Origin of the sequence: Novosphingobium terrae (assembly GCF_017163935.1) — a bacterium.
Taxonomy (GTDB): Bacteria; Pseudomonadota; Alphaproteobacteria; order Sphingomonadales; family Sphingomonadaceae; genus Novosphingobium; species Novosphingobium terrae.
On record NZ_JABVZR010000001.1, the window covers coordinates 1128167 to 1183776 of the forward strand.

Genomic DNA, 55610 nt, shown 5'->3' on the forward strand with positions numbered 1-55610 from the left:
TCGAAGGGATCATGGCTGTCGCAGCAGAACCGCGCCGGCACACAAGTCCTAAAGTGCGAACAGGGCCACGCGATGCGGCGTTGCGGCGGGCTCGCAGTTGCTATGATCATCTTGCCGGTGAGGTTGCTGTCGCCATTGCCGACCGGATGGGCGAGCTCGGCTATATCCAGCATGTTGACCAAGGCACCCATCTGACGGAGGAAGGGGGCGCCTTTCTGAGGTCGCTGGGAGTCGATGTTGAACAGGCGCGAGCGCGGGTTCATCGACGGCGACCTTTATGCCGTCTGTGCCTCGATTGGAGCGAACGACGCCCGCACCTTGCTGGAACCACCGGCGCCGCTCTGCTGACGGCCTTTGTGGAGCAAGGGTGGATGCGACCGACTGATGGTTCCAGGGCGCTCACGATCAGCCGTTTGGGGTTTCGCGCGCTCCAGCTTCATTTTGGCATCGAGTAGGGGGGGGGGCGCTCTTTTCCCTTGTGGAGCTTATCCAGATCCTATCTGGCAGCCTATGCATCCCGAGCTGTGGGCCTCATGCCCCCGTCCTGATGGCGAAAGATCGGGGTATTTTTCAAAGCGAGAGTTTTTCTGTTTTCCATCAAACCGATTCGAAGCGCCAGAGGCGTTCGCCTGTCGCCATAGTGAGCAGACAGAGCTTTTGCTCGTCGCTCAGTGTGTGCGGCTTATCTTTTGGTGTTTGGCCCATTGCCAAGGCCGAAAGCACCATGCTGGGCACCGTCCTGCTGGTATGATTTCGCATACCAACAAAGATACCCGCGCGAGGGGTGATACAACCCGACCCACCCGGGCCGAAATTGCCTTCGGAGCGTTTTCAATTTCAGGATATTTTTGAATGTCCCCGGACCTTCTTGAAGGTCTTTGGGGAAGCGGCGATGGTGCCTGGGGACGGAATCGAACCGCCGACACCGTGATTTTCAGTCACGTGCTCTACCAACTGAGCTACCCAGGCATCGCCTTGATGCTGTCCGATTTGTTACCGTTCAGCGTCTGGTGGAGGCGCCTATGGCCAAGGACTCTTGCCTTGGCAAGCAGGAAAATCACTCTGTGGAAAAATCGTTGGGGCGGCTGGACGAAAGTCCGTCCGATTCTTCGTCGATCACGGGGCCGGGCAGGGCATAGCCTTCCTCCAGCCATTGCATGAGATCGCGGTCGCGGCAGCGCGCCGAACAGAAGGGTGTGTGGTCGGCACTGCGGGGCTTGCCGCAGATGGGGCATTTGCGATTGAGGGTCATAAGGTGGGTCCTAAAGAGGGATGGCCTGAGCGAAGCCGCCTTCCAGCGCCACTATGGTGTTTCCAGGGCCGGGCGTTTCGGCCCAGCGGATCACGCGCCCGCTGCGCTTTGCCAATTCGGCCTCCCATGCGGGGAGAATCGCATTGCGCACGGCTGGAGCGCAGGTCAGCAGCAGGGCGCCGGGCTCTTCCACCCTTTCAGCGCGGCGCAGCAGCAGGCGTGCGGCAGCCTCGACGCGATGGTGGGCCAGCCTCGCCAGCAGGGAGGGGCGCTCCATCCGCGCCACGATCTGCACAAAGCCGAAGCCGTTCATCGCGGTGCGCTCATGGTTGTAACGATCCAGCGCGCTTTCCAGAGCGGTATCCACCGCCTGCCGGTCCGCCTTGGCAGACAGCGTGGGGAAATCCACGCCGATTGACCCGGCCAGATCCAGCCAGCCGATGGCTTGCGCTACGGGCTCCACAGCGGCCAGTGCCAGATCGCGCGGAGAGAGAGGCCCGTCGATGTCGATCAGCGTCATGGCGGGCGTGGGAGAGACGATCAGCGCGCCTCCGGAAAATTGTACCTCGCCCGACCATGCGGCCTCCCACACCTCGTCCCAATCGCCAGAAGGCAGGTGGCGGGTGATGCGTGGCGTATAACCTTCCGCACGCAGGCTTTCGGCAAGGCTGGGGGCGGGGCGGGACTCGCCGCTGGTGGGCTTGGCCTTGGCCTGTTTGAAGCGCCCCTTCTCGGCCAGAGCGGCACGGGTGACGATCAGGCGGATATTCGCGCCCTCGCTGGCGTCACGCGGCAGGGAATCGACCAGCGCTTCCTCGCCGCTGGCAAAGCGGGCGATGCCGCGCCGCGTTCCGGCAAGGCGGGTGGTCAGGCGCGCCTCCTCGATCTGCCCGGCGGCCAGCATGCCCGGCCAGTCCAGCCTTGCGGCCACCACCTGACCATCCCGGTAACCGAGGGCGCGATCCTCGCCGATGCCCTGCTCGACCAGCCATTCCATGGAAAATCAGCCCAGCGGATAGCCGGCCCAGCGCAGCAGCGCGCGGGTTTCATACAGTGGCAGGCCGATCACGCCCGAATGGCTGCCGGACAGCGCGCGGATCAGCGCCTCGGCCAGCCCCTGAATGGCATAGCCACCAGCCTTGCCCAGACCTTCGCCGCTGGCGACATAGGCCTCGATCTCGGCCTCGCTCAGATTCTTGAAGGTGACGATGGTTTCGGACAGGCGTGACTTTTCACGTCCTTCCGCATCCACCACGGCCACCGAGGCAAACACGCGATGCCGCCGCCCGGCCAGCTTGCCCAGCATGGCGCGCACGTCCTCGTCGGTCTCGGCCTTGTCGAGGATGCGGCGGCCAAGGGCCACCGTCGTATCGCCCGCGATCACGATCTCGCCGGTTTCGGCTTTCACCGCGCGCGCCTTTTCCTGCGCCATGCGCAAGGCATAGGCGCGGGGCACTTCACCCTTGCGCGGATTTTCATCGATATCGGGGCTGGCGATGCGGGTGGGCGCGACATTCAGCCGCGCCAGCAATTCCCGCCGCCGGGGCGAAGAGGAGGCCAGAACCAGCAGCGGCCGGGTCGTTTCCGACCCGTCAGCCTCCATCAGCGCGGAAACGGCGATGCTCAATAGCCGCCGGGGCCGCCGCGGCCAGGCATGAAGCGGTAGGTGATGCGACCCTTGGTGAGGTCATAGGGCGTCAGTTCGACCAGCACCTCATCGCCCACCAGCACGCGGATGCGGTTCTTGCGCATCTTGCCGGCGGTGTGGCCGAGGATTTCGTGATCGTTCTCCAGACGCACGCGGAACATCGCGTTGGGGAGAAGCTCGACCACCTGGCCGCGCATTTCGAGGAGTTCTTCTTTTGCCATCCGGTTTTTCGGTTTCCAAAGACGAGGGCCCAAAAGGCGGGCCGGGAAAGTCAGACGCCGCTTCAACGCCTGTTTGGGCGCGCACATAGCGGCAGATGTGCCAAAAGGGAAGCCTTGGCGTTTGCCTGAACATTCGGCGAGGCCGGTGCTGCTCTAAAAACACCTGAAACATCGCAAACCGGATCAAAAACTGTTGCGAATTGGTCGCAACTGTATCCGGGGGGCGACAAATTAATACCCGCATCCGCTTGCGTCATGCACAGGTCACAGGCATCCGCTGATCATCGCTTTTCCCTGACCTTGCCGGATATATTGTGTCTGGCCTGCGGAGTTTCAAGACCTTGTCGAGGCTGTCTTCTTCATCGATGGTGGCGCTTTGCGCTCTCCTCCCTGTTCTGATGGCGGCCCCTGCTCAGGCGCAGACCACTGACACCACCCCCGTGACCAAATCGGGCGGGCTGACCGACGATGCCACCAATGATCCGGTGCCCACCGGTGTGGTCCATGCCAAGGACACCAAGGGCAAGGAAATCGTCGTCGTCGGCGAGAAGATCCCGGGTCAGGTGGAGGCTGCGCAGCCCCCGCTGGCGGTGATGGATGAGGAAGATATTGCCGCTTACGGCGTCAATTCGATCAGCGATCTGCTCGATGCCCTTGCGCCGGAAACCGGCACGGGGCGCGGGCGCGGCTCGACCGGGCCGGTCATTCTGGTCAATGGACAGCGCATCTCCTCCTTCCGCGAGATCCGCGACTATCCGCCCGAGGCGATCCGCCGCATCGAGATCCTGCCCGAGGAAGTGGCACTGCGCTTCGGCTATTCGCCTGACCAGCGCGTGGTCAATTTCATTCTGAAGGACCTGTTCAAGAGCAAGGTGCTGGATGGCACGTTCACCTCGCCCACGCGCGGCGGCACCTCCACCATCGCCGGGCAGGCCAATGCGCTCAACATCGATCACGGCAAGCGCTTCAACATCTCGGCCAAGGCGGATTACACCAGCCCGCTGACCGAAGCCGAGCGCGGCGTCACCCAGACGGCAGGCACCACGCCCACGGTCTCCACCGATCCGCAGCCGGGCAACTATCGCTCGCTGGTGGATTCGACCAAGGATTACACGCTCAACGCCACCTATACGATGCCGCTGTCCAAGAAGGTGATGTCGGGCACGCTGGCGATCAACGGCACGGCGGCCCGCACCGACACCACCGCGCTTTCGGGCCTGAACACGGTGACCCTGACCGGTCCGGACGGCAGCACGGCGGTGCGGACCTATCCCGGCGCGCTCCAGCAGTTCAGCCGCACCGACACCTTCAGCCTTGGCCTGACGCTGAACAAGCCGGTGGGCCTGTGGAACCTCTCGGCCACCTTCGACGGCAGCCATGCCGATGCCACCACCCGCAATGACAACCGCTATTCCACCACCAGCACGGCCTACACCGATATGCTGGCGCAGGCGGCGGCGGGCACGCTCTCGCTGACGGGCGCGCTGCCCTCGCTGCCCGATGCGGGGCAGAATGTCTCCAAGAGCATCACCAATTCCTTCACCAGCCTTGTGACTTTTGGCGGGCGGGTGATCCGCCTGCCGGGCGGGCATATGGCGCTGACCACCAAGGCGGGCTTCGCCTATACCGCGCTCGACAGCCACAGCACGCTGGGCACGGGCAACAATCTGAAGCGCGGCGATCTTTCGGCGGGCTTCAACCTTGCCATTCCCATCACCAGCCGCCGTGAGAATTTCGGTGCGGCGGTGGGCGATATCACGCTGAACGTCTCGGGCGGGCTCGACAATCTGTCGGACTTCGGGATCATCACCAACTGGACCGGCGGCGTCACCTGGGGCATCACCCCCAAGCTGAGCCTGCAGGCCAGCTATATTTTCAATCAGGAAGCGCCGAGCCTGGCCAATCTGGGCGGCGCCCAGACCATCAGCTACAATCAGACGATCTATGACTTCGTGAAGGGTGAATCCGTGCTGGCCACGGTGATCACCGGCGGCAACCGCAGTCTGGTGCGCGAAAGCCGCAATGACATCAAGCTGGGGATCAACTGGTCCTTGCCGGTGGTCAAGAACTCGAACCTGATCGTGGAATATTTCGACAATCGCTCGAAGAATGTCTCCTCCAGCTTCCCGGCGCTGACGGCGGCGGTGCTGAACGCCTATCCGGGCCGCGTCACGCGTGACCCGACCACGGGCGACATCACCCAGATCGACGAAACCCCGGTGACCATCGCCAGCCAGCATGAAAAGCGCCTGCGCTGGGGCTTCAACCTGTTCGGCAACATCGGCAAGCCGCTGCCTCCCGTGCGTCGCCGCTTCGGTATGGGCGGTCCCGGCGGCCCGGGTGGCCCGGGTGAGGGCGGTCCGCCCCCGGGCGAGGGTGGTCCGCCGCCGGGTGAAGGCGGCGGAAGTGGTCGCGGTGGCGGCGAAGGTGGCGGTTCGGGCGGTGGCTCCGGTGGTTCCGGTGGCGGCACGGGCGCATCGGGTGCCACTGCGGGTGGCGGTTCGGGCGCTGCGCTGAGCTCCGGCGGCGGTGGTGGCGGTGGCCGTTCAGGCGGCGGCGGTTTTGGTGGCGGCCCCGGTGGTGGTGGCCCCGGCGGGCCGGGCGGCGGCTTTGGCGGTCCGCCTCCGGGTGGCGGCGGTGGCCGCGACCGGGTGCGTTACCCCGGGCGCTGGAACATCTCGATCTATCACACGGTCAATTTCCTCGACCGGGTGCAACTGGTGCCGGGGGCTCAGGCGCTCGATCTGCTGGGGGGCGACACGATCAGCTCAGGCGGCGGCGTGGCGGTGCATTCGCTCGCGATGGATGCGGGTGGTTCCTACAAGGGCATGGGTGTGCGGTTGAGCGGCAGCTGGTCCTCCACCACCCATGTGAAGGGCAGCGGCGCGCCGGGTGCGACGGATCTGCGCTTCGGATCGGTGCTGACGCTCAATGCCCGCGTCTTCGTGGATCTGGGCCAGCAGGCCAGCCTTGTGAAGAAGTCTAACTTCTTCAAGAACGCCCGCGTGTCCTTGGGGGTCAACGATCTGCTCGACAATTACAGCAAGGTCACCAACAGCAATGGGGTGACGCCCACGGCTTATCAGTGGCCTTATATCTCGGCCAACCGGCGTACGGTCTCGCTGGAGCTGCGCAAGTTGTTCTGATTTTGATCTGTGGGGAGGGGCTTGGTGCCTCTCCCCATATGGCGTGCGATACCCTATCTGGGGCCGATGCCTTCCGACTCATCCGGTTCCGACATTCCAGCCAGCCCCAACCGCTTCAACGAGGATGCCGCCACGCGCCTGATCCGGGGCGGCAGCGAGCGACCCGATCTCGACATGGGCGTTGCCGCGATCCGCGAGGTGCTGGCCACCTTGCCCGCGCGCCCGGGCGTCTATCGCATGACCGATGTGCGCGGCGATGTGCTGTATGTCGGCAAGGCGCGGGCGCTGCGCAACCGCGTGGCGAACTACACGCAGGTCGACCGCCTGCCCTTGCGGCTGCAGCGCATGGTCTCGCAGTGCCGGGGCATGACCATCGTCACCACCAATTCGGAGGCCGAGGCGCTGCTGCTTGAAGCGCAGCTGATCAAGCGCTTCCGGCCGCCCTACAATGTGCTGCTGCGCGACGATAAGTCGTTTCCTTTCATTCTTTTGCGCACGGATCACGATTTTCCGCGCATCTCCAAGCATCGCGGCGCGCGCAAGGCGGTGGGCAATTACTACGGCCCCTTCGCCAGCGCCGGATCGGTGAACACCACGATCAACGCGCTGCAAAAGCTGTTCCTGCTGCGCAGCTGCACCGACAGTTTTATGAGCCGCCGCGACCGGCCCTGCCTGCTCTACCAGATCAAACGTTGCAGCGCGCCTTGCGTGGATCGCATCGACAAGGAAGGCTATGCCGATCTGGTGAGGCAGGCGCGCGATTTCCTCGGCGGCAAATCCAATGCGGTGCAGCGCGAGATCGAGGCCCAGATGGCGCAGGCCGCCGAAGATCTGGATTTCGAGCGCGCCGCCATGCTGCGTGACCGCCTGCGCGCCGCGACCTTCATTCAGGGCTCTCAGGCAATCCATGCCGAGGGCCTGCCCAACGCCGACATCTTCGCCATGGCGGTGAAGAATGGTCAGATCGCCATTCAGGCCTTCTTTATCCGCGGCGGCCAGAACTGGGGCCACCGCGCCTTCTTCCCCACCCACACCGAGGGGCTGGAAGAGGCCGAGGTGATGCAAAGCTTCCTCGCGCAATTCTATGAGGAGGTGCCGCCCCCGCGTGTCATCCTGATGGACCGCGAACTGCCCGAAGCCGACCTGTTGGCCGAAGCGCTGAAAGAGGCCGCCGGCGGCAAGGTGGAGATCGCCATGCCCCAGCGCGGCGACCGCAAGCGTCTGGTGGAGCAGGCCACCCGCAATGCCGTGGAAGCGCTCGACCGCCGCGCCGCCGAAACCGGCACCAAGGCGAAAATCTGGCGCGAGATGACAGAATTCCTCGATTTGCCGGAAATCCCCCAGCGCGTCGAAGTCTATGACAACAGCCATATTCAGGGCGCTCATGCCCTTGGCGCGATGATCGTCGCGGGGCCGGAAGGCTTCATCAAGGGCCAGTACCGCAAGTGGAACATCAAGCAGGCGGAAACCAACGACGACTTCGGCATGATGCGCGAGGTTCTCGCCCGCCGCTTCGGCCGCGTGATGGAGGAAGACCCCGAGCGCGACAAAGGCCTCTGGCCCGACCTGATCCTGATCGACGGTGGCAAGGGCCAGCTCAGCGCCGTGATGGAGGTGGTGAACGAACTCGGCATCGAGGATGTCGCGGTGATCGGTATCGCCAAGGGCCCCCACCACGGCCGCGACGGGCGCGAAGTCTTCCACTTCCCCGACGGGCGTGAGAAGATGCTGCCGGTCAACTCGCCCGTGCTGTTCCACCTGCAGCGCCTGCGCGACGAGGTTCACCGCTTCGTGATCGGCGCTCACCGCGATAAGCGTTCCCGCGCGATCACAGCGTCTCCGCTGGACGAGATCCCCGGCATCGGTCCTGCCCGCAAGCGCGCACTGCTGCTGCATTTCGGCACGGCGAGCCGGGTGCGGGCGGCGGCGCTGGACGATCTGATGCGGGCGCCGGGCGTGTCCGAAGCGGTGGCGCGGACGGTGTATGATTTTTACCATCCGGGGGGGTGACGAAGGGGATTAAAAGAGGAAATGCGAGGGCCATCGCCCTCGCGCTCCCGGGTGTTGTCAGCCTGGGCGCTACGGGTTCGGCCTTGAGCAAGGTCGCCGCGCCGCAGGCAGGCTTGTGAAGTCGAGAATTCGGGAAGATACTGGGGGTGGGCTTCTGTTCGCCTTTGCAGCCTCGCCAGAGGAGTATGGATATGCGCGCCGTTCGTTATTGGTCTGTATTGAGCGCTGTTTTGCCACCGGTACTCGGCGTTGTCCTGGGTGAGGCAAATGTTATCGGCCCTAATCCGCAGACCTTTTTTGGGCTTGGTGTGTTGGCGACGATTTCGGTCGGAGGGATCATCTACGGTGTATCGGAAGGCCTGCGCAGCCGCCGCAGTATGACGTCTTAACTGCCTGCGGCGCCTTGGGTGGCGCAGGTGGAGAGGTTGGACGCAACAATCGGGCGCCACCACCCTATCGCCGGAAGACGTTATGGGAGCGCGAGGGGGTAACCCCCTCGCATTTCCTTACTTCCATTCTTCCTGCCGCTCTCTTTTCACAATTTCTTTGAAAAGAGCCCGGCGCAACCCTCCACCGATCCCGATCGACACCCGTCCCACGGCACGGCGCTCCCGCCAGATATGGTCGATCATCGGGTGGTCGGCGGCGGCGCAACTGTCGCAGGCCTCAAGCGAGCTATCCTCCAGCAGCGCCAGGTTTTCCCGCTGCAACAAAACCCCCGGCGAAAACCGCGAAAGCCCCTCATCAAAGGCGGTCTTGTAGCTGAAGCCCATCGGCGGCGTCAGCAGATTGGCGAGCATGGCGATGGGCTGGCCATCCAGCGTCAGCGCCAGCCTTTCGAGGCATCCCGCCTGCGCCGCGCCGGACATGGCCTCACGGAAGAGGGTGGCGGTGTCAGGGCGGCAGGCCAGCGCCGAACCGGCCTTGCCCTTCCAGCCCGCGGCTTCCAGCGTCAGGAATTGTTCGATCCATGCGGGCAGATCGTTGGCGTCGCGCTGGCGCTCCACCGCCAAAACGCCGGTTTCGGAAAGGCGCGCATGCTGGCGGCGCAACTCCTTGCGCTTCTTGCCTGACATGGAGGCCTCCAGATAGGCCTCGGGCGAGAGGGGGGAGGCCAGCATCGCGCGCTCCTCGCGCCAGACCAGCCCATGAGGGCGGCTCGCCAGCACGCGACGCAGCGCATCGGCCAAAGCGCCGGTCAGCGGCAGGTCGCTCAGATGGAGGAACAGGCCCAGCCCGGCATGGCGATCGGCATGATCCAGCAGGGCGTGCCAGAAGGCCTCTTCCGCGCCACGGGCCACCAGGGGGGCGCCAAGGAAGCTGTTAGGGTGAGTCCAGCCCGCCAGATGAGGAATCGGGCGGCCATAATAGGATCGTGTTGCGGCCACCGGCAGCAGGCCGATCAGAGCGGCGCCGCGTTCAAGGCACCACAGGTCCACGCGCGGCGGCTGCAAGGCACGCAGCGAGGGCAACAGATACCAGCTTGCGAGGAAGGGGTTGGGCTCGCTGGCCTGCCGGGCCAGAGCATCCCAGCGGGTGATGGCCTCGGGCTGGTCCATCTCCCGCCAGTCCACGGCACGGATCGCGCCATCTTGCGCGTGGTCCGATATGAGGTGGGGCGGGGCAAGCACGAAAGACACTTCTCCATCGGCGCGACCTTTGCCGATGGAGAAGCTCTAGCAGGTGATCCGCGAAAGAATAACTAACGCGGACAGGGTGTTTTTCATCCTGCGGCGGCCTGCCCGGCCAATGCGGCCAGCAGCAGCAGGGCGACGATGTTGGTGATCTTGATCATGGGGTTCACGGCGGGCCCGGCGGTGTCCTTATAGGGATCGCCGACCGTGTCGCCGGTCACTGCGGCCTTGTGGGCTTCGGAGCCCTTGCCGCCGTGATGGCCGTCCTCGATGTATTTCTTGGCATTGTCCCAGGCGCCGCCGCCGCTGGTCATGGAGAGCGCCACGAAGAGCCCGCCCACGATCACGCCCAGCAGCAGCGCGCCCAGAGCGGCAAAGCCGTTCTGCCGCCCGGCCACCGCGCTGATCACGGCATAGACCACCACCGGCGCCAGCACCGGCAGCAGGGATGGCAGCACCATTTCCTTGATCGCGGCGCGCGTCACCAGATCGACGGTGCGGGCGTAATTGGGCCGCGACGTGCCCGCCATGATGCCCGGATCGCTGGCGAACTGGTTGCGTACATCCATCACCACATCGCCTGCCGCGCGACCCACCGCCGTCATGCCCATGGCGCCGAAGAGATAGGGCAGGAGGCCGCCCAAAAGCAGCCCGACGATGACGTAGGGGTTCTCCAGACTGAAATCGACATGCAGCCCGGGGAAGAACTCGCGCAGATCGGTGGTGTAGGCGGCGAACAGCACCAGCGCCGCCAGCCCTGCCGAGCCGATGGCATAGCCCTTGGTCACGGCCTTGGTGGTGTTGCCCACCGCGTCCAGAGCATCGGTCTTTTCGCGCACGCTGTCGTCCAGACCGGCCATTTCGGCGATACCACCGGCGTTGTCGGTGACGGGGCCGTAGGCGTCGAGCGCCACCACCATGCCCGCCAGCGCCAGCATCGATGTGGCGGCATAGGCAATGCCGATCAGCCCGGCGAGCTGATAGGCAAAGATGATCCCGGCCACGATGACCAGCGTGGGCAGGGCGGTCGCCTCAAGGCTGATCGCCAGACCCTGAATGACATTGGTGCCATGGCCCGTCTCCGAAGCCTTGGCGATGGAGCGCACCGGGCGATAGCCTGTGCCGGTGTAATATTCGGTGATCCAGATGATGAGGCCGGTGATCGCCAGACCCAGCAGGGCGCAATGGAACAGCGCCTGCCCGGTCAGCATGCCGGTGCCCAGCGGCGTGCTCATCTCGCCCGCGACATCGCCGATCACCGAGGCAATCGCCAGCCAGATCGCGGGGATGGAGAGCACGGCGGTGACGCCAAAGCCCTTGTACATCGCCCCCATGATGTTGCGCGATGATCCCAGCCGCACAAAATAGGTGCCGATGATCGAGGTGAGAATGCACACGCCGCCGATCAGCAGCGGCAAGCTCATCAGCGGCAGCAGCAAGGCAGGCTGGTTCTGGAAATGCAGCGCCGTCAGCACCATGGTCGCGCCCACGGTGACGACATAGGTCTCGAACAGGTCGGCGGCCATGCCTGCGCAGTCGCCCACATTGTCGCCCACATTGTCGGCGATGACGGCGGGGTTGCGCGGGTCGTCCTCGGGGATGCCCGCCTCGACCTTGCCGACCAGATCGGCGCCAACGTCAGCGGCCTTGGTGAAGATGCCGCCGCCGAGGCGCGCGAAGATGGACACCAAAGAAGCGCCCAAAGCCAAGGCCGTTAAAGCGGTGACCACCGTGCGGTCGCCCGGCGCGTGCCCGGCAGGCCCGGTGAGATACCAGAAGAAAATCGCAATCGCGAGCAAGGCCAGCCCCGCCACCAGCATGCCGGTGATGGCACCCGCGCGGAAGGCCAGCGTCAGCCCGCTTTGCAAGCCATGCTGGGCCGCCGCAGCCGTGCGCAGGTTGGAGCGCACCGACACATGCATGCCGATAAAGCCCGCCGCGCCAGACAATACCGCGCCCAGCACGAAGCCCGCGCCGGAAATCGGCCCCAGCGCCACGGTGACGATGATCGCCACAATCACGCCGACCACGGCGATGGTGGAATATTGCCGCTTGAGATAGGCCTGCGCGCCCTCCTGAATGGCGGCGGCGATGTCGCGCATTTTCTCGCTGCCGGTGGGCGCTGACAGGACCTGTCGCGCGGTGACAATGCCATATAAAATAGCCAGGGCCCCAAAGGCGATGGCGGTGGCGATCGGACTCATCAAGCCGCTCCCCTCTCTTCCATGGCGCAAAATTGCGCCTGCCCGCCCGGTTTGTGCCCTCTTTCTATCCTGTGGGGCGAAGACGGTGCAGTGCGATCATAATGGAGAGGGGCATTTGGGCAAGAAAACTTTGACCAATATGGAGAATTCCGGAGTAACGGGAGGCGGTGCTTTTGTTGCGATGCGGAAATAAAATCCTGATCGGTTCGACTTGTCTTTGCGATCAGTCTCTTGGTTTTGCGGCATCGCAACTTGAGCGGGGTGCGCCTAAGCTTCGTGCTGCCATCCCAGATGGTTGGCATCGACCAGAGGCTGTCCATCGAGGATCAGCGGGGCATCCTGCCATGCCTCGACCGTCCCGATATGATACGCGGCAACCGGCGGCACAGCCGATGGGGGCAGGGTAAAAAGCAATTGATAATCATCGCCCCAGCGCAGCGCTTCATTGCGGCGATGCTCGGGGGCCGCCAGCGGAACGGCAGCGCTGTCGATGGCCAGCGTCACGCCGCTGGCGGTGCCCATGCGATGCGCGTCGAGCAGCAGCCCATCGGACAGATCCATCATTGCGGTCACCAGCGGCGCCAGCGCTTGACCTTGTGCCAAAAGCGCATCCGGGCGGCGGTAGGGCAGGCTGAGGGCGGGATCGTGATCGCCGCTCTGCAGCGCTTCAAGCCCGATCATCGCCGCACCGACGGCTCCGGTGATCCACACGCCATCGCCCACCTGCGCCCCGGCGCGCGAGGGCACCGGGCGATACGTGGCGCGGCCGATCGCCGTCAGCCCCAGCGTGCGAGGGCCTTCCGCCGTGATCGTGTCGCCGCCCAGCAGGGGCACGTTGTAATGCCGAAGGGCTTCACCAAGCCCATCGAGGAAGCGCTCGTCATCGCGGCCCAGCGTGTAGCCGATCAGCACGCCCAGCGGCTCGGCGCCCTTGGCGGCCAGATCGGAGAGGTTCGTGGCCACCAGACGCCAGGCCACATCGGCCATGTCCTGGCTGGCGAGGTAATGCACGCCCTGCGCCAGCGAATCATGGGTGAGGATCAGCGTCTCGCTGCCCACCTCCAGCACCGCGCAATCGTCATTGAGCCCGCGCGCGGCAGGGTGACTGGCCAGATCCCGCAGGCGGGCGATGAAGGCTAACTCGCCCGCCATAAAGGGTGTCAGCGGACCGACTTGCCCACTGCGTCCAGCACGCCGTTCACGAATTTGGCGTCGCGCTCTTCGAAGAAGGCATGGGCGACATCGACATATTCGTTGATGACCGTGCCGATGGCGATGTCATCGCGCGCGATCAGCTCATAGACGCCCGCGCGCAGCAGCTGAAGCATGGTCTTGTCGAGGCGTTCCAGCTTCCAGCCCTCGGCCAGCTTGGCCGACAGCGCCGCGTCGATCTCGCCGATGCGCGCCACGGTGCCCTTGACCACATCGTCGAAATGGATGCGGTCGGCGTCGAGGAACTGCACGTCCTCAATCTCGGCACCCAGGCGATGGCGGTGGAATTCATCCAGCAGCGTGGCCATCGGCGTGGCCTCCATCTCATGCTGGTACAGCGCCTGAACGGCCGCCAGACGGGCGGCGGCGCGGGCGCGATTGCGGGGCGTTTGGTGTTCTCTGCTCATAATGTCCTCATTTCCCCAGCCGGATGGAGACCGAACGGCCATGGGCGGGCAGCCCCTCGGCGTCGGCCAGAGCCACGGCGGCGGGGCCAATCTGGTGCAGGGCCGCCTCATTGAGCTGGATAAAGCTGGTGCGCTTCATGAAATCCAGCACCGAGAGGCCCGAGGCGAAACGGGCGCGCCGCCCGGTGGGCAGCACATGGTTGGGGCCGGCGACATAATCGCCCACGGCCTCCGGCGTATGGCGGCCCAGGAAGACCGAACCGGCATGGCGGATCTGCGCGAACAGGGCCTGCGGATCGTCGGTGGCGATTTCCACATGCTCGGCGGCCAGAGCGTTGGCCAGAGCGGGGGCTTCGGCGATAAGGTCGCGCACGGTGATGATCAGGCCGTGGGTTTCCCAGCTTTCACGGGCAGCCTGTTCGGTAGCCAACAGCTTCAGCTCCGCTTCCACGGCCAGCGCCACGGCTTCGGCGAAATCCGCATCGTCGGTGATGAGGATCGACTGGGCGGCGGGATCATGCTCGGCCTGGCTGAGCAAATCGACGGCGATCCAGTGCGGATCGTTCTTGGCATCGGCGATCACAAGGATTTCCGAAGGCCCGGCGACCATATCGATGCCCACCACGCCATAAAGCTGGCGCTTGGCCTCGGCCACCCAGGCGTTGCCGGGGCCGGTGATGACATCGACCGGCTTGATGCGATCGGTGCCGTAGGCCAGCGCGGCAATCGCCTGAGCCCCGCCCACGCGCCAGATCTCATCGACGCCCGCGATATGCGCGGCGGCCATCACCAGCGGGTTGATCTCCCCGCCCGGCGTCGGCGTGGTGACGACAAGGCGCTCGACCCCCGCCACCTTGGCCGGAATGGCGTTCATCAGCAGCGAGGACGGATAGGCCGCGCGGCCACCCGGTACATAGAGCCCCGCCGCATCCACCGCGCGCCAGACAGCGCCAAGGCGAACGCCCTGCGCATCGGTGTAATCGCGGTTTTCGGGCAGCTGGGCGGCGTGATAGGCGCGGATACGTTCGGCGGCGGTGTCCAGAGCTTCGCGCAGCTCCGGGGCCAGCGCTTCGTAAGCGGCTTGGCAAGCCTGAGCATCGATGCGCCAGTCGGCTTCGGTCACCAGCGGGTGGCGGTCGAACTTGCCGGTGAGTTCGGCCAGCACTTCATCGCCACGCGCGCGCACATCGGCCAGAATCTGCGTGACCAGCGCGCTGACATCGCCATCGCTCTCACGTCGGTTGGCGACCTGCGCCGCAAAGACCTGCGCGAAATCCGCGTCGCCTGTGTCGAGCCGGATCATGCCGCCGCCTTCGCCGCCAGAGCGCGGAAACGGTCCACCAGCGCGCCCACGCGCGGATCGGTCTTCAGCGCCGCGCGGTTGACGATCAGCCGCGCCGAAATCTGCATGATCTGGCTGGTTTCCACCAGCCCATTGTCCTTCAGCGTCTTGCCCGTCGAGACCAGATCGACGATCCGGCTCGCCAGACCCAGACCGGGGGCCAGCTCCATCGCGCCGTTGAGCTTGACCACCTCGGCCTGAATGCCGAGGCGCTCAAAGTGCTGACGGGTCAGGTTGGGGTACTTGCTGGCGACGCGCAGATGGCTGGCGGTGGCGTCCGCCGCATTGCGCTCCACCGGCTCGGCCACGGACAAACGGCAGTGCCCGATGTCCAGATCGACGGGCGCGTAAAGGTCGGCATAGGCGAACTCATCCACCACATCGCTGCCCACGATCCCGGCCTGCGCAGCGCCATGGGCCACGAAGGTCGCCACGTCGAAGGCGCGCACGCGGATCAGGCGCATGTCGCTGTCTTCGCACGCAAACGACAGCGCGCGGCACTTGGGATTATGGAACTCTGCCTCGGGCACGACACCGGCGCGTGCCATCAGAGGCAGGGCCTCCTCCAGAATGCGGCCCTTGGGAATGGCGAAGGTGAGCGGTTTGGCGGATGTGGACATAGGCCGCGCCTTAAGCTGAGACCGGGAAAAGGGCAACTGCCCGCGATGCGATGATGGTGATCGGGTTTGGGGCAGGGGGTTTGAAGAAGGGAAAATGCGAGGGTGTTACACCCTCGCGCTCCCATGACGTCTTCCGACGAAGCGGCAGTGGTGCCGCATCGTGGTGCCGGATCTCTCCACCTGCGCCACCTATGGCGCCGCAGGCATGAATTTCCTGCCTGCGGCGCTGCAAACTGGGCGCAAGGCCGAACCCGAAGCGCAAGGTAGACAGTAAAGGGAGCGCGAGGGCGATGGCCCTCGCATTTATTCTTCCTTCAAAAACCCTTCCAGAACTTCATTCACCTTTTCTGCCGCGGCCCATGGCGAAAAATGCCCCACGCCCGGCAGGCGAGCGATCCTTAGATCGGGGCAAACCTCTTCCAGCCCGTCCAGACAGGCGGGCAGCAGATCGCGATCCTCCATGCCCCAGATCACCTGAACCGGCATCGGCAGAGCGGCAGGCAGGGGCGTGAGCGAAGGCGCATCCCCGGGCGGCACCACGATCGGGCTGGCGCGATACCAGTTGACCATGGCCCGTGCCGCTTCGCCATCCTGCCAGCGGGTGAGCAGGTGGGCGCGTTCCTCCGGCTCCATGGCGGCCAGAGCACCCTTGCCGAACAGGCGCAGCAGGGTGGGGGCTAGACCTCGGGCGGCCAGATCCTCGTCGATGGCGGGATCGCGCAGGGCGGTGATATAGGCGGAGGCCTCGCGCTGGGCCGCATCGGTGCAAAGCAGCTGCTGGAACAGGCTGGGATGCGGCGCATTGGCGATGGCCAGCCTGCTGACCCGGTCAGGCGCGATGTGGGCGACCAGCCATGCGACCATACCGCCCCAGTCGTGGCCGATCAGAGTGAAACGCTCGATACCAAGGGCATCGGCCAGCGCCAGCACATCTCCGGCCAGCTTTTCCGGGGCGTAATCCTCCACGCTGGCGGGTTTGGAGGAGGCGCCATAGCCGCGCTGATCCGGGGCGATGCAGCGATAATGGGTCGCGAAATGCGCGATCTGGTGCCGCCATGTCCGCCAGCTTTCGGGAAAGCCGTGGAGGAAGATCAGCGCGGGCGCATCCTGCAGCCCCGCCTCGCAGACATCCAGCGTGACGCCCGTGCGCAGCTTGATTGGCTTCGGATCGGGCAGGGCGATCATGCCGGGGCCAGCCCGACTTCGACCAAAAGGTCGGACAGCTCTTCGGGATAGATGACCTCGGGCCAGCCGGGGATTTCATCGGGCGTGAACCAGCGGTGTTCCAGCATCAGCGCCTGTTCGCTGGCGGTCAGGGCGTGGGGGCTGATCGCGGGATCGGAAACGCGCACGATGTAATAGCGCTCCTCGCCGGTGACCTCTTCGCCATCGAAGGTGACGAAATCGCAGCCGCCGCGTGCAACCTCCGGGCCGGGATCGGTGTCGATGCCGGTTTCCTCCAGCAATTCGCGGCGGGCGGCGGCGTCGAAGCTTTCGCCCTCATCGCATTCGCCGCCGGGCGTCGCCCACAGGGGAGGCCGATCCGAGGGTGTGAAGCGGAACAGCAGCACGCGGCCCGCGCCATCCACCAGCAGGATGCGCGCGGCGCGGCGAATGCGGCGCGGCATGAGCTTATTCGTCCGGAGCGGTGGCGCGGATCGCCAAGGCATGCACGCGCTGGCCGGGGATGTCGCCCAGCGCGCGGTTGACCATGCGCTGGCGCATCACGCGGTTCACACCGGTGAAGGATGCGCTCTCGATCTCGACGGTGAAATGCGATTCGCCCGTGCCGTCGTCACCCATATGGCCGGCGTGAGAGGCCGAATCATTGACCACCTCCAGCCGGGTCGGGGCGAAGGCGGCGGTCAGCAACTGGTGGATTTCTGCGGCGAGGGGGCCGGTGGGGGCGATGGATGGGGTCTGGGTCATGTTATGCTCCTTACACCCTTTTCATCCCGTTCGTCCTGCATCTATGGGGAGCTTGATGAAACATGACCGCTTCCATGGCCGGGTGAAGGGCAATGCTCGCCCCTGCGACTGGCCTGACTGCCCCAATGAGGGCGAATTCCGCGCGCCCGGCCTGCGCCCCTCGGGCTTTGACGGTCCGGGCGACTACCGCTGGTTCTGTCTGGACCATATCCGCGCCTTCAACGCGGGCTACGACTATTTCGAGGGCATGAGCGCCGAGGAAATCTGGCAGGCGCAATCCCCGATCCATGGCTGGGCCAGCGAGCAGCGCGCCTTCCGCCCCACCGCCGGGGTGGACGACGCCCCCCGCTGGGCCGATTACGCCGATCCGCTGGAGGCCATCGCGGCCCGTGCTCGGGGCTTTTCCAAGGCGCGCCATGCTCAGGCCAATCCGGCGCAGCGGGCCGATGGCCGCCCGGTCACGCCCGAGGAACGCCGCGCGCTGGAGCTGCTGGAACTGGGCATCGATGCCGACCGGCGGCAGTTGCGCTCTCGCTATTCCGATCTGGTCCACCGCTATCACCCGGATCGCAACGGTGGCGACCGCAGCCACGAAGCCAAGCTGCAGCAGGTGGTGGAGGCCTACCAACTGCTGCGCAAGGCGGCGGCTTTCAGCTAACGACGTCGGCGGCCTTCAGCTGGAAGCCTCGCACAGGGCCGCCAGTTGCTCGGCGCAGGCGGTCCAGCCCTGGACGAAGCCCATGTCCTGATGCTGGCGCATGGCCTCCTCGGTCCAGTGGCGGGCGCTGGCGGTGTAGCGGGTGCCGCTGCCCTCGGGCGCGATGGACCAGATGCCGATCATGAAGGGGCCGGTGGGCTCCAGATCGCCGGTGACGGCATCGGTGACGGCAAAGCGCTTGCCCTCTTCATAGGCGAGATAAATGCCGCGATGCTGCATCACCTCGCCGTCGGGGCCATGCATCACCATGTCGCAGACGCCGCCCGGGCGCCGGTCCTGAGCGGTGATGATGGCGCGCCATGGCTTGGGGCACCACCATTCCTCCTGCCGGTTGACCATCACATCCCACACCGTTTCGGGCGGCGCGGCGATCAGGCGGTTGATCGACAGTTCGTTCATTCAGGAGTCTCCACGCCGCGCGGCTTCGATGGCGGCAATATCGATTTTCACCATAGTCTGCATGGCCGCAAAAACGCGAGCCCGCACATCAGGATCGGGATCGGACATGCCTTCGCTAAGAGCCCGGGGGATCACCTGCCAGCGCAGGCCCCAACGGTCCTTGCACCATGAGCAGGCGATGCCTTCGCCGCCCTCGGCAATCAGCGCGTCCCAGTAGCGGTCTGTTTCTTCCTGCGTTTCGGTGGAAATCTGGAAGGAGAAAGCCTCGCTGTGCTGGGTCTGTCCGCCGCCGTTGAGGCCGGTGCAGCTCACGCCCATCAGCGTGAATTCCACCATCAGCACATCGCCTTTCTTGCCGCCCGGATAGTCGGCGGGCGAGCGATGCACGGCCTTCACGCTGCTGTCCGGAAACAGATCGGCGTAGAAGCGGGCTGCGGTCTCGGCGCCGCCCTTCCGGGCCGCGTCGAACCACAGGCAGGCGGTGATCTTGCTCATGCCATATCCTTTGGCATCAGATCATTGTCGATGGCCTTGGCGTCCTTGTAGGCGGGGCGCTCCATCAGCCGGGCGGCATAGGCGACAAAGCTGTCATGCCGGGGCAGGGTCTTGAAGCCCAACCCCCACAACACCTGACTGCCGACATAGACATCCGCCATGGTAAAGCGCGGCCCGCAGACGAAATCATGCGTGTCGAAATGGCCCGCCAGCGTCTCGACCATCAGATCGAAATTGCCGAAACCGCAGGAGCGGACCTGCTTCTCATTGGGCTCGAAACCGAAGGCGCGGGCGGTGATCGCCTGCTCCACCGGGCCGGCGGCGAAGAACAGCCAGCGGTAGTAATCGGCGCGCTCCTGCGCCGTGGGGGCCAGTCCGGCTTCGGGATGAGCCTCGGCCAGATAGGCGCAGATCGCGGCGCATTCGGTGATCACCGCATCGCCAGCGCCGTGATGGATCAGCGTGGGCAGCTTGCCCATGGGATTGGCGGCCAGAAAGGCCTCTGGCTTGGGCTCGCCATAGCCGACGATCACCTGATCATAGGTCGCGCCAGCCTCATGCAGCGCCCAGCGCGCGATCTGGCCGCGCGACATCGGGTTGGTGAAGAAAGTGTAATCGGCCATTTCTCAATCCTCCACGCCTCAAGCCTCCACCGGATCGGCACCGCCGACCAAAGCGAAAGGAGCGCCCTGCGGATCGATGCCCATCAGGATCCAGTCACCGCCCGGCACCTCCATCGGCCCATGCACCACCTGACCGCCATGCTCTTCAACAGCGGCCTTGGCGGCGGGAATGCTCACCACGCGGAAATAGTGATTCCAGTGCGGCGGGGGCGATTGCGGCGGGCTGGTCATGATCGCGCCCAGCGTCACCTCGCCCTTGCCGATAAACTGATAGGTGCCAAAACCGCCCATATCCATCGAGCCGGGCAGCGACCAGCCGAACAGCCCGGTGTAGAAACCCACGGCGCTCGCCTGATCGGAGGTATGCAGCTCATTCCAGCCGCAGCGCCCGACCTGCGTGGGCGAGAAAGCCGTGCTGGGCCCGTTGCCGGGCTGCGGCACCGGGGTCATGATGTAGAAGGGCGCGCCCCACGGGTCCATGACCATCGCCATGGTGCCCACATCCAGCGTGGTGGCGGGCATCAGCACGCGCCCGCCGCGCTTCTCGATCGCCTCCAGCGTGGCGGCGCAATCCTCGACGCTGACATAACCCAGCCACATCGAGCGCGCGCCCTGCGCCTTCATCTCGGCGGTGATGGTCAGCATGCCGCCCACCATCGGGCCATCCTGCGCGGTGATCATGGCATAGGCGGTGTCGGGCTCGCTCATCGGCATGGCGTCGAGCGTGATCGACCAGCCGACCACCGCTTCGTAGAACGCCTTGGCCGCATGGGGATCATCGGCCAGCAGTTCGTACCAGATCCAGTTGCCCTGAAGATCGCTGTGCAGATCGCTCATGATATGTCTCCCCCGAGTGCAGGCCTTATGATGAGTCGTAATAACGCCGATGGTGACAGTCTGGCGGCCAATGGCAACCATCATCACAACCACCGGCTTGGACCAAAGTTGCCCGAAACACGCTTCAAAGATGTTGCAGCCGCGAGGATCGGCGGTTAACCCGAAAACACGATGACGCAGATTCTGAACCTTCAGCCCGACAGTGCCTCCTCTACGGTCATGGCCGCCCCCGACAAAACCGTCGATGTGCGCGAGACCTTTGGCATCGATATCGACATGCAGGTGCCCGCCTTCTCGGTGGCGGACGAGCGCGTGCCGGACCGCGACGACAGCTATGTCTTCGATCCCGACACCACGCTGGCGATCCTTGCAGGCTTTGCCTTCAACCGCCGCGTGATGGTGCAGGGCTACCACGGCACCGGCAAGTCGAGCCATGTCGAGCAGGTGGCCGCGCGTTTGAACTGGCCGTGCATCCGTATCAATCTGGATGCTCACATCAGCCGTATCGATCTGATCGGCCGCGACGCCATCGTGCTGAAGGATGGCAAGCAGGTCACCGAATTCCGCGAAGGCCTGCTGCCCTGGGCGCTGCAGACGCCGACGGCTCTGGTGTTCGACGAATATGACGCTGGCCGCCCGGACGTGATGTTCGTGATCCAGCGCGTGCTGGAGACCGAGGGCAAGCTGACGCTTCTGGATCAGAACCGCGTTATCCGCCCCTCCAAGTGGTTCCGCCTGTTCGCCACGGCCAACACCGTGGGTCTGGGCGACACGAGCGGGCTCTATCACGGCACGCAGGCGATCAATCAGGGCCAGATGGACCGCTGGAACATCGTCGTCGGCCTGAACTATCTGCCCGCGCAGATCGAGAGCGAGATCGTCCTCAAAAAGGTCGATGGCGTGGCCGACAAGACCGTGGCCGATATGGTCAAGGTGGCCGAGTTGACCCGCCGTGGTTTCATCAATGGTGACATTTCCACCGTGATGAGCCCACGTACTGTGATCACGTGGGCGCAGAACACCGCGATCTTCAAGGATATCGGTTTCGCGTTCCGTCTCTCGTTCCTGAACAAGTGTGACGAGACCGAGCGGGTGCTGGTGGCCGAGTACTACCAGCGCGTGTTCGGCAAGGATCTGCCTGAGAGCGTGGTGGGTAAGGCTTAAGGGATTAAGGGAAGGTGCGAGGGTGTTACACCCTCGCGCTCCCGTTAATGTCTACGTTGCGCTTCGGGTTCGGCCTTGAGCTTAGTTTGCAGCGCCGCAGGCTTTAAATTCCCAGATCAGTGATAGGCGCCGGGGCTTTCTGCCTGCGGCGCCTTTCTGTTGCGCAGGTGGAGAGACTGGGCGCGAGGTTTCGGAGCCACTGCCGTATCGTCGGGAGACGTTCTGGGAGCGCGAGGGGGTAACCCCCTCGCTTTTATCCTTCTTCTTCCGGATAAAACGCCCGATCGAAATACAACCCGTCCGAAGGCGCATTCAGCCCCAGAGCCTTGCGATCGCGCGCCTCTAAAGCCTCGGCCATCTGCGAGACCTTCCAGCGCCCGAGCCCGACCAGCGACAGACAGCCCACCATCGAGCGCACCTGATGGTGCAGGTATGACCGGGCGGCGGTGTCGATGATCACCCAGTCTCCTTCGCGGCGGACATTCAGGCTATCCAGCGTTTTCAGCGGGCTCTGCGCTTGGCAATGCACCGAGCGGAAGGTGGTGAAATCATGCCTGCCGACCAGTGCTTGCGCGGCCTCGTGCATAGCCTGCGCATCCAGAGGCTTTTGCACCTGCCATGCCCGGTTGGCGTCGAGCGTGAGCGGCGCGCGGCGGTTGGCGATGCGGTAGATGTAGCTGCGGCCGATGCAGGAGAAGCGGGCGTGCCAGTCGTCGGGGACGATGCGGCAATCGAGGACCGCGATGGGATCGGGGCGCAGGTGGAAGTTGAGGGCCTCCATCAGGCGGAAGGGAGCGATGTCTTTCGCGATATCGGCGTGGGCGCGCATCTGGAGGGCGTGGACGCCTGCATCGGTGCGCCCAGCGGCGAAGAGGATCGCGGGTTCGCCAGTGACACGCTCGATGGCTTCTTCCACGGCCTGTTGCACAGAGGGGCCGTGGGCTTGCCGTTGCAGGCCCATGAAGGGGGTGCCGTCGAACTCCAGTGTGAAGGCGAAGCGGGTCATGAAAGCTGGGAGCCTGCGGGGAAGGGGCGCCCGCGCAGCAGGTCGGCGGTGGGCATGGCGGGTTTGCCGGCGCGCTGGATCAGCGTGGGGCGGATGGCGTTCTGGCCGCAGGCGATGGTGAGGGTGTCGTCCAGCGTGGTGCCGGGCAGGGCGCTGCCTTCGGTGACTTCGGCGGCCAGCACCTTGTAGCGCTCCCCCTCGGCCTCGAAGAAGGCGCCGGGGGCAGGGTTGAAGGCCAGAATCTGGCGCAGCACCTGATCGGCGGGGGCGGTGAAGTCCAGCTTGGCTTCGGCCTTTTCGATCTTGCGGGCGTAGGTGAGGCCTTCCTCGCTCTGCGTGACGGGCGGGAAGGCGGGCAGATCGGCCAGCACGCGCACGATCAGCTCCGCGCCCAGACCTGCCAGTTCGACAGTCAGCTCTCCTGCCGTTTTGCTAGCAACGCGCGCGCGCACGCTGGCGCGCACAGGCCCGGTGTCGAGGCCGGTTTCCATCTGCATGATATCCACGCCGGTCTGCTCGTCTCCGGCCAGAATGGCGCGCTGGATCGGCGCGGCCCCCCGCCAGCGTGGCAGGATCGAGCCATGCAGGTTGAGGCATCCATGCGTCGGAGCCTCTAATACGGCGCGGGGCAGCAGCAAACCATAGGCGGCCACCACTGCGACATCGGCGTTCAAGGCGGCAAAGGCGGCCTTCTCCTCTTCGCCCTTCAGCGACAAAGGATGGCGCACCTCGATACCCAATTCCTCGGCGCGCTTGTGTACCGGGCCGGGGGTCAGTTCCCGCCCACGCCGTCCACCCGGGCGCGGGGGCTGCGAATAGGCGGCGACCACCTCATGACCGGCATTGACCAGCGCCTGAAGGGCGGGAACGGCGAAATCGGGTGTCCCCATAAAGATGATGCGCATAGGTGGTCTCGGGCGTCTTTCGGTTTTGGTGCGGCTGCCCTATCTGGGGCGGCATGGCATCGCAAGAGATCGAGACATTGGCCGGCGCGCTTTCCCGCCTGCCCGGACTGGGCCCACGCAGTGCGCGGCGGGCCGTGCTGTGGCTGATCAAGCGGCGGGAAACGGCTTTGCCAGCCTTGATCGATGCTCTGGACGCCTTGAGCCAGCGGCTGACCGAATGCGAGATCTGCGGCAATGTCGATACGGCCAGCCCCTGCGCGATCTGCGCCGATCCACGCCGCGACGCGCGCCAGATCTGTGTGGTGGAGGAGGTGGCCGACCTCTGGGCGCTGGACCGGGCGCGGCTCTTCACCGGGCGCTATCATGTGCTGGGCGGACGTTTGTCGGCGCTGGACGGCGTCGCGCCGGAGGATCTGGCGATTGCGCCTTTGCTCTCGCGCGTGGAAGGCGGCGGCGTGGATGAGGTGGTGCTGGCCATGAACGCCACGCTGGAGGGCCAGACCACCGCCCACTACATCGCTGAAAGATTGGAAAGCATGCCGGTGCGCGTCACCCAGCTGGCCCATGGCCTGCCGGTGGGCGGAGAGCTGGACTATCTGGATGAGGGCACCTTGGCTCAGGCCTTGCGGGCGCGCAGGCCTGTTGCCTGATCGTTTTGGGCATTTATCAAAATCGCTAAATTGGGCGGCTGACGGCCTTGCGCGCGGGGGCGGGCGGGATTATCTGGCGCATTATGGCTATCCGACCGATCCTTGAAGCGCCCGATGCGCAGCTGAAGCAGATTTCCGCCCCCGTCACCGTGTTCGACGCCGAGCTTAAAACGCTCGTCGATGACATGTTCGAGACGATGTATGACGCGCCGGGCATCGGCCTTGCCGCCATTCAGGTGGGCGTGCCGCTGCGCGTGGTGGTGGTCGATCTGCAGCCCGAAGATGAAGATGCCGAGCCCGAGGTGTGCACCGCGCATGGCGGCCATGAGCATACCCATCGCCCGCTCAAAAAAGAGCCGCACATCTTCATCAATCCGGAGATTCTCAACCCTTCGGACGAGCTGTCGGTCTATCAGGAAGGCTGCCTCTCGGTGCCCGACATCTTCGCCGATGTGGAGCGCCCCGCCACCTGCCGCCTGCGCTGGCAGGATCTGGACGGCACCGTGCATGAGCAGGATCTGGAAGGCCTGATGGCCACCTGCATCCAGCATGAGATTGATCACCTTGAGGGCATCCTCTTCATCGATCACCTCTCGCGCCTGAAGCGCCAGATGGCGCTCAAGAAGCTGGAAAAGGCGCGCAAGGCGGCTTGATCCTTTCGCGATAGGGGCTTAGGTTCACGCTTCGTTCTGATGGAGTGAAGCGTGGACTCGGCCCTTTTTGTGATTGTTGCTCTGGTCATCGGGCTGGGGCTGGGCTGGTTTTTCGGCCAGCGCCCCATTGCCGACTGGAAAGCGCGCCTTGCCGAGCGGGACAAGGTTCTGGCCGAGCGTGAGCAGGCCTTGTCTACGCTGGACGCCAACTTTCGCCGCGCCATCACTGATCTTGCCGCCGCCAGTGAGCGGGCTTCGCGCGCCGATGCGCTTGCGGGGCAGATGGAGCAGGCCCGCGCCCTGCTGCTGGACGCGCAGGGCGAAGTGGCGACATTGCGCGCCAACGCTACCCATTTCGAAGAACAGAAGCGCCTGCTGCTGGAAGCGCAGGACACGCTGCGCCAGCAGTTCGAGGCCTCTGGCGCCCGCGTGCTGGCTCAGGCGCAGGAAGCCTTCCTGAACCGCGCCGAGGCCCGCTTCACCGAAAGCGAAAAGACCAGCGCCGAGCGGATCAATGCCGTGCTGGCCCCCGTCGGCGCGCGCCTGAAGGCTTATGAGGAGCAGGTGCAGGCGCTGGAAACCCGCCGCGTCGATGCCTTCGGCCAGTTGCTGGGCCAGATCGACCTGCTGCGCGCCGGACAGGAAAAGGTGCGCGAGGAAGCCGCCCGCCTCGGCAACTCGCTGCGCAACGCCCCCAAGGCCCGTGGCCGCTGGGGCGAGCAGCAGCTCCGCAATGTGCTTGAGCAATGCGGCCTCTCCGAACACACCGATTTCGTCACCGAGCATTCGGTGAACACGGAAGAGGGGCGCCTGCGCCCCGACGCCATCGTCACCATCCCCGGCCAGAAGAAGCTGGTGATCGACGCCAAGGTTTCCCTGAACGCCTATCAGGAGGCCTTCGAGGCCAGCGATGATGCGCTGCGGGAACTGGCGCTGAAGGGCCACGCTGCCTCGATGCGCAACCATATCCAGACTCTGGCCAGCAAAAGCTACCAGAGCCAGTTCGAGGACGCGCCCGATTACGTCCTCATGTTCGTCCCCGGCGAGCATTTTATCGCCGCCGCGCTGGAATATGACCCCGACATCTGGAACTTCGCTTTCGACCGCCGCGTACTGCTGGCCAGCCCGACCAATCTGGTGGCGATCTGCCGCACCGTGGCACAGGTCTGGCGCCAGGACGGCCTTGCGCGTGAGGCCAAGGAAATCGGCCGCATGGGCGGGGAGTTGTATGATCGCCTCGCCGTTGCGGCAGAGCATCTGAAACGCATGGGCGGCGGTCTGACCAGCGCGGTGGAAAACTACAACAAATTCGTCGGCAGCTTTGAGCGGAACGTGCTCTCTGCCGGGCGCCGCTTGCGTGACAAGCATATCGAAATCGGCAAGCGTGAGGTGGAGGATGTGCCTCTGGTCGAAGCCGCGCCGCGTTACGGGGATGTGGCCGCGTTGCCTTTGCCGGAAGAAGAGGCTGGGGTTTAAGAAGAAAAGAGAAATGCGAGGGTGTTACACCCTCGCGCTCCCGGGTGTTGTCAGCCTCAGCGCTACGGGTTCGGCGATGAGTTAAGCGCGCTGCGCCGCAGGCTTTAAAATTGCGGCCTATCGTAAAAGGCGCCGGGGCTTGCTGCCTGCGGCGCCTTTATGTTGCGCAGGTGGAGAGTTGGGGCGTTAGGCTTCAGTTCCACTGCCCCATCGTCGGAAGACGTTATGGGAGCGCGAGGGGGTAACCCCCTCGCTTTATTCTTCTTACTTCCCTTCCAACCCTGCCAAAACTTCATAAGCCAACACAGCCCCGGCCACCGCAGCGTTCAGACTGTCCGCGCGGCCCTTCATCGGCATGGTCACGCGCAGATCGCAGGCCATTTCGTAATCCTCGGGCAGGCCGCGCGACTCATTGCCGACCATAATGAAGCACGGCCCGGCATAAGGCGCCCCGCGATAGGGCACGGCTTCGCGCAGGGATGCTGCCACCAACTGGCCTTCGCCGCTGCGCAGCCAGGGCAGGAATTCCTCCCAACGGGCCTGCACCACGCGCTGCGTGAAAACAGCACCCATGCTGGCGCGCACGGCCTCCACGCTGAACGGGTCCACGCAGTCGTCGATCAGGATCAACCCGCCTGCTCCCACGGCATCGCCGGTGCGCAGCATGGTGCCCAGATTGCCGGGGTCACGCATCGCATGCGCCACCAGCCAGAGCGGGGCGGCGTTGCGATCCAGTCCGGCGAGGCTTGTGTCGAATTCCTCAAACACGCCGCAGACAGCCTGCGGATTGTCCTTGCCGGTGATCTTGCTGAGGATGTCCTCGCTGGTTTCCACCACATCGCCGCCGGCGGCCAGAACATCGCTTTCAAGCTGCTCAAGCAGGGGGTGCGGGTCGCGGCCCTCGGCCATGATCAGCATTTCGGGCAGGCGGCCCATCTCGCGGGCGTCGGTCAGCAGGCGCAGGCCCTCGGTCAGGAATTTGCCCTCGCGGCGGCGATGCTTCTTGTCGCGCAGGCTCTTGAGGAACTTGACCGTGGGGTTGGAAAAGCCGGTGATCGTGCGGCGCATGGGCGAGTGTCAGCCTGAAAGGAACGGGAAACCCCGCCCATACCTGCCGATTGATCTTCTGTCGATTGAAGAGCTTCAGTCTTCCCCGAAGCCGTCCTTCACCAGACCGGCGAGGCGGGAAAGCGCCACATCGGCCTCTTCGCCTTTTACGACGATGTCCACGCTGTCACCGCGCGCGGCGCCCAGCATCATCAGGCCCAGGATCGAGCCGCCACCGGCTTCGGCGCCTTCTTTCAGCACCTTCACGTCGTGCCCCTCGGGCAGCATGGCGACCATGTTCACGAATTTCGCGCTGGCCCGTGCATGCAGGCCCTTGGCGTTGACAATTTCGACGGTTTCCCGTGCTTCTCCCATGCGTTCTACCCTGCCGTTATATTTTGAGAGCGGTTATATTCCAGAGCATCGCGCGAGAAAATGGGGACCGATTTTCCGCAAAAACGACGCAACAACGAAAATCTGGCTCAGAATGCGTGATTCTTCAATCACGCATTGCCTTTTACGCGTCCTGCCCCAGAAATTCCGACGCGATCGTGATATAATTGCGACCCGCATCGCGCGCCGCGGCCACAGCCCCCAGCACATCGGCGGATTTGCGCGCACCGGCCAGGCGGATCAGCATGGGCAGGTTGATGCCCGCGATCACCTCGACCCGGCCCGCCTGCATCAGCGAGATCGCCAGATTGCTGGGCGTGCCGCCGAACAGATCGGTCAGGATGATGGCGCCGTCGCCCGCATCAACCGTCTGAATCGCCTCGGCGATTTCGCGGCGACGCTTTTCGACGTCATCGTTGGGCCCGATGCAGACCGTGGCGATAGCCTCCTGGCGACCGACGACATGCTCCATCGCATGCACGAATTCTTCGGCCAGTTTGCCGTGAGTGACGAGGATCATGCCGATCATGCGGGAATTGCGCTCCGAAATTGGTTCCCGACCATCGCGTTGACCCCCCGTGGTCCGGTGAACATGCAAACTGTCATCGGCTGGCGGCCCCTTCTACGAGGTCGGCCGCGCGCGATTGCAGGTTGCGGTGCAGCATTGTGGGAGAAAATCCGGAGTTGCGCAAGGCCGCGCCGATCTGTTCTGCCATGAAGACGCTGCGATGGCGCCCGCCGGTGCAGCCGAAAGCGATGTGAACATAGGCTTTTCCCTGCGCCTGAAAACGGGGGAGAACCGAAAGCAGCAGGTCGCGAATCCGCGCAAAGGCGTCCTCAAAGGCCGGGTCCTGGCGGATAAACGCCGCAATCGAGGCGTCTTTTCCGGTCATCGGGCGCAGATCCTTGTCCCAATGCGGGTTGTTGAGAAAACGCATGTCGAAGACGAAATCGGCGACCGGCGGCATCCCGCGCGAGAAGCCGAAACTGCTGACGGAAATCGTCAGTTCAGGGCCCGAAGCCGGGGCAAATTGCTCACGCATGGCCTGCTGCAACTGATTCGCGGCAAATTGCGTGGTGTTGATCACCAGATCGGCCCAGCGGCGCAGCGGCTCCATCAGCTCGCGCTCGGCGGCGATGCCGGAGGCGGCGGGCATGTCATTGGCCAGCGGATGGCGGCGGCGGGTTTCGTTGTAGCGGCGTTCCAGCTCGGCGCCGCCGCAGTCGAGATAGAGCGTGGTCAGCTCCAGATCGCCGCGCATGGTCAGGCGCTTGACCAGTTCGGTCACGGCATGAGGGTTGAAACCGCGCGTGCGCGAATCGAAGCCTATGGCCAGCGGCCCGTGATGCTCACCCAGATCGGAGCCATGTTCGGGGCTGTCGATCAGGCGTTCCAGCAGGCGGATGGGGAAATTGTCGATGGTTTCCCAGCCCAGATCCTCAAGCACGCGCAGGGCGGTGGTCTTGCCCGCGCCCAGCACGCCGGTCACCAGCAGGATGCGCTGGCGTTTGTCTCCCTCTGCGATGGACTCGGCAGGGGCCGGGGCTTGAGTGGCGGTGGATTCCTCGGACATATAAGTGCTTTTTGCGCTCAAAAAGGGCAAAAGGAAAGGGGTAAGCGCTTGATTTGACCCTTAGGACAGGGGAGGGGCAGGCAAGCCATAAACACCAAGCGCCATCGAGGCTCTTAGCGCTAAACCTGGTGTGTCGGGATAAAGCTCCACCAGCGGCAGATCGACGCCCAGAATCGCCTCGCGCGGGGCCTGTTCGATATAGCGCGGGGCATTGCGCGTCAGGCGGATCAGCAGCGCCACGGGCACATCCTGCACCGCCGCCATGGGGAGCAGCCCGAGGTTGCGCACCTCGATCAGGCCGCGCGTGGCCGGGGCGGGGGAGGCCAACAGCGCGCCGCCTTCCACCCGCAACGAAACGCCATCATCGCCCACAAGGTCAGCGCCCCGGTCGATCAGGGCGAGCGCCAGGCTGGATTTGCCGCTGCCGCTGGCGCCGTCGATCAGCACGGCGCGGCCCTTGATGGCTACGCAGGTCAATTGTCGGAGTAAACTCATGAAGCGGCCTGCGCCGGATGCCAGGAGGGCAGCTCGAACACCAGACGGGCGCCGCGCCCGTTTGATGGAGGCCCCTCCAGCGGATCGCGGGCATGCAATTGCCCGTCATGCGCCACGATGATGGTGCGCGCGATGGCCAGACCCAGCCCGGAATGGCTGCCGAAATCCTCGCCTGCCGGGCGCAGCGAGTGGAACCGTTCGAACACGCGTTCGCGCGCCGAGGGCGGGATGCCCGGGCCTTCGTCCGTCACCTCGCAGGAGACATACAGCCCGTGATTGGCCAAAGTGATGGTGATCATGCCGCCGGGGGGCGAGAAAGACACCGCATTGTCGATCAGATTTTCGAACACACGCTCCAGCCGCGCGGCATCGCCCTCCACCACCGGCGGGGCGCTGCCTTCGTGAAGCACCTGCACGCGGCAATCGCGGTTGACCCCGCGCCGCTCGCGCGCGCCGACCAGTGCCACGGCCAGCGCCAGCAGATCGACCAGCTCGAAGGTGGTGCGCGACAGTTCGGCGTCGATCCGGCTGGCATAGGCGATTTCGGTCACCAGCCGGTCGATGCGCTGCACATCGTGCGCGGCGATGGCGTGAAGCTGGCGTCGCAGATCGCCATCGCCCACCTTGTCCAGCGTATCCAGAGCGCTGCGCAGACTGGCCAGCGGGTTCTTGATTTCATGGGCGACATCGGCGGCGAAGGCCTCCACGCCGTCGATGCGCTGGCGCAGGGCCTCTGTCATATCGGCGATGGCGCGGGCCAGCAGGCCGATCTCGTCGCCACGCTCGGGCAGGCGGGGGACGATCACCGTGCGGTCGCGGCCCAACCGCACGCGCACCGCCGCGCGCATCAGCACGCGAAGCGGCTGAACGATGGTTCGCGCCAGAAACAGCGAAAGGAACACGGTGGTCAGCAGCGCGGCCAGCACCACGATGGCCAAAGTCTGGCGGGCATCGCGCACGGCTTGCGTCACATCGGGCGCCGGGCGCGTCGTCAGCAGCACCGAGCCGCGGATGCCCACTGGCGTGGCGGCATTGATGATCGGCGTGCGGTCCGGCGCATAGCGTTCGCGCACGGTCGAGACAGTATGGGTGCGTGCCTCGATCACCTCGGGCCAGAGGCTGGCGGCGTCGCGCGGATGCGCGGGCGGGGGGGGCTCGGCATAGCGCGGCACGGGCGGGGCAAACAGCGCCGCATCCATCATGCGGTCCAGCGTGCGGGCGGCCTTCATCGTCCAGGGCTGGGTCTGCGGGTCGGCCACGGTGAAGGAGGGCGGCGCGAGCGCGAAACTGTCCTGCGCCAGATGGCCGTCGGGCGCATAGAGGCGCAGGCGCATCTGCTGGCGCGTGCCGATGGTGGCCAGCAGTTTCGCGCGCGAGGCTGCCGGGGTTTCGGCCAACACAGAGGCGGCGATCTCGGCCTCGACCCGGGCGCGTTTGAAACGATCTCCCAGCATCTGGTTGCGGTAGGTATCGAGGAACAGCAGGCTGAAGGCCATCAGTGCCAGCACGATCACATTGACCGCCAGAATGCGCGCCGTCAGCGAAACGCCGCGAATCTTCATCCGCGAGGACAGTGGCGCGATCACGCTGGCCCAGCGCTTGCGCTCCTGAGCGGTCCTACTGACCATGATGCCGATCAGCTTTCGGCAAAGGAATAACCCGCGCCATACAGCGTCTCGATCGCGCTGAAGGTCGGGTCGGCCTGACGGAATTTACGGCGCAGGCGCTTGATGTGCGAATCGATGGTGCGATCGTCGACATAGATGTCGTCGCTGTAGGCCGCGTCCATCAGCTGGTTGCGGCTGCGGATCACGCCGGGGCGGCTCGCAAGTGCTTCCAAAATCAGGAATTCGGTGACGGTCAGCGAGACGGGGACCTCGTTCCATGTCACCTCATGGCGCGCCGGGTCCATGGCGAGGCGACCGCGATGGATGATGTCGGGCGCGGGCTCTCCGCTGGGGGCGGGGGCGGCGCGGCGCGCATCCAGACGGCGCAGGATGGCGCGGATGCGCGCCACCAGCAGGCGCTGGCTGAAGGGCTTGGTGATGTAATCGTCGGCGCCCATGGCGAGGCCCAGCGCCTCATCGGGCTCCTCATCCTTGCTGGTAAGGAAGATGACAGGCAGGGCGCTGGTTTCGCGCAGGCGCTGCAGCAGCTCCAGCCCGTCCATGCGCGGCATCTTGATATCCACCACCGCCAGATCGGGTGGATTATCCAGCAGAGCCTTCAAGGCGCTGGTGCCGTCGGCATAGACGCGGGTGGCGAAACCCTCGGCCTGTAGCCCGATCGAAACGCTGGCCAGAATGTTGCGGTCATCATCGACCAGCGCGATTGTCTGGCCTGCGGCGCTTGGGGTCTGGCCTGCGGCTGCGGAGTTGGCAGCAGTATCCTCCGGGGGATCGATCGGGGTGGCGGTCATCCGCGGCAATCTAGCCAGAGGGGGGGGCGCTGTCCATCACGCCTGTCGATCAGGGGCTTGCGTCGCAGAAATCGGGCGCTTGGGCGACTGCCGTGCGAAATGGATGTTTCAGAGTCGGACAGGCCTGCCATTCCGGTTGAATTCTTCGCCGATCCGGTTACGCATTCGTATGTGGAGACTTGGCGACTCGCTTGTCCTGCCCCCGGGGAAGCAGCGCTTTTTGATGGAGAAGCACTTGACCACCGCAGCCACCACCGCACCGCTTTCCTATTCGCTTGACCAACAGGGCATCGCCGCCAAGGGGCAGATCTTCGCCAATCTGGGCACCGCCCCGCTGGTCGAACATGCCGTGCGCAACGGTGAGGGCCTGCTGGCCAAGGACGGCCCCTTTGTGGTCGCCACCGGCAAGCACACCGGCCGCAGCCCGAAGGACAAGTTTATCGTTCGCGACGCGACGACGGAAAGCACCGTGTGGTGGGGCAGCGTGAACCGGGGCATGACGCCCGAGCATTTCGCGGCGCTGAAGGAGGATTTCCTCAAGGCCGTCGGGGACAAGGAAACGCTCTATGTGGCGGACCTGTTCGGCGGCAGCCAGCAGGAGCACCGCATCAATGTGCGCGTGATCAATGAGTTCGCGTGGCACAACCTCTTCATCCGCACCCTTCTGGTTCGCCCCACAGAGCAGGAACTGACCAGTTTCGTGCCCGAATACACCATCATCGACCTGCCCAGCTTCAAGGCCGACCCGGCCCGCCACGGCAGCAACAGCGAAACCATCATCGCGGTCAACTTCACTGAGAAGCTGATCCTGATCGGCGGTACGGCCTATGCCGGCGAGATGAAGAAGTCGGTCTTCGGCCTGCTCAACTATCTGCTGCCCGCCGATGGCATCATGCCGATGCATTGCTCGGCCAACATCGGGCCCGATGGCGATACGGCGGTGTTCTTCGGCCTGTCCGGCACCGGCAAGACCACGCTCTCGGCCGACGCCAGCCGCACGCTGATCGGCGACGATGAGCATGGCTGGTCGGACGAGGCGGTCTTCAACTTCGAGGGCGGCTGCTACGCCAAGATGATCCGCATCTCGCCCGAGGCTGAGCCGGAAATCTACGCCACCACCAAGCGCTTCGGCACGGTGCTGGAAAATGTGGTGATCGATCCCGAAACCCGCGAGCTGGATTTCGACGACAACAGTCTGGCCGAGAACAGCCGCGGTTCCTATCCGATCGATTTCATCCCGAACACCTCGGAAAAGAACCTCGGCCCCGTGCCGCAGAACGTCATTTTCCTCACCGCCGATGCCTTTGGCGTGATGCCGCCCATCGCGCGGCTGACGCCCGAACAGGCCATGTATCACTTCCTCTCAGGCTACACCGCCCGTGTGGCCGGCACCGAAATCGGCGTGACCGAGCCCGAGGCGACCTTCTCCACCTGCTTTGGTGCGCCCTTCATGCCGCGCCACCCCTCGGTCTATGGCAATCTGCTGAAAGAGCGCATCGCCAAGGGCGGGGTGAAATGCTGGCTGGTCAACACTGGCTGGTCGGGCGGCAAGGCCACGCAGGAAGGCATCAAGCGCATGCCGATCAAGGCCACCCGCGCGCTGCTGAACGCCGCGCTGGACGGCAGCCTGAACGATGCCACCTTCGTGAAGGACCCCAACTTCGGCTTCGAATTGCCGCTGGCCGTGCCCGGCGTGGACAGCAAGCTGCTCGATCCGCGCGGCGCCTGGGCCGACGCGGGCGAGTATGACAAGACCGCCCACGCGCTGGTGCAGCTCTTTGTCGACAACTTCGCCCAGTTCGAGGAGCATGTGGACGAGAACGTGCGTGCCGCCGCCCCGGCAGTCGGCGCCGTGCCCGCCTGATCCCAGCCTTGGGAGAGAGGGAGCGGATCAAGCGCTCCCCACGGAAACACCGGTCTTCCGCCGCGCATGGAGGGCCGGTGTTTTCTTTTGTTAAGTGCCTTGCTTCTGCAACCGGGCTTTGAGACGCTGCTGTTGAAGCGCCACAAGGCGCGTCTCTAGGAGCTTGCCATGAGCCTGTTTGATTCGCTGCTGGGCCAGTTGGGTTCGAATGTGGATGTGGGCAGCATCGCCCAGAAATTCGGCATCGACCCCGCCACCGCGCAGACCGCCATCGCCGCACTGGGCCAGGCCCATCAGGAGCCCGGCGATACCGTGGACACCGCCGCCGCCAACACCGGGATCGATCCCGAAGTGCTGAGCGGCATTGCGGATCACCTCGGCGGCGAAGGCGCGCTGGGGCAGATTGCTCAGCACCTCTCGGACAATCCGCAGATGCTGCAGAGCGTGCTGGGCGCTTTCGGCGGTCAGCAGGGCGAGGGCGGTCAGGGCGGGCTTGGTGGCCTGCTGGGCGCGGCTTCGGGGTTCTTTGGTGGCGGGGCCGCTAAAGAGTAAGGTTTTAAGGGAGAAAATGCGAGGGGGTTACCCCCTCGCGCTCCCATGACGTCTTCCGACGATGGGGCAGGGGAGGCCTACCTTCGTGCCCAACCTCTCCACCTGCGCAACAGAAAGGCGCCGCAGGCAGTTATGCCTCGGCGCCTTTCTATCGTTTAAAGCCTGCGGCGCGGCGGCGTTGCTCTAAGGCTGAACCCGATGTGCAACGCTGACAAAAAATGGGAGCGCGAGGGTGTAACACCCTCGCATCTTCCCTTTTAACCCTTACCGGATCGGACAATCCGGCGACAGACGCATGTCGAGATAATTGTCCACCGCCCGCATCATATCGTCGAGTTCGTTCTCGAAGAAGTGGTTGGCGCGGGGCACTTCATCGTGATGGATGGTGATGTGCTTCTGGGTGCGCAGCTTGTCGACCAGCTTCTGCACGGCGCCGGGGGTCACCACCGTATCGGCGGTGCCCTGCACGATGATGCCGCTGGCCGGGCAAGGCGCCAGGAAGCTGAAGTCATACATGTTGGCGGGCGGGGCTACGCTGATGAACCCACGGATTTCCGGGCGGCGCATCAGCAGCTGCATGCCGATCAGCGCACCGAAGGAATAGCCCGCGATCCAGGTGGTCGAAGCCTCGGGATGGATCGACTGCACCCAGTCGAGCGCCGCTGCGGCATCCGAAAGCTCGCCGATGCCATTGTCGAAGCTGCCCTGCGAGCGGCCGACGCCGCGGAAGTTGAAGCGCAGGGTGGCAAAGCCGCGGGCCACGAAGGTCTTGTAGAGGGCCTGCGTCACGCGGTCGTTCATGGTGCCCCCGGCCTGCGGGTGCGGGTGGAGGATCATGGCGACGGGCGCGCGCGGGCGGGTGCCGGGCTGGAAACGGCCTTCGAGGCGGCCTTCGGGGCCGGGAAAGATCACTGCGGGCATCGGTTCATCCTGCGAAGGGGCAGTCCTCTCTTGTCGGCGCTGCGAAAAATGCGGCGCGCGGGCCAAGGGGGACTGTGAATGGAAGCGATGGGCTATATAGGAAGCAAGGTTCCAAAAGCAATCTTTTCGCGCCTTTCTCGTAAAGCAGGTTCATGGCTACACATCTTTATCTCGATCATGCGGCCACGACGCCTTTGTTGCCGGTGGCGCGCGCGGCCATGGATGAGGGGTTTGCGCATTGGGCCAATCCGTCGAGCCCGCATCGGGCCGGGCGCGCGGCAAGGGCGGCGCTGGAGGATGCGCGCGAGCGGGTGAGGGCGGCGCTGGGCTGGCAGGGCGAGGTGATCTTCACCAGCGGTGCGAGCGAGGCTCTGGCGATTGCGATGCAGCGCTGTGTACAGCCTTTGGTGGCGATCTCTCCGGTGGAGCATGAGGCGGCGCTGCGCCATGCGGGCGATGCGACGAAGCTGGCGGTGGATGCTTTTGGCCTTGTGGCGCCGGGGGATTGCGCGCTGCCGGGGCTGGTCTGCGTGCAGCAGGTGAACAATGAAACAGGGGTGATCCAGCCGTTGGATGAGATTGCCCAAACCGTGCATGGCGTAGGCGGTTTGCTGTTGGCCGATTGCGCTCAGGGGGCGGGGAAGATCGCTCTGCCCGCTGCCGATCTGGCTGTGTTGAGCGCGCATAAATTCGGCGGCCCTGTGGGGATCGGCGCGCTGCTGCTGCGCGACTGGGGGCAGATCCAGCCGAGCGGCGGGCAGGAGCGCGGCTATCGCCCCGGCACGGAAAATCTGCCCGGCGCTCTGGCCATGGCTGCGGCCTTGGAGGCCGGGGCGGATTGGATGGAGGAAGCTGCCCGCCTGCGCACCCGTCTGGAAGCCGCCATCATCGCTGCGGGCGGTGAAGTGGTGGCGCAGGACGCCCCGCGCATCGCCACCATCGGCGCCTATCGCATGAAGGGCAAAGCCGCCGCCGCGCAGCTGATCCGTTTTGACGGGCTTGGCATGGCGATTTCGGCGGGCTCGGCCTGTTCCTCGGGCTCGCTGCGGGCCAGCCATGTGCTGACGGCCATGCAGTACCCTCACACCAGCGAGGTGATCCGCGTCAGCATCGGCCGCGAAACCACCGAGGCGGAGATCGACCAGTTCGCGCAAGCCTGGGCGCAGGTGGCGGGATGATCTACCTCGACTATCAGGCCACCACGCCGCTGGCCCCGCAGGCGCGAGAGGTCATGCTCCACTGGCTGGGCGGCCCGGAAACGACTGGTTTCGCCAATCCGCATAGCCCCCATCGCCCCGGTCGAGGTGCTGCTGCTGCGGTGGCAGTGGCGCGCGATCAGGTGGCGGGTCTGTTCCCGCCGGGCGGCAAGGTGATCTTCACCAGCGGCGCGACCGAGGCGATCAATCTGGCCATCAAGGGCGTGGCGCTGAACGGGCGTAGCATCGCCCATTCCGCCATCGAACACAGCGCCGTGCTGGACACAGTCGCCGCGCTGGGCGGAGGCCATGTGCTGCCCGTCGGCGCGAATGGGCTGGTGGCGCAAGATGTGGCTCTGCCCGAGACCCTCGGCCTGCTCGCGGTGATGCAGGTCAACAATGAGATCGGCACGGTGCAGCCCGTCGATGCTCTTGCCGCAAGGGCGCATGCCATGGGCGCGCTGATGCTGGTCGATGGCGTGCAGGGTGCGGGGAAAATGCCGCCACCGCTCCAGGCCGATATGATCGCGGTTTCGGCGCATAAGATCTATGGCCCCAAAGGGATCGGCGCATTGTGGGTCCGCGATGGGCTGGATCTCACCCCGCTGCTTCACGGTGGCGGACAGGAGGGCGGCTTGCGCTCCGGCACGCTCAGCCCGGCGCTTTGCGCAGGGTTCGGGGCTGCGGCGGCGCTGTGCCAAACCTCGTGGGAAAGCGATGGACAACATGTGGACAGCCTGTGGAAAACTGCGCGCGCCATCCTCCACCGCTGGACGCTCAACGGCGATGAACACAGCCGCTGGCATGGCAACCTCAATCTGCGGCTTGATGGCCTCGATGTGGCCCGGCTGATGAGCGATCTGCGCGATATCGCCTTTTCCGCCGGATCGGCCTGCGCCAGCGGCTCGGGGCGGCCCAGCCATGTGCTGGCGGCCATAGGTCTAACGGCGCCCCAAGCAAAAAATTCTATCCGCATTGGTTTCGGGCGCTATACGGACCCCGGAGAGTTTGCCGAGGCCTTGCAACGAATCGACGCTGCTGCCCAAGCGCAGGGCGCGTGAATCGGGGAGCTTTCGCGGCGTGGCTGACAAGTTTGTACAGGTTGAATTTCTGACCACCGATGGCGGTCGCATCAAGGCGCAGGGCTCGGCGGGCATCAGCCTGCTCGAAGTGGCTCAGGGCGCGGGTATGCCGCTGGAAGGCACCTGCGAGGGGCAGATGGCCTGCTCCACCTGCCATGTGGTGGTGGCACCGGATTGGTTCGCCAAATTGCCGCCCGCCAGCGCCGACGAGGAAGATATGCTCGATCTGGCCGCTGCCGTCACCGCCACCAGCCGCCTTTCCTGCCAGATCCGCCTGACCGAGGACCTCGATGGCCTGCTGGTGCGAATTCCGGGGGAAAGCCGGGATATGCAGCGCCGCTAAACACTTGGCGGGGCAGGCCCCGGCCTGCTACAGCCACAGGCGATGAGCGACATTGACCTGAACGAGCCCGATCCTTTCGACGCCATCGTGGATGCGCCTTTCGACAGCGCCCTGTCGGAGCGCTATCTGGTCTATGCGCTCTCCACGATCACGGCGCGCTCGCTGCCCGATCTGCGTGACGGGCTGAAGCCGGTCCACCGCCGCCTGCTTTGGGCGATGCGTCAGTTGAAGCTGGACCCGTCGCAGGCCTTCAAGAAATCCGCCCGCGTGGTGGGTGACGTGATCGGCAAGTATCACCCGCATGGCGACGCCAGCGTGTATGACGCGATGGTCCGTCTCGCTCAGGATTTCGCGCTGCGCTATCCGCTGGTCGAGGGGCAGGGCAATTTCGGCAACATCGACGGCGATAACGCCGCCGCCTACCGCTACACCGAAGCCCGCCTGACCAAGACCGCGATCCAGCTGATGGCAGGCCTTGAAGAGGGCACGGTCAACTACCACCCCACTTACAATGGCGAGGATGAGGAGCCGGAAATCTTCCCCGGCCTCTTCCCCAATCTGCTGGCCAATGGCGCCACCGGCATCGCGGTGGGCATGGCGACCAGCATCCCCAGCCATAATGTGGCCGAGATCATCGACGCCACCATGCTGCTGATCGAGGACCCGCACACCGAACACGCCGCGCTGATGGAGGTGTTCCACGGCCCGGATTTCCCCACCGGCGGCATCGTGGTGGACAGCCCGGCGGCGATTTCCCACGCCTATGAGACGGGCAAAGGCGCGATCCGCGTGCGCGCCCGTTTCTCCACCGGGCGCGATGAAGAGGGCAATTGGGAAGAGACCGGCATTGAGAAGCTGGGCAGCGGCCAGTGGCAGCTGGTCATCTCCGAAATCCCCTACATGGTGCAGAAGGGCAAGCTGATCGAGCAGCTCGCCGCGCTGATCGCCGACAAGAAGCTGCCCATCCTCGAAGATGTGCGCGACGAAAGCGACACCCAGATCCGCATCGTGCTGGTCCCCAAGACCCGCAACATCGAGCCCGATCTGCTCAAGGAAAGCGTCTACAAGCTGACCGAGCTGGAGAGCCGTTTCAGCCTGAACCTCAACGTGCTGGACGCCCAGCGCACGCCCGGCGTGCTCGGCCTGCGCCCGCTGCTGCTGCAATGGATCGTCGCCCAGATCGACATCCTGCAGCGCCGGAGCCAGCACCGCCTCGACAAGATCGCGGCCCGGCTGGAGCTGGTCGAAGGCTATATCGTTGCCTATCTGAACCTCGACCGCGTGATCGAGATCATCCGCACCGAGGATGAGCCCAAGCCGCTGATGATGGCCGAGTTCAACCTCACCGACCGGCAGGTGGAAGCCATCCTCAACATGCGCCTGCGCAGCTTGCGCAAGCTTGAGGAAATGGAGCTGCGCGGCGAGCGTGACGATCTGCTCAAAGAGCAGGACGAGCTGCAAAAGCTGCTGGAAAGCCCGGCCCGCCAGCGCACGCGCCTCAAGCGCGATCTCACCACGCTGCGCAAGGATTACGCGGAAACCACGCTGCTCGGCCGCCGCCGCACCACCATCGCCGAGGCAGCGCCCACCCGCGAATTCAGCATGGACGCCATGATCGAGAAGGAGCCGGTTACGGTGATCCTCTCGGCCCGCGGCTGGATCCGCGGCGCCAAGGGCCACGAGCCGCTCGACCGCGAGTTCAAGTTCAAGGAAGGCGACGGCCCGGCCTTCGCCTTCCACGCCCAGACCACCGACAAGTTGCTGATCGCCTGCGACAACGGCCGCTTCTACACGCTGGGCGCCGACAAGCTGCCCGGCGCGCGCGGCTTCGGCGAGCCGTTGCGTTCGATGCTGGATATCGACGGCGACACGCATATCATCGCCATCTTCCCCTTCCGCCCGAAATCGCAGATCCTGCTGGCGGGCACCAGCGGCAGAGGCTTCGCCGCCGAGGCCGAGGAATTGCTGGCCGAAACCCGCAAGGGCCGCGCCGTGATGACCACCAAGGCCGATGTGAAGCTGGCGGTCGTGCGCGAAATCCCCGAAGACCACGACCATGTTGCGGTGATCGGCGACAATCGCAAGCTGGTGCTCTTCAGCCTCACCGAAATGCCGCTGATGGCCAAGGGGCAGGGTGTGACCCTCCAGCGTTACCGCGACGGCGGTCTGTCAGACATCACGACCCTGAAGCTGGAAGACGGCCTGACCTGGCGCATGGGCGGCGATAGCGGGCGCATGCGGACCGAGAAGGATATGCGCCTGTGGAAGGTTGCCCGCGGGGCCGGGGGACGGATGCCGCCTCAGGGATTTCCTCGGGATAACAAGTTTTAAGGTTGGGTTTTTAAGAAGGTTTAGAAGGATAAATGCGAGGGGGTTACCCCCTCGCGCTCCCATGACGTCTTCCGACGAAATGGGAGTGGCGCCAAAGCAGTGCGCCCCGGCTCTCCACCTGCGCTGGGCAAAGCGCCGCAGGCAGGCATCTTTTGATCGATAGGCGGTGGGGGCGTTTTCAAGCCTGCGGCGCAGCGACCTTAGCTCTTTGGCTGAAACCGTGGCGCGACTTAGACATTAAAGGGAGCGCGAGGGTGTAACACCCTCGCATCTTACTTTTCTTCGTCCTTACCCCCGACAGGATGATGCGGCACCAGCACCATCACATTGTCCTTCACCTGCCACCGCGCCAGCCGCGACATAAAGTTCATCCCCAAAACATTCGTGCCGCCCATGCCGGGGGCCACCACCACGTCCAGATTGCGGGCGATGACGCTGCCCACGCGCAGTTCCTCCACCGAGGCGACATCGGCCTGTGTGGAGCCATTGGCGGTTTGCATCATCACTTTTTGGCCGAAGGGGCTGGGGGTGATCTGGGCTTTTTCGGCGCTGTCGGGGGAGAGGGTGGTGATGGTGGCGCCGGTGTCGATGAGGAAGCGCATGGGCACGCCGTTGACGCGGGCGGAGAGCCAGAAGTGGCCGTCTGGTGCTAACGGCACGCGGGTTTCGCCGCCGGAGACAGTCTGTTTGGGCTGTTCCGTCAGGCCGGGGCCTTCCATGCCGGTGCTGATATGGGCGAAGCGCAGCACGGCCATGGCGATGGTGGCCATAACGGCGAGGTTGCCGAGCAGGCGAAGGAGGCCGCCCGCCATGGGCAGGCCTCGGCGGACCCAGCCGCCCAGCACCACCAGCACGATGCCGATCAGCGCGAGCTGTGCAAGTGGCTCGGCCATGACGGCGCTGACGATCTGGTGCCAGAGGTCGATCAGCGCCTCTTTCAGCGTGGCGCTGGCGTCTCCGGCAAGGCTGTCATCGGGCAGGGACTTCATTTCAGGCTGGCCAGTTCGGCCTCCAGCAGGGCCTCGATGCGGGTGGCGTCGGGGAAGCCTTCATCGACCCATGCGGTCTGGACGTTATGCAGCACGCGGGCGACTTGCGGGCCGGCAGCCACGCCGCGCGCCACGATCTGGCCGCCTTTCAGCGGGAAGATGGGGGGCGTGAAGTTCTCAATGCTTTTGGCATCGCGACCGGCCAGTAACAGGGCGTCGATGGCTTCGGGCACGCCAAGGCGGTAGGCCAGAGCTTGCGGCGGGGCGGTATCACCGGGGCGGCTTGCGGCGCTCATCAGGCGCTTTTTCTGCACGCCGGACAGGCGGAAGCGACCGGCGATCTGCCCGGCCAACGTTGGATCAGCGGGGATCAGCGCGGCCAGATGGCGGATGGCGACGGGGGCGATGCCTTGCGCCTGCTCCTGCGCCACCAGAGCGGCCAGCGCCTGCACATCGGCCTCGGGCAGGATTTCGGCCAGCACGCCCAGCGCCTGCATCCGTGCCATGGTCGGCGCGGGATCGGGCAGGGCGAGGAGGTTCATCGTCTCCATGCCGATGCGTTCGCGCGAAAGGCCTTTGAGCGTCGCGGCCAGATCGGCGCAGGCCTGTTCGGCCTCGGCATCGGGTTCCCCGGCACCGAAGCGGGCGCGGAAGCGGAAGTAGCGCAGGATGCGCAGATGGTCCTCGCGGATGCGCTGATGCGCCTCGCCGATAAAGCGGACCTTGCGCGCTTCCAGATCGGCCAGACCGCCGAAATAGTCGAAGATTTCCAGCGTTTCGGGATCGGCATAGAGCGCGTTGATGGTGAAATCGCGCCGCGCCGCATCCTCGCGCCAGTCCTGCGCGAAAGCCACTGTCGCCCGGCGCCCGTCGGTGGAAACGTCATGGCGCAAAGTGGTGACCTCCACCGGGCCGCCAGCCAGAACCACCGTTACCGTGCCATGCTCGATGCCGGTGGGTACGGTTTTCAGGCCAGCCTGCTTGCAGGCTTCGACCACATCCTCGGGGGGCAGCGGGGTGGCGGCGTCGATGTCTTTCACATCCGCGCCCAGCAGCGTGTCGCGCACCGCGCCGCCCACCCAGCGGATGTTGTCAGCCCCGAGCGCGCGCACCAGCGCGGCCAGATCCTCGCGCGCTGTCCATGGCGCCTTGGGCAGCAGAGCGCTCACAGCTGGGCCCAGTCGATGCGCAGCGTCAGATTGGCGAGGATCGCGCCGGTCACGCCCCAGATGCGGCGGCCCTGCCAGTCGATCTCGATCACGCGATGCTTGCGGCCCTTCCACTCGACCTCACGCGAGCCATGCCGCGCCGGATCAAGCACATAGGCAGCAGGCGCGGCGAACCAGTCGGCCACCTCGGCGGGGTTGGGGGTGAAGGTCAGGCCGGTCGGGATCGTGGCCAGCACCGGCGTGATCTCATAGCCAGAGGCCGTGCGGATCACATCGAGTTCCCCGATCACCCGCACATCCTCAGGTAACAGCCCAACCTCTTCCTCCGCCTCGCGTAGCGCGGCGGCGATGGCATCCTCGCCCTCCTCGCAGCGGCCACCGGGCAGGGCGATCTGCCCGGGATGCGCGCGCATGGTGGTGGGGCGATGGGTGAGCAGGATTTCGGGCTCACCGGCCTCGCTCACAGCGATCAGCACGGCGGCAGGCTTGAGCGGCACATCATCCTCGATGCGCGGATCGCTCCACAGGCCGGAAACGGCGCGGGCCATGCCGGCGCGGTAAAGCGCCGACAGTCTCTCGTGAAGGGAAGCAGTCTCGGTCATGCGTGGCCCATATGGCCATGTCATGACGGCTTGACCAGAGGCCTGTTGCCTTAGAGCCAAGGCCCCAGCATGCCCACCACCGGCAGCACTGCCGGATTGTTGGCGCGCGCCAGCAGGCGATGGCGCTCAAAAGGCCCGGGCAGATCCCAGCCGCCGGTCTGGGCATTGGTAAAGCCCCAGAAACGCCCGTAATAATCCGGGTCACCGATCATCACCTGAGGCAGCGGCGCCTCGGGAGACAGCGCGCCCAAGGCCGCTGTCATCAGCGCCTTGCCGTAACCCTCGCCCTGATGCGCGGGCAGCACCGCCACCGGGCCGACCATCACCAGCGGATGGCGGCGACCCTCGGGGTCGGTCAGGGCCACCGGCCAGCACTGGATCGTGCCGACCAGATGCTCATCCTCATCCATCGCGGCGAAAGACAGGGCGGGAAGCCAGTCCATGCCCTCTCGCACCTTATAGGCCGTGCGCTTGTGTCGGCCCGGCTCGAAAGCGGAGTCCAGAAGGGTTTCAACCAGCGCGGGGTCAACCGCATCAAGCGGGATTAGGGTGGAGTTCGATGCCATGGCCGCGCGCGGATAGGGCAGGGGTGGGGTGCGTGCAATTGATTTTTGGAAAGGTGAGGAAGGAAGGGAAAAGCGAGGGTGTTACACCCTCGCGCTCCCATGACATCTTCCGGCGATAGGGCAGGGGTGCCGAAATGTTGCGCCCCAACTCTCCACCTGCGCAGCCTAAGGCGCCGCAGGCAGCTGTTTCCTGCCTGCGGCGCGGCGACGTTGCTCTGTGGCCGAACCCATGGCGCGACGTAGACATTTATGGGAGCGCGAGGGGGTAACCCCCTCGCATTGTCTCTTTCCTTCTTCTGCAAACCCCTCCACATCCCCCGCCTATGTGGATCATCGGCGTAGACGAAGCGGGGCGCGGCCCCTTGGCAGGCCCCGTGGTTGCAGGCGCAGTGGCGCTGCCCATGCCCATCGAGGGGCTGGCGGATTCCAAGAAGCTCAGCGCCAAGCGACGGGCTCTGCTGGAGGCGCAGATCATCGAGCAGTCCCATTGGGCCACCGGCGTGTGCGATGTGGAGGAGATCGACCGCCTGAACATCTTCGGCGCCACCATGCTGGCGATGACCAAGGCCGTGGCCAATCTGGTGTCGCGTCTGGATGGCCCGATCTCGATCGTGCTGATCGATGGCAACAAGACGCCCGAGGGCCGCGTGGCGCAGTGGTGCTGGCCGGCCCGCGCCATCGTCGGCGGTGATGCCATCGAGCCCTGCATCAGTGCGGCCAGCATCATCGCCAAGGAGCATCGCGACCGTGTGATGCGCGCCCTGCATGAGGCGCATCCGCATTACGGCTGGGCGCGCAATGCGGGCTACGGCACGGCGGAGCATCTGGCGGGCATGCGCGAGCATGGCGTGACGGCGCATCATCGGCGCAGTTTTGCTCCGGTGGCGCAACTTTGCCTGATCTAGGCGCAAGTTTTCAGAAAAATTTTAGTGTCGGGCGGCTGTGGGTGACCACAAGATGTTGAGTCTCGTCGGAATCGCGGACTCAACTTGTTGATTCGGACTCTTTCCGTTCCGCCTGACTCGACTCTGCGACTCGTCGGATTCCCGCGAGTCGTGCTTGACGTGGGACTCTGGATGACTCAGTTAGGGACATCTTTTCCACGGATTTCAGGCAAAAACACACATGGTTCAGCTTCTGGTGAAAGAGCGCGTCGCGGAAGCTCCGCTCGTTCGCACCCGTCCCGCCCGCAAGGTCTCGACCCGTGCCCGCAAGCTGCCTGTGCCTCAGGTGCCGCGTGAGGCGCTGCCGCTCTCCACGATCATCCCGGGCGACTGCATCGAGGCGATGCGCAGCCTGCCCACCGCCAGCGTCGATATGGTCTTCGCCGATCCGCCGTACAATCTGCAGCTGGGCGGCGATCTCTCGCGCCCGGATGGCAGCCATGTCGATGCCGTGACCGACGAGTGGGACAAGTTCGACAGCTTTGCGACCTATGACAAATTCACCCGCGACTGGCTGACCGAGGCGCGTCGCGTTCTGAAGCCCACCGGCTCGCTGTGGGTGATCGGCAGCTATCACAACATCTTCCGCGTCGGCGCGATTTTGCAGGATCTGGGCTTCTGGATCTTGAACGACATCGTGTGGCGCAAGGCCAACCCCATGCCCAACTTCAAGGGCACGCGCTTCACCAACGCGCATGAGACGCTGATCTGGGCGAGCATGGGCGAAAAGAGCCGCTACACCTTCAACTACCGCACCATGAAGACACTGAACGACGAGCTTCAGATGCGCAGCGACTGGGTGCTGCCGATCTGCTCGGGCGGCGAGCGGTTGAAGAAGGGCGGATCGAAAGTCCACCCGACGCAGAAGCCGGAAAGCCTGCTCTATCGCGTGATGCTGGCCACCACCAACAAGGGTGATGTGGTGCTCGATCCCTTCTTCGGCACCGGCACCACCGGAGCGGTGGCCAAGCGCCTTGGCCGTGAATGGATCGGCTGCGAGCGCGAGGGCGATTACCGCGAGGCCGCGCTGGAGCGTATCGAGATGGCGCTGCCGCTCGATGAAGCCGCGCTGACCACCATGCAGAGCCCCAAGGCCGCGCCCAAGGTCGCCTTCGGCACGCTGATCGAAACCGGTTGGATCAAGCCGGGCACTCAGCTTTCGGCCAAGAAGGGCGCGATGGTCGCCACGGTGCGCGCCGATGGCTCGCTGGCCTCGGGCGATGTGACGGGCTCGATCCACGGCGTTGGCGCCAAGCTGCAGGGTGCGCCCAGCTGCAACGGCTGGACCTTCTGGAACATCGAACATGAAGGGCAGAGCAAGCCCCTCGACGCCATCCGCCAGCTTTACCTGCTCTCCACCGAGCCGTGAGCTTGCAGGTCTATATCCGCCCCGCCGCGCTGGCTGAAAGCCCGCAGGCGGAAGGCGGAGCGGTGCGGCTGGCGGGCGGTATGGCCTGGGCCAGCCGCTTTGCTGTGATCGTGAGAGATGGCGCACGGGTGATCGCGCGCGATGTGGTCAGCGATGTGGCCGGCGCGCTGGCAGGTCTGCCTGCCGAAGTGCGCGCGGATGGCGCGGCGCAATGGGATGCCCTGTGCAGCCCGCGCCAGCCGCTGACGCTGCCCCTGAAAGACGGCGGCCAGCGCGTGATCCGCATGGACAGCCCGCAGATCATGGGCATCCTCAACATGACGCCCGACAGCTTTTCCGATGCGGGCCAGTTCCTCGACAAGCCGGAAGTAGCGCAGGCCCATGCCGCCGCCATGCTGGAAGCGGGCGCCGCGATCATCGACGTGGGCGGCGAAAGCACGCGCCCCAACGCCCCCGCCGTGTGGGAGGGCGATGAACTGAAGCGCATCGTCCCCGCTGTCGAGCATCTGGCGGCGATGGGCGCGGCGATCAGCCTCGACACGCGCCGTCTGGTGGTGATGGAGGCCGGGCTGAAGGCCGGTGCGCAGATCGTGAACGACGTTTCCGCCCTGCGTCATGATCCGCGCGCTTTGCCTTTCGTGGCCCGCAGCGGCGCGCCCGTCTGCCTGATGCACGCCCCCGGCGATGATGCCGATCTGCACAGCAATGGTGCCTATGCCGATGTGGTTCTGGACGTCTTTGACTGGCTGCGCGAGCATCGCGACAGGGCCATGGCGGCGGGCATCCCGGCGGAGAAGATCCTGCTCGATCCGGGTATCGGTTTCGGCAAGACGCTGGCGGAAAACCTCGCGCTGATGAACGCTCTGCCGCTGTATCACGCGCTGGGCTGCCCGCTGTTGGTGGGCGCCAGCCGCAAGCGGATGATCGGGGCGCTGTCTGCGGAGGCTCCGGCGCATAAGCGCCTGGGCGGCAGCGTGGCTTTGGCTCTGAAGATGATGGAAGCAGGGGTGCAGATCATCCGCGTCCATGATGTGCCAGAAACTGTGCAGGCGATGCATGTGTGGCGCGGGATGCGGGATGCGGCTCTGACGGATTTTTCGCAGATCGTGGAGTGAAGAAGGTTTAGAAGCAGGGGGCGTTACGCCCCCTGCACCCCCGGATCGTCTTCCGACGAGAACCCAGTGGCTCCCGATCGGTGTGTCCGGCCTCTCCAACTGCACAATTCGGCGCCGCAGGCAGGCAATCTCGCGTTTCAATCTGCGTCGCGACTTGAAAGCCTGCGGCGCAGCGACGTTGCTCTTTGGTTGAACCCGTGGCGCGACGTAGACATTCATGGGAGCGCGAGGGGGTAACCCCCTCGCATTCATCCCCTTCAATCCCCTTGAATCAGGCGACGTTATCGATCCCCAGATCGCTCAGCTTGCGATAAAGCGTCGAACGCCCGATCCCCAGACGACGGGCAACTTCCGTCATCCGCCCACGGTAATGCCCGATGGCCAGACGGATCACGTCCGCCTCGATATCTTCCAGCGGGCGCAGATTGCCGTCTGCCGTGAACAGCATCACGCCCGCGCTCTCGTGGGCCATGCCGCTCGCGTGAACCGGCTCGGCGGTGATCATGCTGGAAAGCTGGGGGAAATCGTCGGCGGTCAGGGCATCGCCGTCGCAGAAGACGGCGGCGCGGAAGAGGACGGCCTGCAGCTGGCGCACATTGCCCGGCCAGTCATAGGCCGAAAGCAGCGACAATGCGCCTTCCGTGATGCCCAGGCTGCGCAGGCCGGGCTGCTCACCGATGCGGGCGAGGAAATGGCGGGCAAGAGCGGGGATATCGCCGGTGCGCTCACGCAGAGAGGGCAGATAGAGCGTGGTGCCGCCGATCAGGGCCTGCAGGTCGGGCAGGAAGTCGCCTTGCGCCACCAGTTCCTTCAGCGGGAAGTTGCTGGCGGCGATCAGGCGCACGTCGACACGGAAGGAGTGGCGCGCGCCGATGGGGCGGCAGTCGCTGCGGGTGAGGGCTTCGGCGAGGCGCTCTTGCACGCCTAGGGGCAGGCGGTCGATCTCGTCGATGACCAGCGTGGCGCCGTCGCATTGCTGCAGGGCGCCGACCTGCCGGTCGAAGGCGCCGGGGAAGGCGCCTTTCTCATGGCCGAAGAGGATCGATTCGATGGCATTGCCCGCCGTGGTCCCGGCGTTGACGATCCGCACCGGCAGCTTGGAGCGCATGGAGGCGGCGTGGATCGCGCGCACCAGCATTTCCTTGCCGGTGCCGCTTTCGCCCTCGATCAGCACAGGGCCGTGGTTGCGGGCGGCTTTCGCGGCAATCGCCAGAGCGGTGCGAAAGGCGGGGGCGGCGCCGATCATTGCATCGAAGGTGGCGGGGCCATGCATCTTTTCGGTGAGCGGCTGAAGCTCGTCACGCGGGGCCTCACGCGTGGTGGCGGTGCGCAGAGCCTGCATCATGCGGTCGGGCGCGACGGGCTTGATCAGATAGTCGGTGGCCCCGGCGCGCATGGCTTCAACGGCGAGCAGGGGCGAGGCGCTGGTGGTCAGCATCAGGATCGGCAAGGCGGGGCGGCGGTTGCGCAATTCGGCGATCAACCCGCAGGCTTCGTCGCCGGGCACCCATTGGTCGAGGATGATGGCGCCCAGCTGCATGCCTTGGCGGGTGCCGAGCATGGCGATGGCGGTTTCGGCGTCGTTTACCACCACGGTTCGCCATCCCTCACGCGCGGCCAGAGCGGTGATCAGGCGGCTTTGTGCCGGCTCATCGTCGATCAGCATCAACAGGCGGGGTTCGGTCTCAGACATGCTTGCGTGCAACCCGTGGCGCCGCCCAGGATGGGCAGCCATGGGCAGGGTTTACAGTCAAAGATGTAAAGAGCGGCTTAAGCGGCGGATGTTGCAGATAAGTTGCTGCCCCAAGATTAGTCCAAAGTTGAAGGTTGTGATGCGCGCGCGGGGTGATAGGATCGCGTGACAAAACAACGGACGGGACAGGACTTCATGACACAGGCCCATGATCCTTCAACGCATAGCCATGGCGGTCAGGACGTGACCGCTGCGCGCCAGACCTATGCCGGCTTCGTCAGGCTGGTCTCGGTTTCCACACCGATCATTCTGCTTCTGGCGGCTTTCGTCGTCTTTCTGCTGACGCGCTGATCGTGGCAGAGGGGCTGATCATCGCCGTTCCGCGTGAGAGCGCGGAGGGGGAAACGCGTGTGGCCGCCACGCCCGAGACGGTGAAGAAATTCATCGCTCTGGGCGCGCAGGTCGCGGTGGAGGCGGGCGCGGGGCTGAGTGCCTCGATTGCCGATGCCGATTATGAAGCTGTCGGGGCAAGGGTGGGCGATGCCGCCAGTGTGCTGGCGGGCGCGCAGATCGTGCTGGGGGTGCAGGGGGCTGATCCCGCGCATCTGACCGGCGTGGCGCCGGGGGCTTGGGTTGTGGCCGGGCTCGATCCTTTCGGGCAGCGTGGGCGCATCGATGCCTATGCCGCCGCCGGGCTTGAGGCTTTGGCGATGGAGTTCATGCCGCGTATTACGCGCGCGCAGTCGATGGATATTCTTTCCAGCCAGTCGAACCTTGCCGGGTACAAGGCGGTGGTCGATGCGGCGGGGGTCTATGGCCGGGCCTTCCCGATGATGATGACCGCGGCGGGCACGATCAGCGCGGCCAAGGCCTTTGTGATGGGCGTGGGCGTGGCGGGCTTGCAAGCCATCGCCACGGCGCGGCGTCTGGGGGCTCAGGTTTCGGCGACCGATGTGCGCTCGGCCACGAAAGAGCAGATCCAGTCGCTGGGCGCGAAACCCATCTTCGTGGAAAGCGTCGCGGGGATCGAGGGTGAGGGCAGCGGCGGCTATGCCACCGAAATGAGCGAGGAATACCAGAAGGCGCAGGCCGAACTGGTTTCCGGCCATATCGCCAAGCAGGATATCGTCATCACCACCGCGCTGATCCCCGGGCGAGCGGCGCCCCGACTGATTTCGGACGCGCAGATCGCCAGCATGAAGCCGGGCAGCGTGATCTTCGATCTCGCGGTGTCGCAGGGCGGCAATGTGGAAGGCTCCGTGGCGGACCAGATTGTCGAGCGGCATGGCGTGAAGATCATGGGCTGGTCGAACACGGCCTCGCGGCTGCCGGCGGATGCTTCGGCGCTGTTTTCGCGCAATCTCTACAACTTCCTCTCGGCCTTCTGGGACAAGGAGAAGGGCGCTCCGGTGCTGGATGAGGAAATCGGCGGGGCGATCCGCCTCACGCAAGGCGGAGCGGTGGTGCATCCCCGCCTGCTGGGCTGAACTGAGGGGAGGGGGCGATGGATTTTATCTCGATCCTGTCGATTTTCGTGATGGCCTGTTTTGTGGGCTATTACGTGGTGTGGTCGGTGACGCCTGCGTTGCATACGCCGCTGATGGCGGTGACCAATGCGATCTCCTCGGTGATCGTGGTGGGCGCGCTGATCGCGGCGGCGGCCAGCGGGATTGGCACTGGCGCTGGCGTGTCGAAATGGCTGGGGCTGGGGGCGGTGGTGCTGGCCAGCATCAACATCTTCGGCGGCTTTGCCGTGACCGCCCGCATGCTGGCGATGTATAAGAAGAAGGAGCGCAAGTGATGGTCTTGCAGCTTCTTTCCGAAGGCGTTGAAAGCCTGACGATTTCCACCGAGGCCATTGCGCCCAATCCATGGGTGGCCTTTGCCTATCTGGTGGCGGGCGTGCTGTTCATTCTGGCGCTGCGGGGTCTGTCCTCGCCCAGCACCAGCCGGGCGGGCAACCGTTACGGCATGATCGGCATGACGATTGCCGTGGTGACCACGCTGATCACGCATTTCCCTATAACTATGGCGGGATGCGATATTGCCGCATCAGGGCCAGACAGCTTTACCTTTTGCCAAGCGATGGCGAAGCCCGATTTGGGCGCCTTTGGCTTGATCCTCGCAGCCATCGCGCTTGGCGGCGGGATCGGCTGGGTGACAGCTCGCAAGATCGCCATGACGGACATGCCGCAACTGGTTGCTGCCTTCCACTCGCTGGTTGGTCTGGCGGCGGTGCTGGTGGGCTGGGCGGCTTATCTTAATCCGCAGGCCTTCGGCATTGTCGAGGTCGTGAACGATGTGAGCACCGCTCTGGCGCAGACCGGGCCGGAGGGCACGGCGCTGCCCATGCAGATCCACCCGCAAAGCCTGATCGAAATGTCGCTGGGCATCGCCATTGGCGCGATCACCTTCAGCGGCTCGGTCATCGCTTTCCTCAAGCTGGCGGGCAAGATGAGCGGCGCGCCGATCATGCTGCCCGCGCGCCATGCCATCAACATCGTGCTGCTGCTGGCCATCGCCTTCTTCATCTTCGGCTTCTTTATGTCGCAGTCGATGGTGGATATCGCGCTGATTACCGCACTCAGCTTCATCATCGGCTTCCTGCTGATCATCCCCATCGGCGGGGCGGATATGCCGGTGGTGGTCTCGATGCTGAACAGCTATTCCGGCTGGGCCGCTGCCGCCATGGGCTTCACCCTGCACAACACGGCGATGATCATCACCGGGGCGCTGGTCGGCTCCTCGGGCGCGATCCTCTCCTACATCATGTGCAAGGCGATGAACCGCAGCTTTGTCAGCGTGATCGCGGGCGGCTTCGGCGCAGCGGCGGAAACCGGAGGCGGCGCCGCCAAGGAACAGCGCCCATGGAAGCGCGGCAGCGCCGAGGATGCGGCCTTCCTGCTCAAGGAAGCCGAGAATGTCATCATCATCCCCGGCTATGGCATGGCGGTGGCGCAGGCCCAGCATGTGCTGCGCGAAATGGCCGACACGCTCAAGAAAGAGGGCGTGAACGTCAAATATGCCATCCATCCCGTGGCGGGCCGCATGCCCGGCCATATGAATGTGCTGCTGGCCGAGGCGAACGTGCCTTACGATGAGGTCTTCGAACTGGAGGACATCAATGGCGAGTTCGCTCAGGCCGATGTGGCCTTCATCATCGGGGCCAACGATGTGGTGAACCCCGCCGCCAAGACCGACAAGAGCAGCCCGATCTATGGCATGCCCGTCTTCGACGTGGACAAGGCCAAGACCGTGATGTTCATCAAGCGCTCGATGAGCGGGGTGGGCTATTCAGGTGTTGATAATGATGTGTTTTATATGGACCAGACCATGATGCTGCTGGCAGACGCCAAAAAGATGGTGGAGGAGATCGTTAAATCCCTCCAGCACTGAGTGTTTGAAGGGAATGACATGCGTGGGTTTGCAATCGCGGTGCTGGGTGCATCGCTGGTTCTGGGTGGATGCGTAGAGGGCATCGCCCGCAGCCGGGTGCAGGCGGCGCTCACCCACGCAGGTCTGTCCCAGTCGATGGCCGAATGCATGGCGCAGCGCATGGTCGACCACCTGACGATCTCGCAATTGCGCAAGCTTGAGGCGCTGCAGGGTCCCAAGCGTTCTGCGATGGACTATGTCGCCGCCGTGCAGCGCATCAACGATCCGCAGGTGATTCAGGTAACGGCCTCGGCGGCGGGGGCCTGTGTCGCTCAGGTCGGGCCCTCGGGCTTGGGAAGCTTGCTGCAATAAGGGCGGTAAGCTAGGCCAGCCTGATGGATAGTGCCGAAGCCCTGATCACCCGCTCCCCGCTGGCTTGCGATCCTCTGCGCTCACGCGGGCGCGAGTTTCCCATGGAAGGCGGCATCGCGCGCGGTCCGCGCAGCGAGTACCAGCGCGACCGCGACCGCATCATCCATTCGATCAGCTTCCGCCGCCTGCGCCACAAGACGCAGGTGTTCATCGCGCCCGATGGCGACCATTACCGCGTTCGCCTCACGCATTCGTTGGAGGTGGCGCAGATCGGCCGCGTCATCGCCCGCCAGCTGGGTCTGGACGAGGATCTGACCGAGGCCCTGTGCCTCGCCCATGACATCGGCCACCCGCCCTTCGGCCACAGCGGTGAGGATGCGCTGCAGGAGGCGCTGAAAGAGCAGGGCGGCTGGGATCACAACGCTCAGGCGCTGCGCACGCTGATGCGTCTGGAAAGCCCCTATTGCGGGCATGATGGGTTGAACCTGACATGGGAATTGCTGGAGGGTCTGGCCAAGCACAATGGCCCTGTGCGCAACCCCGGCTGGGCCTTGCAGGAGCTGGATGCCGCTTTCCCGCTCGATCTGGCCGAATATTCCTGCCTTGAAGCGCAGGTCGCCGCCATTGCCGACGACATCGCCTATGACAATCACGATATCGATGATGGCCTGCGCGCCGGTTTCCTCACGCTCGACCAGTTGATGGAGCAGCCCTTCGTCGCCGAGCAATGGTATAAGGTTGAACAGCGCTATGCTGGCGCCCCGCGCGACCGGCAACTGCGTGAGCTGGTGCGCAGCCAGATCGGCATCATGGTCAATGATGTGATCGCCGAAACGCAAGGCCGCATTGCCGGGATGACCAGCGCGGATGAAGTGCGGCAGGCAGGGCGCGCCTGTGTCGATTTCTCGCCCGCCATGGCGGAGGAAGAGCGGCGCCTGAAGCGCTTCATGTATCAGCGGCTCTATTACCACCCCGAGCAGCTGGAAACCGCGGGCAAGGCCAAGCTGGTGACGGCGGGCCTCTTCTCTGCCCTTCGTGCCGATCCCGCGCTGATGGGCGAGGACTGGCTGGCCCGCATGCCCGAAGCCGAACCGGGCCGCAGCCGCCACATCGCCGACTATATCGCCGGCATGACCGATCGCTTCGCCATCGCCCGCTATGCCGAAATCCACGGCAGCGCGCCCGAGGGCCTCAGCAACGTCTGATCCTGCGGAGTTTTGCCGCATGTCTAGAACGGATGCGACGTGTTTGGTGGACAAGTGGGTGAAATGCCCTTTGACTCAGGAAGCGCAACAGTGAATGGCGGCTTCAGTCACTAATCCATGCGGGAGAGTTTCTCGCGATTCGCTCGAAAGGGTGGGTTTGCGAGACGCCGAAGGAGCAACCGCCCCGGAATCTCTCAGGCACAAGGGACCGTGTGGATTGACAGTGACGCTCTGGAAAGTGCGCTTCAGCCCTAGGGCAGGAGAGCCGCCGAAGGGGTAAATCCGGCGTGCGTTGGTCGCAAACGCGCTGGGCTAAGCTCTCAGGTTTCCGTGACAGAGGGGGCACCAGATCTGGTGCAATCTGTAGGGAAGCCCGAGTTGTGAGCGATTCAAACCAACATGACGAATCCGTCGATGGCCATGTCGATGTGGACGGCGACGAGATCCCCGCGATCCTGACCCTGCCGCTGGACGCATGGCACCGTGAACGCGGCGCGCGCATGGTGGAATTCGCCGGTTACATGATGCCGGTGCAGTATGAAGGCATCATGGCCGAGCATCTCTGGACGCGTGAAAGCGCGGGCCTGTTCGATGTCAGCCATATGGGCCAGCTGGTGGTTTCGGTTGAGGGCGACGATCAGTCGGCGGTGGAAGCCGCTCTGGAAGCCCTGCTGCCCGCCGACCTCTCGATCCTGAAGATCGGCCGCATCCGCTATTCGCTGCTGCTGGACGAAAATGGCGGCATTCTGGATGACCTGATGGTCACCCGCTGGAAGAACGGCTTCTTCGTGGTGGTGAACGGCGCGACCAAGTGGGACGACATCGCCCATCTGCGCGAAAACCTGCCCGACGACATCACCCTCACGCATCGCGACGAACACGGCCTGCTGGCCCTGCAGGGCCCCAAGGCCGCTGCCGCTCTGGCCTCGCTGGGTCTCAAGCCCGCGCTGCCGCAGATCGTGCCGGTGGAGGAACTCTCCTTCATGCAGGCCGGTCCTTATGAGTGGAACGGCATCGAGCTGGGCGTCAGCCGCTCGGGCTACAGCGGCGAAGATGGCTATGAAATCAGCGTGCCCTATGAAGGTATCGTAGACTTCGCCACGGCTCTCGCCGCCCACGCGGATGTGAAGCCCATCGGCCTTGGCGCGCGTGACAGCCTGCGTCTGGAAGCCGGTCTGCCGCTTTACGGTCATGACCTGTCGCCCGAGACCGACCCCGTCAGCGCCAACCTCACCTTCGCGCTCTCCAAGCGCCGCCGTGAACAGGGCGGCTTTATGGGCAGCGACCATGTGTTGAAGACCCTCGCCGAAGGCCCCGCCACCCTGCGCATCGGTCTGAAGCTGGAAGGCCGCCAGGCCGCCCGCGAAGGCGCCGAAGTTTTCGCCGGTGACGTCAAGGTCGGCACGGTCTGCTCGGGCGGTTTCGCGCCCAGCCTCGGCCACC

The 55610-nt window shown here is 64.9% G+C and carries 57 protein-coding genes, 1 tRNA gene and 2 riboswitches (2 of these 60 running past the window's edge); of the genes, 25 read left to right on the top strand and 33 right to left on the bottom strand.

The features are described 5' to 3' along the window. Positions 1 to 455: the 3' portion of an ArsR/SmtB family transcription factor gene (locus tag HGK27_RS05325; protein ID WP_206239330.1), read on the top strand. The gene continues 247 nt to the left of window position 1, outside the view; the window shows 455 of its 702 coding nt (coding positions 248-702); its start codon lies off the left edge, out of view; the stop codon is at positions 453 to 455. A gap of 438 nt (positions 456 to 893) precedes the next feature. Here HGK27_RS05325 and HGK27_RS05330 read toward each other — a convergent pair. The 5 genes from HGK27_RS05330 to infA form a co-directional block, all read right to left on the bottom strand. Beyond that, a tRNA-Phe gene (locus tag HGK27_RS05330) sits at positions 894 to 969 on the bottom strand. 88 nt (positions 970 to 1057) lie between these two features. Continuing rightward, entirely contained in the window at positions 1058 to 1252 is a 195-nt protein-coding gene (yacG, locus tag HGK27_RS05335; protein ID WP_206239332.1) for a DNA gyrase inhibitor YacG, read from the bottom strand. Positions 1253 to 1262: 10 nt separating this feature from the next. Continuing rightward, the gene (locus HGK27_RS05340; protein ID WP_206239334.1) at positions 1263 to 2249 is read right to left on the bottom strand and encodes a ribonuclease E/G; all 987 of its coding nucleotides are present in this window, start codon (positions 2247 to 2249) and stop codon (positions 1263 to 1265) included. Positions 2250 to 2255: 6 nt separating this feature from the next. After that, entirely contained in the window at positions 2256 to 2855 is a 600-nt protein-coding gene (locus HGK27_RS05345; protein ID WP_206242836.1) for a Maf family protein, read from the bottom strand. 20 nt (positions 2856 to 2875) lie between these two features. Next, positions 2876 to 3121: a translation initiation factor IF-1 gene (gene infA, locus HGK27_RS05350; RefSeq protein WP_068080272.1), complete on the bottom strand. Its 246-nt coding sequence runs from the start codon at positions 3119 to 3121 to the stop codon at positions 2876 to 2878. A 398-nt stretch (positions 3122 to 3519) separates the two neighbouring features. On the opposite strand from infA, the gene HGK27_RS05355 reads away from it, so the two are divergent. From HGK27_RS05355 to HGK27_RS05365, 3 genes are all read left to right on the top strand, one after another. Beyond that, positions 3520 to 6267: a TonB-dependent receptor gene (locus tag HGK27_RS05355; protein ID WP_206239336.1), complete on the top strand. Its 2748-nt coding sequence runs from the start codon at positions 3520 to 3522 to the stop codon at positions 6265 to 6267. Between the two features lie 66 nt (positions 6268 to 6333). After that, a complete protein-coding gene (gene uvrC / locus HGK27_RS05360; protein WP_206239338.1) occupies positions 6334 to 8277 on the top strand; it encodes an excinuclease ABC subunit UvrC in 1944 nt (647 codons plus the stop codon). 191 nt (positions 8278 to 8468) lie between these two features. Continuing rightward, a complete protein-coding gene (locus HGK27_RS05365; protein ID WP_206239340.1) occupies positions 8469 to 8666 on the top strand; it encodes a hypothetical protein in 198 nt (65 codons plus the stop codon). Between the two features lie 117 nt (positions 8667 to 8783). Here HGK27_RS05365 and HGK27_RS05370 read toward each other — a convergent pair whose 3' ends face one another. The 9 genes from HGK27_RS05370 to HGK27_RS05410 all read right to left on the bottom strand — a co-directional run bounded on the left by HGK27_RS05370 (position 8784) and on the right by HGK27_RS05410 (position 17625). Beyond that, a complete protein-coding gene (locus tag HGK27_RS05370; protein ID WP_241126855.1) occupies positions 8784 to 9908 on the bottom strand; it encodes a GNAT family N-acetyltransferase in 1125 nt (374 codons plus the stop codon). Between the two features lie 92 nt (positions 9909 to 10000). After that, entirely contained in the window at positions 10001 to 12115 is a 2115-nt protein-coding gene (locus tag HGK27_RS05375) for a sodium-translocating pyrophosphatase (protein WP_206239341.1), read from the bottom strand. Between the two features lie 267 nt (positions 12116 to 12382). After that, on the bottom strand, positions 12383 to 13267 hold the full coding sequence (gene thiL / locus HGK27_RS05380) for a thiamine-phosphate kinase (protein ID WP_206239343.1): 885 nt from the start codon (positions 13265 to 13267) through the stop codon (positions 12383 to 12385). A gap of 8 nt (positions 13268 to 13275) precedes the next feature. Beyond that, positions 13276 to 13734 (bottom strand): transcription antitermination factor NusB, encoded by a 459-nt coding sequence (gene nusB / locus HGK27_RS05385; protein WP_206239345.1) that lies wholly within the window; start codon positions 13732 to 13734, stop codon positions 13276 to 13278. A 7-nt stretch (positions 13735 to 13741) separates the two neighbouring features. Continuing rightward, entirely contained in the window at positions 13742 to 15037 is a 1296-nt protein-coding gene (gene hisD, locus HGK27_RS05390; protein WP_206239348.1) for a histidinol dehydrogenase, read from the bottom strand. Further along, a complete protein-coding gene (gene hisG / locus HGK27_RS05395; RefSeq protein WP_206239350.1) occupies positions 15034 to 15696 on the bottom strand; it encodes an ATP phosphoribosyltransferase in 663 nt (220 codons plus the stop codon). Before hisG ends, hisD begins: the two co-directional genes overlap by 4 nt. A gap of 303 nt (positions 15697 to 15999) precedes the next feature. After that, positions 16000 to 16881 (bottom strand): alpha/beta fold hydrolase, encoded by an 882-nt coding sequence (locus HGK27_RS05400; RefSeq protein ID WP_206239352.1) that lies wholly within the window; start codon positions 16879 to 16881, stop codon positions 16000 to 16002. Next, positions 16878 to 17324 carry an NUDIX hydrolase gene (locus tag HGK27_RS05405; RefSeq protein WP_206239354.1) on the bottom strand — a complete coding sequence of 149 codons (447 nt, stop codon included), beginning with the start codon at positions 17322 to 17324 and terminating at the stop codon, positions 16878 to 16880. The genes HGK27_RS05400 and HGK27_RS05405 overlap by 4 nt, the downstream gene beginning before the upstream one ends. Before the next feature lie 4 nt (positions 17325 to 17328). Further along, on the bottom strand, positions 17329 to 17625 hold the full coding sequence (locus tag HGK27_RS05410; RefSeq protein WP_206239356.1) for a BolA family protein: 297 nt from the start codon (positions 17623 to 17625) through the stop codon (positions 17329 to 17331). Positions 17626 to 17680: 55 nt separating this feature from the next. Here HGK27_RS05410 and HGK27_RS05415 point away from each other — a divergent pair, with 55 nt between their 5' ends. Then, a complete protein-coding gene (locus tag HGK27_RS05415; protein ID WP_206239358.1) occupies positions 17681 to 18283 on the top strand; it encodes a J domain-containing protein in 603 nt (200 codons plus the stop codon). Between the two features lie 15 nt (positions 18284 to 18298). Here the strand turns inward: HGK27_RS05415 and HGK27_RS05420 are convergent, their stop codons facing one another. From HGK27_RS05420 to HGK27_RS05435, 4 genes are read right to left on the bottom strand one after another with little or no spacing between them, the layout of a single operon-like run. Further along, entirely contained in the window at positions 18299 to 18742 is a 444-nt protein-coding gene (locus HGK27_RS05420; protein ID WP_206239361.1) for an SRPBCC domain-containing protein, read from the bottom strand. Next, positions 18743 to 19237, bottom strand: a complete 495-nt coding sequence (locus HGK27_RS05425) for a VOC family protein (protein ID WP_206239363.1) — start codon at positions 19235 to 19237, stop codon at positions 18743 to 18745. It abuts the gene before it with no gap. Then, complete coding sequence (locus tag HGK27_RS05430) at positions 19234 to 19860, bottom strand: glutathione S-transferase family protein (protein ID WP_206239365.1); 627 nt, start codon at positions 19858 to 19860, stop codon at positions 19234 to 19236. Before HGK27_RS05430 ends, HGK27_RS05425 begins: the two co-directional genes overlap by 4 nt. 18 nt (positions 19861 to 19878) lie before the next feature. Next, positions 19879 to 20697 carry a VOC family protein gene (locus HGK27_RS05435; protein ID WP_206239367.1) on the bottom strand — a complete coding sequence of 273 codons (819 nt, stop codon included), beginning with the start codon at positions 20695 to 20697 and terminating at the stop codon, positions 19879 to 19881. 171 nt (positions 20698 to 20868) lie between these two features. On the opposite strand from HGK27_RS05435, the gene HGK27_RS05440 reads away from it, so the two are divergent. Further along, the gene (locus HGK27_RS05440; RefSeq protein ID WP_206239369.1) at positions 20869 to 21861 is read left to right on the top strand and encodes an AAA family ATPase; all 993 of its coding nucleotides are present in this window, start codon (positions 20869 to 20871) and stop codon (positions 21859 to 21861) included. Positions 21862 to 22114: 253 nt separating this feature from the next. On the opposite strand, the gene truA is transcribed toward HGK27_RS05440, so the two are convergent. Then, entirely contained in the window at positions 22115 to 22867 is a 753-nt protein-coding gene (gene truA, locus HGK27_RS05445; RefSeq protein ID WP_206239371.1) for a tRNA pseudouridine(38-40) synthase TruA, read from the bottom strand. Continuing rightward, positions 22864 to 23772, bottom strand: a complete 909-nt coding sequence (gene fmt / locus HGK27_RS05450) for a methionyl-tRNA formyltransferase (protein WP_206239372.1) — start codon at positions 23770 to 23772, stop codon at positions 22864 to 22866. The genes truA and fmt overlap by 4 nt, the downstream gene beginning before the upstream one ends. Before the next feature lie 53 nt (positions 23773 to 23825). Between fmt and recR the strand changes: the two genes are divergently transcribed. From recR to HGK27_RS05465, 3 genes are all read left to right on the top strand, one after another. Beyond that, positions 23826 to 24422, top strand: a complete 597-nt coding sequence (recR, locus tag HGK27_RS05455) for a recombination mediator RecR (RefSeq protein ID WP_206239375.1) — start codon at positions 23826 to 23828, stop codon at positions 24420 to 24422. Positions 24423 to 24505: 83 nt separating this feature from the next. Beyond that, complete coding sequence (locus tag HGK27_RS05460; RefSeq protein WP_206239377.1) at positions 24506 to 25075, top strand: peptide deformylase; 570 nt, start codon at positions 24506 to 24508, stop codon at positions 25073 to 25075. A gap of 51 nt (positions 25076 to 25126) precedes the next feature. Continuing rightward, positions 25127 to 26551 (top strand): DNA recombination protein RmuC, encoded by a 1425-nt coding sequence (locus HGK27_RS05465; RefSeq protein ID WP_206239379.1) that lies wholly within the window; start codon positions 25127 to 25129, stop codon positions 26549 to 26551. Between the two features lie 264 nt (positions 26552 to 26815). On the opposite strand, the gene HGK27_RS05470 is transcribed toward HGK27_RS05465, so the two are convergent. The 7 genes from HGK27_RS05470 to HGK27_RS05500 form a co-directional block, all read right to left on the bottom strand. Then, entirely contained in the window at positions 26816 to 27619 is an 804-nt protein-coding gene (locus HGK27_RS05470; RefSeq protein ID WP_206239381.1) for a TrmH family RNA methyltransferase, read from the bottom strand. A 75-nt stretch (positions 27620 to 27694) separates the two neighbouring features. Beyond that, positions 27695 to 27973, bottom strand: coding sequence for an HPr family phosphocarrier protein (locus HGK27_RS05475; RefSeq protein WP_206239383.1), 279 nt, complete (start codon positions 27971 to 27973; stop codon positions 27695 to 27697). Positions 27974 to 28115: 142 nt separating this feature from the next. Next, positions 28116 to 28520: a PTS sugar transporter subunit IIA gene (locus HGK27_RS05480; protein ID WP_206239385.1), complete on the bottom strand. Its 405-nt coding sequence runs from the start codon at positions 28518 to 28520 to the stop codon at positions 28116 to 28118. Positions 28521 to 28593: 73 nt separating this feature from the next. Next, the gene (gene rapZ, locus HGK27_RS05485) at positions 28594 to 29565 is read right to left on the bottom strand and encodes an RNase adapter RapZ (RefSeq protein ID WP_206239387.1); all 972 of its coding nucleotides are present in this window, start codon (positions 29563 to 29565) and stop codon (positions 28594 to 28596) included. A 60-nt stretch (positions 29566 to 29625) separates the two neighbouring features. Next, the gene (locus HGK27_RS05490; RefSeq protein WP_206239389.1) at positions 29626 to 30060 is read right to left on the bottom strand and encodes an HPr kinase/phosphorylase; all 435 of its coding nucleotides are present in this window, start codon (positions 30058 to 30060) and stop codon (positions 29626 to 29628) included. After that, complete coding sequence (locus HGK27_RS05495) at positions 30057 to 31622, bottom strand: ATP-binding protein (protein ID WP_206242840.1); 1566 nt, start codon at positions 31620 to 31622, stop codon at positions 30057 to 30059. The genes HGK27_RS05490 and HGK27_RS05495 overlap by 4 nt, the downstream gene beginning before the upstream one ends. Before the next feature lie 74 nt (positions 31623 to 31696). Beyond that, positions 31697 to 32479, bottom strand: a complete 783-nt coding sequence (locus tag HGK27_RS05500; RefSeq protein WP_206239391.1) for a response regulator transcription factor — start codon at positions 32477 to 32479, stop codon at positions 31697 to 31699. A 235-nt stretch (positions 32480 to 32714) separates the two neighbouring features. On the opposite strand from HGK27_RS05500, the gene HGK27_RS05505 reads away from it, so the two are divergent. Together HGK27_RS05505 and HGK27_RS05510 are read left to right on the top strand one after the other, a co-directional pair. Further along, entirely contained in the window at positions 32715 to 34343 is a 1629-nt protein-coding gene (locus tag HGK27_RS05505) for a phosphoenolpyruvate carboxykinase (protein WP_274617152.1), read from the top strand. Between the two features lie 168 nt (positions 34344 to 34511). Then, positions 34512 to 34895: a hypothetical protein gene (locus HGK27_RS05510; RefSeq protein WP_206239396.1), complete on the top strand. Its 384-nt coding sequence runs from the start codon at positions 34512 to 34514 to the stop codon at positions 34893 to 34895. Positions 34896 to 35159: 264 nt separating this feature from the next. On the opposite strand, the gene HGK27_RS05515 is transcribed toward HGK27_RS05510, so the two are convergent. Then, complete coding sequence (locus HGK27_RS05515; protein WP_068080223.1) at positions 35160 to 35816, bottom strand: alpha/beta hydrolase; 657 nt, start codon at positions 35814 to 35816, stop codon at positions 35160 to 35162. A 152-nt stretch (positions 35817 to 35968) separates the two neighbouring features. Here HGK27_RS05515 and HGK27_RS05520 point away from each other — a divergent pair, with 152 nt between their 5' ends. The 4 genes from HGK27_RS05520 to parC are packed head-to-tail and all read left to right on the top strand — an operon-like array spanning position 35969 to position 40768. Beyond that, a complete protein-coding gene (locus HGK27_RS05520; RefSeq protein WP_206239397.1) occupies positions 35969 to 36994 on the top strand; it encodes a cysteine desulfurase family protein in 1026 nt (341 codons plus the stop codon). Then, positions 36991 to 38073, top strand: a complete 1083-nt coding sequence (locus tag HGK27_RS05525; protein WP_206239399.1) for a cysteine desulfurase family protein — start codon at positions 36991 to 36993, stop codon at positions 38071 to 38073. Before HGK27_RS05520 ends, HGK27_RS05525 begins: the two co-directional genes overlap by 4 nt. Before the next feature lie 19 nt (positions 38074 to 38092). After that, on the top strand, positions 38093 to 38437 hold the full coding sequence (locus HGK27_RS05530) for a 2Fe-2S iron-sulfur cluster-binding protein (protein ID WP_241126856.1): 345 nt from the start codon (positions 38093 to 38095) through the stop codon (positions 38435 to 38437). Positions 38438 to 38479: 42 nt separating this feature from the next. Beyond that, the gene (gene parC, locus HGK27_RS05535) at positions 38480 to 40768 is read left to right on the top strand and encodes a DNA topoisomerase IV subunit A (RefSeq protein ID WP_206239401.1); all 2289 of its coding nucleotides are present in this window, start codon (positions 38480 to 38482) and stop codon (positions 40766 to 40768) included. A 272-nt stretch (positions 40769 to 41040) separates the two neighbouring features. Here parC and HGK27_RS05540 read toward each other — a convergent pair whose 3' ends face one another. Genes HGK27_RS05540 through HGK27_RS05555 form a run of 4 tightly spaced genes read right to left on the bottom strand, consistent with a single transcriptional unit; the run spans position 41041 to position 44094 of the window. Beyond that, positions 41041 to 41757 (bottom strand): retropepsin-like aspartic protease family protein, encoded by a 717-nt coding sequence (locus HGK27_RS05540; protein WP_241126857.1) that lies wholly within the window; start codon positions 41755 to 41757, stop codon positions 41041 to 41043. After that, positions 41754 to 42926: a CCA tRNA nucleotidyltransferase gene (locus HGK27_RS05545; RefSeq protein WP_206239403.1), complete on the bottom strand. Its 1173-nt coding sequence runs from the start codon at positions 42924 to 42926 to the stop codon at positions 41754 to 41756. Before HGK27_RS05545 ends, HGK27_RS05540 begins: the two co-directional genes overlap by 4 nt. Next, positions 42923 to 43528, bottom strand: a complete 606-nt coding sequence (locus tag HGK27_RS05550) for a CoA pyrophosphatase (RefSeq protein WP_206239405.1) — start codon at positions 43526 to 43528, stop codon at positions 42923 to 42925. Before HGK27_RS05550 ends, HGK27_RS05545 begins: the two co-directional genes overlap by 4 nt. A 50-nt stretch (positions 43529 to 43578) precedes the next feature. Continuing rightward, positions 43579 to 44094 (bottom strand): GNAT family N-acetyltransferase, encoded by a 516-nt coding sequence (locus tag HGK27_RS05555; protein WP_206239407.1) that lies wholly within the window; start codon positions 44092 to 44094, stop codon positions 43579 to 43581. A 323-nt stretch (positions 44095 to 44417) separates the two neighbouring features. Between HGK27_RS05555 and HGK27_RS05560 the strand changes: the two genes are divergently transcribed. The 3 genes from HGK27_RS05560 to folP all read left to right on the top strand — a co-directional run bounded on the left by HGK27_RS05560 (position 44418) and on the right by folP (position 47522). Further along, positions 44418 to 44999, top strand: a complete 582-nt coding sequence (locus HGK27_RS05560) for a ribonuclease HII (RefSeq protein WP_206239409.1) — start codon at positions 44418 to 44420, stop codon at positions 44997 to 44999. A gap of 220 nt (positions 45000 to 45219) precedes the next feature. Beyond that, on the top strand, positions 45220 to 46407 hold the full coding sequence (locus HGK27_RS05565; RefSeq protein ID WP_206239412.1) for a site-specific DNA-methyltransferase: 1188 nt from the start codon (positions 45220 to 45222) through the stop codon (positions 46405 to 46407). Further along, positions 46404 to 47522 carry a dihydropteroate synthase gene (folP, locus tag HGK27_RS05570; protein WP_206239414.1) on the top strand — a complete coding sequence of 373 codons (1119 nt, stop codon included), beginning with the start codon at positions 46404 to 46406 and terminating at the stop codon, positions 47520 to 47522. The genes HGK27_RS05565 and folP overlap by 4 nt, the downstream gene beginning before the upstream one ends. A 271-nt stretch (positions 47523 to 47793) precedes the next feature. Here the strand turns inward: folP and HGK27_RS05575 are convergent, their stop codons facing one another. Further along, positions 47794 to 49215, bottom strand: a complete 1422-nt coding sequence (locus tag HGK27_RS05575; RefSeq protein ID WP_206239416.1) for a sigma-54-dependent transcriptional regulator — start codon at positions 49213 to 49215, stop codon at positions 47794 to 47796. A gap of 195 nt (positions 49216 to 49410) precedes the next feature. Here HGK27_RS05575 and HGK27_RS05580 point away from each other — a divergent pair, with 195 nt between their 5' ends. The 7 genes from HGK27_RS05580 to gcvT all read left to right on the top strand — a co-directional run. Further along, positions 49411 to 49566, top strand: a complete 156-nt coding sequence (locus HGK27_RS05580) for an aa3-type cytochrome c oxidase subunit IV (RefSeq protein WP_206239418.1) — start codon at positions 49411 to 49413, stop codon at positions 49564 to 49566. 14 nt (positions 49567 to 49580) lie between these two features. Next, a complete protein-coding gene (locus HGK27_RS05585; protein ID WP_206242846.1) occupies positions 49581 to 50702 on the top strand; it encodes an NAD(P) transhydrogenase subunit alpha in 1122 nt (373 codons plus the stop codon). 17 nt (positions 50703 to 50719) lie between these two features. Continuing rightward, on the top strand, positions 50720 to 51016 hold the full coding sequence (locus HGK27_RS05590; protein WP_206239420.1) for a proton-translocating transhydrogenase family protein: 297 nt from the start codon (positions 50720 to 50722) through the stop codon (positions 51014 to 51016). Further along, a complete protein-coding gene (locus tag HGK27_RS05595) occupies positions 51016 to 52611 on the top strand; it encodes an NAD(P)(+) transhydrogenase (Re/Si-specific) subunit beta (RefSeq protein WP_206239422.1) in 1596 nt (531 codons plus the stop codon). Before HGK27_RS05590 ends, HGK27_RS05595 begins: the two co-directional genes overlap by 1 nt. 18 nt (positions 52612 to 52629) lie before the next feature. After that, positions 52630 to 52962 carry a hypothetical protein gene (locus tag HGK27_RS05600; RefSeq protein WP_206239424.1) on the top strand — a complete coding sequence of 111 codons (333 nt, stop codon included), beginning with the start codon at positions 52630 to 52632 and terminating at the stop codon, positions 52960 to 52962. A 23-nt stretch (positions 52963 to 52985) separates the two neighbouring features. Next, positions 52986 to 54167 carry a deoxyguanosinetriphosphate triphosphohydrolase gene (locus tag HGK27_RS05605; protein WP_206239426.1) on the top strand — a complete coding sequence of 394 codons (1182 nt, stop codon included), beginning with the start codon at positions 52986 to 52988 and terminating at the stop codon, positions 54165 to 54167. A 110-nt stretch (positions 54168 to 54277) separates the two neighbouring features. Continuing rightward, a riboswitch (glycine riboswitch) is annotated at positions 54278 to 54388 on the top strand. Continuing rightward, positions 54389 to 54514: riboswitch (glycine riboswitch) on the top strand. A 33-nt stretch (positions 54515 to 54547) separates the two neighbouring features. Continuing rightward, positions 54548 to 55610 carry the 5' portion of a glycine cleavage system aminomethyltransferase GcvT gene (gcvT, locus tag HGK27_RS05610; RefSeq protein WP_407674600.1) on the top strand. 146 nt of this gene lie beyond the right edge of the window, so only the first 1063 of its 1209 coding nucleotides appear in the window; its start codon is at positions 54548 to 54550; the stop codon falls past the right edge of the window.

Coding starts and splice junctions, on each gene's coding strand:
- yacG (WP_206239332.1), bottom strand. CDS start 1,252: ATGACCCTCAATCGCAAATGCCCCATCTGCGGCAAGCCCCGCAGTGCC.
- HGK27_RS05340 (WP_206239334.1), bottom strand. CDS start 2,249: ATGGAATGGCTGGTCGAGCAGGGCATCGGCGAGGATCGCGCCCTCGGT.
- HGK27_RS05345 (WP_206242836.1), bottom strand. CDS start 2,855: ATGGAGGCTGACGGGTCGGAAACGACCCGGCCGCTGCTGGTTCTGGCC.
- infA (WP_068080272.1), bottom strand. CDS start 3,121: ATGGCAAAAGAAGAACTCCTCGAAATGCGCGGCCAGGTGGTCGAGCTT.
- HGK27_RS05355 (WP_206239336.1), top strand. CDS start 3,520: ATGGCGGCCCCTGCTCAGGCGCAGACCACTGACACCACCCCCGTGACC.
- uvrC (WP_206239338.1), top strand. CDS start 6,334: ATGCCTTCCGACTCATCCGGTTCCGACATTCCAGCCAGCCCCAACCGC.
- HGK27_RS05365 (WP_206239340.1), top strand. CDS start 8,469: ATGCGCGCCGTTCGTTATTGGTCTGTATTGAGCGCTGTTTTGCCACCG.
- HGK27_RS05375 (WP_206239341.1), bottom strand. CDS start 12,115: ATGAGTCCGATCGCCACCGCCATCGCCTTTGGGGCCCTGGCTATTTTA.
- thiL (WP_206239343.1), bottom strand. CDS start 13,267: ATGGCGGGCGAGTTAGCCTTCATCGCCCGCCTGCGGGATCTGGCCAGT.
- nusB (WP_206239345.1), bottom strand. CDS start 13,734: ATGAGCAGAGAACACCAAACGCCCCGCAATCGCGCCCGCGCCGCCGCC.
- hisD (WP_206239348.1), bottom strand. CDS start 15,037: ATGATCCGGCTCGACACAGGCGACGCGGATTTCGCGCAGGTCTTTGCG.
- hisG (WP_206239350.1), bottom strand. CDS start 15,696: ATGTCCACATCCGCCAAACCGCTCACCTTCGCCATTCCCAAGGGCCGC.
- HGK27_RS05400 (WP_206239352.1), bottom strand. CDS start 16,881: ATGATCGCCCTGCCCGATCCGAAGCCAATCAAGCTGCGCACGGGCGTC.
- HGK27_RS05405 (WP_206239354.1), bottom strand. CDS start 17,324: ATGCCGCGCCGCATTCGCCGCGCCGCGCGCATCCTGCTGGTGGATGGC.
- HGK27_RS05410 (WP_206239356.1), bottom strand. CDS start 17,625: ATGACCCAGACCCCATCCATCGCCCCCACCGGCCCCCTCGCCGCAGAA.
- HGK27_RS05415 (WP_206239358.1), top strand. CDS start 17,681: ATGAAACATGACCGCTTCCATGGCCGGGTGAAGGGCAATGCTCGCCCC.
- HGK27_RS05420 (WP_206239361.1), bottom strand. CDS start 18,742: ATGAACGAACTGTCGATCAACCGCCTGATCGCCGCGCCGCCCGAAACG.
- HGK27_RS05425 (WP_206239363.1), bottom strand. CDS start 19,237: ATGAGCAAGATCACCGCCTGCCTGTGGTTCGACGCGGCCCGGAAGGGC.
- HGK27_RS05430 (WP_206239365.1), bottom strand. CDS start 19,860: ATGGCCGATTACACTTTCTTCACCAACCCGATGTCGCGCGGCCAGATC.
- HGK27_RS05435 (WP_206239367.1), bottom strand. CDS start 20,697: ATGAGCGATCTGCACAGCGATCTTCAGGGCAACTGGATCTGGTACGAA.
- HGK27_RS05440 (WP_206239369.1), top strand. CDS start 20,869: ATGACGCAGATTCTGAACCTTCAGCCCGACAGTGCCTCCTCTACGGTC.
- truA (WP_206239371.1), bottom strand. CDS start 22,867: ATGACCCGCTTCGCCTTCACACTGGAGTTCGACGGCACCCCCTTCATG.
- fmt (WP_206239372.1), bottom strand. CDS start 23,772: ATGCGCATCATCTTTATGGGGACACCCGATTTCGCCGTTCCCGCCCTT.
- recR (WP_206239375.1), top strand. CDS start 23,826: ATGGCATCGCAAGAGATCGAGACATTGGCCGGCGCGCTTTCCCGCCTG.
- HGK27_RS05460 (WP_206239377.1), top strand. CDS start 24,506: ATGGCTATCCGACCGATCCTTGAAGCGCCCGATGCGCAGCTGAAGCAG.
- HGK27_RS05470 (WP_206239381.1), bottom strand. CDS start 27,619: ATGCGCCGCACGATCACCGGCTTTTCCAACCCCACGGTCAAGTTCCTC.
- HGK27_RS05475 (WP_206239383.1), bottom strand. CDS start 27,973: ATGGGAGAAGCACGGGAAACCGTCGAAATTGTCAACGCCAAGGGCCTG.
- HGK27_RS05480 (WP_206239385.1), bottom strand. CDS start 28,520: ATGATCGGCATGATCCTCGTCACTCACGGCAAACTGGCCGAAGAATTC.
- rapZ (WP_206239387.1), bottom strand. CDS start 29,565: ATGTCCGAGGAATCCACCGCCACTCAAGCCCCGGCCCCTGCCGAGTCC.
- HGK27_RS05490 (WP_206239389.1), bottom strand. CDS start 30,060: ATGAGTTTACTCCGACAATTGACCTGCGTAGCCATCAAGGGCCGCGCC.
- HGK27_RS05495 (WP_206242840.1), bottom strand. CDS start 31,622: ATGAAGATTCGCGGCGTTTCGCTGACGGCGCGCATTCTGGCGGTCAAT.
- HGK27_RS05500 (WP_206239391.1), bottom strand. CDS start 32,479: ATGACCGCCACCCCGATCGATCCCCCGGAGGATACTGCTGCCAACTCC.
- HGK27_RS05510 (WP_206239396.1), top strand. CDS start 34,512: ATGAGCCTGTTTGATTCGCTGCTGGGCCAGTTGGGTTCGAATGTGGAT.
- HGK27_RS05515 (WP_068080223.1), bottom strand. CDS start 35,816: ATGCCCGCAGTGATCTTTCCCGGCCCCGAAGGCCGCCTCGAAGGCCGT.
- HGK27_RS05520 (WP_206239397.1), top strand. CDS start 35,969: ATGGCTACACATCTTTATCTCGATCATGCGGCCACGACGCCTTTGTTG.
- HGK27_RS05525 (WP_206239399.1), top strand. CDS start 36,991: ATGATCTACCTCGACTATCAGGCCACCACGCCGCTGGCCCCGCAGGCG.
- parC (WP_206239401.1), top strand. CDS start 38,480: ATGAGCGACATTGACCTGAACGAGCCCGATCCTTTCGACGCCATCGTG.
- HGK27_RS05540 (WP_241126857.1), bottom strand. CDS start 41,757: ATGAAGTCCCTGCCCGATGACAGCCTTGCCGGAGACGCCAGCGCCACG.
- HGK27_RS05550 (WP_206239405.1), bottom strand. CDS start 43,528: ATGACCGAGACTGCTTCCCTTCACGAGAGACTGTCGGCGCTTTACCGC.
- HGK27_RS05555 (WP_206239407.1), bottom strand. CDS start 44,094: ATGGCATCGAACTCCACCCTAATCCCGCTTGATGCGGTTGACCCCGCG.
- HGK27_RS05560 (WP_206239409.1), top strand. CDS start 44,418: ATGTGGATCATCGGCGTAGACGAAGCGGGGCGCGGCCCCTTGGCAGGC.
- HGK27_RS05565 (WP_206239412.1), top strand. CDS start 45,220: ATGGTTCAGCTTCTGGTGAAAGAGCGCGTCGCGGAAGCTCCGCTCGTT.
- HGK27_RS05575 (WP_206239416.1), bottom strand. CDS start 49,215: ATGTCTGAGACCGAACCCCGCCTGTTGATGCTGATCGACGATGAGCCG.
- HGK27_RS05580 (WP_206239418.1), top strand. CDS start 49,411: ATGACACAGGCCCATGATCCTTCAACGCATAGCCATGGCGGTCAGGAC.
- HGK27_RS05590 (WP_206239420.1), top strand. CDS start 50,720: ATGGATTTTATCTCGATCCTGTCGATTTTCGTGATGGCCTGTTTTGTG.
- HGK27_RS05595 (WP_206239422.1), top strand. CDS start 51,016: ATGGTCTTGCAGCTTCTTTCCGAAGGCGTTGAAAGCCTGACGATTTCC.
- HGK27_RS05600 (WP_206239424.1), top strand. CDS start 52,630: ATGCGTGGGTTTGCAATCGCGGTGCTGGGTGCATCGCTGGTTCTGGGT.
- HGK27_RS05605 (WP_206239426.1), top strand. CDS start 52,986: ATGGATAGTGCCGAAGCCCTGATCACCCGCTCCCCGCTGGCTTGCGAT.